At 71.2% G+C, this 57671-nt stretch carries 49 protein-coding genes and 1 rRNA gene (1 of these 50 running past the window's edge); 19 read left to right on the forward strand and 31 right to left on the reverse strand.

The features are described from left to right. The first annotated feature begins 141 nt into the window (after window positions 1-141). Window positions 142-258: ribosomal RNA gene (rrf, locus tag ACFWA7_RS16240) — 5S ribosomal RNA — on the forward strand. A gap of 82 nt (window positions 259-340) precedes the next feature. Beyond that, the gene (locus ACFWA7_RS16245) at window positions 341-898 is read left to right on the forward strand and encodes a GNAT family N-acetyltransferase (RefSeq protein ID WP_385538357.1); all 558 of its coding nucleotides are present in this window, start codon (window positions 341-343) and stop codon (window positions 896-898) included. A gap of 31 nt (window positions 899-929) precedes the next feature. On the opposite strand, the gene ACFWA7_RS16250 is transcribed toward ACFWA7_RS16245, so the two are convergent. The 6 genes from ACFWA7_RS16250 to ACFWA7_RS16275 all read right to left on the reverse strand — a co-directional run bounded on the left by ACFWA7_RS16250 (window position 930) and on the right by ACFWA7_RS16275 (window position 8404). After that, entirely contained in the window at window positions 930-2576 is a 1647-nt protein-coding gene (locus ACFWA7_RS16250) for a type VI secretion protein (RefSeq protein WP_385538360.1), read from the reverse strand. A 110-nt stretch (window positions 2577-2686) separates the two neighbouring features. Continuing rightward, complete coding sequence (locus ACFWA7_RS16255) at window positions 2687-4111, reverse strand: ATP-binding protein (protein WP_385538363.1); 1425 nt, start codon at window positions 4109-4111, stop codon at window positions 2687-2689. A gap of 24 nt (window positions 4112-4135) precedes the next feature. Continuing rightward, window positions 4136-5686, reverse strand: a complete 1551-nt coding sequence (locus tag ACFWA7_RS16260; RefSeq protein WP_385538366.1) for an SCO6880 family protein — start codon at window positions 5684-5686, stop codon at window positions 4136-4138. Continuing rightward, complete coding sequence (locus ACFWA7_RS16265; RefSeq protein WP_385823509.1) at window positions 5683-7053, reverse strand: hypothetical protein; 1371 nt, start codon at window positions 7051-7053, stop codon at window positions 5683-5685. The genes ACFWA7_RS16260 and ACFWA7_RS16265 overlap by 4 nt, the downstream gene beginning before the upstream one ends. Next, complete coding sequence (locus tag ACFWA7_RS16270) at window positions 7043-7888, reverse strand: hypothetical protein (protein ID WP_385538372.1); 846 nt, start codon at window positions 7886-7888, stop codon at window positions 7043-7045. The genes ACFWA7_RS16265 and ACFWA7_RS16270 overlap by 11 nt, the downstream gene beginning before the upstream one ends. Before the next feature lie 207 nt (window positions 7889-8095). After that, window positions 8096-8404: a hypothetical protein gene (locus ACFWA7_RS16275; RefSeq protein ID WP_101389324.1), complete on the reverse strand. Its 309-nt coding sequence runs from the start codon at window positions 8402-8404 to the stop codon at window positions 8096-8098. Between the two features lie 354 nt (window positions 8405-8758). Between ACFWA7_RS16275 and ACFWA7_RS16280 the strand changes: the two genes are divergently transcribed. After that, the gene (locus ACFWA7_RS16280; RefSeq protein WP_385823511.1) at window positions 8759-9493 is read left to right on the forward strand and encodes a trypsin-like serine peptidase; all 735 of its coding nucleotides are present in this window, start codon (window positions 8759-8761) and stop codon (window positions 9491-9493) included. 15 nt (window positions 9494-9508) lie between these two features. Here the strand turns inward: ACFWA7_RS16280 and ACFWA7_RS16285 are convergent, their stop codons facing one another. Genes ACFWA7_RS16285 through ACFWA7_RS16295 form a run of 3 tightly spaced genes read right to left on the reverse strand, consistent with a single transcriptional unit; the run spans window position 9509 to window position 12475 of the window. Further along, window positions 9509-10135, reverse strand: a complete 627-nt coding sequence (locus ACFWA7_RS16285; RefSeq protein WP_385823513.1) for a hypothetical protein — start codon at window positions 10133-10135, stop codon at window positions 9509-9511. Next, window positions 10132-12027, reverse strand: a complete 1896-nt coding sequence (locus tag ACFWA7_RS16290; RefSeq protein WP_385538380.1) for an alpha/beta hydrolase — start codon at window positions 12025-12027, stop codon at window positions 10132-10134. The genes ACFWA7_RS16285 and ACFWA7_RS16290 overlap by 4 nt, the downstream gene beginning before the upstream one ends. Before the next feature lie 7 nt (window positions 12028-12034). Next, on the reverse strand, window positions 12035-12475 hold the full coding sequence (locus ACFWA7_RS16295; protein ID WP_385538383.1) for a hypothetical protein: 441 nt from the start codon (window positions 12473-12475) through the stop codon (window positions 12035-12037). A 206-nt stretch (window positions 12476-12681) separates the two neighbouring features. On the opposite strand from ACFWA7_RS16295, the gene ACFWA7_RS16300 reads away from it, so the two are divergent. The 3 genes from ACFWA7_RS16300 (at window position 12682) to ACFWA7_RS16310 (ending at window position 16373) form a co-directional block, all read left to right on the forward strand. Beyond that, window positions 12682-14379: a serine/threonine protein kinase gene (locus tag ACFWA7_RS16300; RefSeq protein ID WP_385823515.1), complete on the forward strand. Its 1698-nt coding sequence runs from the start codon at window positions 12682-12684 to the stop codon at window positions 14377-14379. Window positions 14380-14415: 36 nt separating this feature from the next. Then, window positions 14416-15429: an NlpC/P60 family protein gene (locus tag ACFWA7_RS16305; protein ID WP_385823517.1), complete on the forward strand. Its 1014-nt coding sequence runs from the start codon at window positions 14416-14418 to the stop codon at window positions 15427-15429. A gap of 209 nt (window positions 15430-15638) precedes the next feature. After that, window positions 15639-16373: a phosphatase PAP2 family protein gene (locus ACFWA7_RS16310; RefSeq protein WP_385538392.1), complete on the forward strand. Its 735-nt coding sequence runs from the start codon at window positions 15639-15641 to the stop codon at window positions 16371-16373. 58 nt (window positions 16374-16431) lie between these two features. Here ACFWA7_RS16310 and ACFWA7_RS16315 read toward each other — a convergent pair whose 3' ends face one another. Both ACFWA7_RS16315 and ACFWA7_RS16320 read right to left on the reverse strand, forming a co-directional pair. Continuing rightward, window positions 16432-18033 carry an FAD-binding oxidoreductase gene (locus tag ACFWA7_RS16315; protein ID WP_385538395.1) on the reverse strand — a complete coding sequence of 534 codons (1602 nt, stop codon included), beginning with the start codon at window positions 18031-18033 and terminating at the stop codon, window positions 16432-16434. A gap of 99 nt (window positions 18034-18132) precedes the next feature. Continuing rightward, complete coding sequence (locus ACFWA7_RS16320) at window positions 18133-18288, reverse strand: hypothetical protein (RefSeq protein WP_385538398.1); 156 nt, start codon at window positions 18286-18288, stop codon at window positions 18133-18135. Between the two features lie 111 nt (window positions 18289-18399). Here ACFWA7_RS16320 and ACFWA7_RS16325 point away from each other — a divergent pair, with 111 nt between their 5' ends. Both ACFWA7_RS16325 and ACFWA7_RS16330 read left to right on the forward strand, forming a co-directional pair. Beyond that, window positions 18400-19266, forward strand: coding sequence for a hypothetical protein (locus tag ACFWA7_RS16325; RefSeq protein ID WP_385538525.1), 867 nt, complete (start codon window positions 18400-18402; stop codon window positions 19264-19266). Window positions 19267-19401: 135 nt separating this feature from the next. Next, on the forward strand, window positions 19402-19575 hold the full coding sequence (locus ACFWA7_RS16330; RefSeq protein WP_385538401.1) for a hypothetical protein: 174 nt from the start codon (window positions 19402-19404) through the stop codon (window positions 19573-19575). Between the two features lie 549 nt (window positions 19576-20124). Here the strand turns inward: ACFWA7_RS16330 and ACFWA7_RS16335 are convergent. Then, window positions 20125-20463, reverse strand: a complete 339-nt coding sequence (locus tag ACFWA7_RS16335; protein WP_067155185.1) for a metal-sensitive transcriptional regulator — start codon at window positions 20461-20463, stop codon at window positions 20125-20127. Window positions 20464-20669: 206 nt separating this feature from the next. Here ACFWA7_RS16335 and ACFWA7_RS16340 point away from each other — a divergent pair, with 206 nt between their 5' ends. Together ACFWA7_RS16340 and ACFWA7_RS16345 are read left to right on the forward strand one after the other, a co-directional pair. Beyond that, window positions 20670-21290: a DUF47 domain-containing protein gene (locus ACFWA7_RS16340; protein WP_385538404.1), complete on the forward strand. Its 621-nt coding sequence runs from the start codon at window positions 20670-20672 to the stop codon at window positions 21288-21290. A 5-nt stretch (window positions 21291-21295) separates the two neighbouring features. After that, on the forward strand, window positions 21296-22294 hold the full coding sequence (locus tag ACFWA7_RS16345) for an anion permease (RefSeq protein ID WP_385538407.1): 999 nt from the start codon (window positions 21296-21298) through the stop codon (window positions 22292-22294). A gap of 495 nt (window positions 22295-22789) precedes the next feature. On the opposite strand, the gene pstB is transcribed toward ACFWA7_RS16345, so the two are convergent. The 8 genes from pstB to mshD form a co-directional block, all read right to left on the reverse strand. Then, the gene (gene pstB, locus ACFWA7_RS16350) at window positions 22790-23566 is read right to left on the reverse strand and encodes a phosphate ABC transporter ATP-binding protein PstB (protein ID WP_371653888.1); all 777 of its coding nucleotides are present in this window, start codon (window positions 23564-23566) and stop codon (window positions 22790-22792) included. A gap of 77 nt (window positions 23567-23643) precedes the next feature. Beyond that, the gene (pstA, locus tag ACFWA7_RS16355) at window positions 23644-24720 is read right to left on the reverse strand and encodes a phosphate ABC transporter permease PstA (protein WP_385538411.1); all 1077 of its coding nucleotides are present in this window, start codon (window positions 24718-24720) and stop codon (window positions 23644-23646) included. Beyond that, window positions 24720-25715: a phosphate ABC transporter permease subunit PstC gene (gene pstC, locus ACFWA7_RS16360; protein WP_385538414.1), complete on the reverse strand. Its 996-nt coding sequence runs from the start codon at window positions 25713-25715 to the stop codon at window positions 24720-24722. Before pstC ends, pstA begins: the two co-directional genes overlap by 1 nt. A 144-nt stretch (window positions 25716-25859) precedes the next feature. Beyond that, on the reverse strand, window positions 25860-27002 hold the full coding sequence (gene pstS / locus ACFWA7_RS16365) for a phosphate ABC transporter substrate-binding protein PstS (RefSeq protein WP_385538417.1): 1143 nt from the start codon (window positions 27000-27002) through the stop codon (window positions 25860-25862). A gap of 270 nt (window positions 27003-27272) precedes the next feature. Beyond that, window positions 27273-27695, reverse strand: a complete 423-nt coding sequence (locus ACFWA7_RS16370) for an NUDIX hydrolase (protein ID WP_385538420.1) — start codon at window positions 27693-27695, stop codon at window positions 27273-27275. Next, a complete protein-coding gene (locus tag ACFWA7_RS16375) occupies window positions 27692-28726 on the reverse strand; it encodes a CHAD domain-containing protein (RefSeq protein ID WP_385823520.1) in 1035 nt (344 codons plus the stop codon). Before ACFWA7_RS16375 ends, ACFWA7_RS16370 begins: the two co-directional genes overlap by 4 nt. Next, a complete protein-coding gene (locus tag ACFWA7_RS16380) occupies window positions 28713-30962 on the reverse strand; it encodes an RNA degradosome polyphosphate kinase (RefSeq protein WP_385538426.1) in 2250 nt (749 codons plus the stop codon). The genes ACFWA7_RS16375 and ACFWA7_RS16380 overlap by 14 nt, the downstream gene beginning before the upstream one ends. Before the next feature lie 357 nt (window positions 30963-31319). Then, window positions 31320-32258, reverse strand: a complete 939-nt coding sequence (gene mshD / locus ACFWA7_RS16385; protein WP_385538428.1) for a mycothiol synthase — start codon at window positions 32256-32258, stop codon at window positions 31320-31322. Window positions 32259-32454: 196 nt separating this feature from the next. Here mshD and ACFWA7_RS16390 point away from each other — a divergent pair, with 196 nt between their 5' ends. Continuing rightward, window positions 32455-34296, forward strand: a complete 1842-nt coding sequence (locus tag ACFWA7_RS16390; RefSeq protein WP_385823522.1) for a bifunctional metallophosphatase/5'-nucleotidase — start codon at window positions 32455-32457, stop codon at window positions 34294-34296. Window positions 34297-34486: 190 nt separating this feature from the next. Here the strand turns inward: ACFWA7_RS16390 and ACFWA7_RS16395 are convergent, their stop codons facing one another. The 3 genes from ACFWA7_RS16395 to ACFWA7_RS16405 form a co-directional block, all read right to left on the reverse strand. Beyond that, complete coding sequence (locus ACFWA7_RS16395) at window positions 34487-35923, reverse strand: sensor histidine kinase (protein WP_385538434.1); 1437 nt, start codon at window positions 35921-35923, stop codon at window positions 34487-34489. Next, window positions 35920-36654: a response regulator transcription factor gene (locus ACFWA7_RS16400; protein ID WP_385538437.1), complete on the reverse strand. Its 735-nt coding sequence runs from the start codon at window positions 36652-36654 to the stop codon at window positions 35920-35922. Before ACFWA7_RS16400 ends, ACFWA7_RS16395 begins: the two co-directional genes overlap by 4 nt. A 102-nt stretch (window positions 36655-36756) precedes the next feature. Beyond that, entirely contained in the window at window positions 36757-37917 is a 1161-nt protein-coding gene (locus ACFWA7_RS16405; protein WP_385823524.1) for a S1C family serine protease, read from the reverse strand. Window positions 37918-38771: 854 nt separating this feature from the next. Between ACFWA7_RS16405 and ACFWA7_RS16410 the strand changes: the two genes are divergently transcribed. Beyond that, the gene (locus ACFWA7_RS16410; protein WP_385538444.1) at window positions 38772-39650 is read left to right on the forward strand and encodes an NUDIX hydrolase; all 879 of its coding nucleotides are present in this window, start codon (window positions 38772-38774) and stop codon (window positions 39648-39650) included. A 106-nt stretch (window positions 39651-39756) separates the two neighbouring features. Next, window positions 39757-40587, forward strand: coding sequence for an MBL fold metallo-hydrolase (locus ACFWA7_RS16415; RefSeq protein ID WP_385538447.1), 831 nt, complete (start codon window positions 39757-39759; stop codon window positions 40585-40587). Between the two features lie 200 nt (window positions 40588-40787). On the opposite strand, the gene ACFWA7_RS16420 is transcribed toward ACFWA7_RS16415, so the two are convergent. Then, the gene (locus tag ACFWA7_RS16420; RefSeq protein WP_017947815.1) at window positions 40788-41462 is read right to left on the reverse strand and encodes a Crp/Fnr family transcriptional regulator; all 675 of its coding nucleotides are present in this window, start codon (window positions 41460-41462) and stop codon (window positions 40788-40790) included. A 479-nt stretch (window positions 41463-41941) separates the two neighbouring features. On the opposite strand from ACFWA7_RS16420, the gene nth reads away from it, so the two are divergent. The 4 genes from nth (at window position 41942) to ACFWA7_RS16440 (ending at window position 46310) form a co-directional block, all read left to right on the forward strand. Further along, window positions 41942-42814 (forward strand): endonuclease III, encoded by an 873-nt coding sequence (gene nth / locus ACFWA7_RS16425; RefSeq protein ID WP_385823548.1) that lies wholly within the window; start codon window positions 41942-41944, stop codon window positions 42812-42814. 73 nt (window positions 42815-42887) lie between these two features. Next, complete coding sequence (locus tag ACFWA7_RS16430) at window positions 42888-43685, forward strand: NUDIX hydrolase (RefSeq protein ID WP_385823526.1); 798 nt, start codon at window positions 42888-42890, stop codon at window positions 43683-43685. Between the two features lie 12 nt (window positions 43686-43697). Then, complete coding sequence (locus ACFWA7_RS16435) at window positions 43698-44921, forward strand: MarP family serine protease (protein ID WP_385538456.1); 1224 nt, start codon at window positions 43698-43700, stop codon at window positions 44919-44921. 48 nt (window positions 44922-44969) lie between these two features. Continuing rightward, window positions 44970-46310: a 6-phospho-beta-glucosidase gene (locus ACFWA7_RS16440; protein ID WP_385823528.1), complete on the forward strand. Its 1341-nt coding sequence runs from the start codon at window positions 44970-44972 to the stop codon at window positions 46308-46310. 33 nt (window positions 46311-46343) lie between these two features. Here the strand turns inward: ACFWA7_RS16440 and ACFWA7_RS16445 are convergent, their stop codons facing one another. The 6 genes from ACFWA7_RS16445 to ACFWA7_RS16470 all read right to left on the reverse strand — a co-directional run bounded on the left by ACFWA7_RS16445 (window position 46344) and on the right by ACFWA7_RS16470 (window position 54938). Next, the gene (locus ACFWA7_RS16445; RefSeq protein ID WP_371653906.1) at window positions 46344-46523 is read right to left on the reverse strand and encodes a hypothetical protein; all 180 of its coding nucleotides are present in this window, start codon (window positions 46521-46523) and stop codon (window positions 46344-46346) included. 139 nt (window positions 46524-46662) lie between these two features. Next, window positions 46663-47619, reverse strand: coding sequence for an alpha/beta fold hydrolase (locus tag ACFWA7_RS16450; protein WP_385538463.1), 957 nt, complete (start codon window positions 47617-47619; stop codon window positions 46663-46665). Beyond that, window positions 47616-48074, reverse strand: coding sequence for a phage holin family protein (locus tag ACFWA7_RS16455; RefSeq protein WP_385538466.1), 459 nt, complete (start codon window positions 48072-48074; stop codon window positions 47616-47618). Before ACFWA7_RS16455 ends, ACFWA7_RS16450 begins: the two co-directional genes overlap by 4 nt. 75 nt (window positions 48075-48149) lie before the next feature. Beyond that, window positions 48150-49565: a Na+/H+ antiporter NhaA gene (nhaA, locus tag ACFWA7_RS16460; RefSeq protein WP_385538470.1), complete on the reverse strand. Its 1416-nt coding sequence runs from the start codon at window positions 49563-49565 to the stop codon at window positions 48150-48152. A gap of 895 nt (window positions 49566-50460) precedes the next feature. Next, complete coding sequence (acs, locus tag ACFWA7_RS16465) at window positions 50461-52416, reverse strand: acetate--CoA ligase (RefSeq protein WP_385823530.1); 1956 nt, start codon at window positions 52414-52416, stop codon at window positions 50461-50463. A gap of 203 nt (window positions 52417-52619) precedes the next feature. Further along, window positions 52620-54938: a bifunctional SulP family inorganic anion transporter/carbonic anhydrase gene (locus tag ACFWA7_RS16470; RefSeq protein WP_385823532.1), complete on the reverse strand. Its 2319-nt coding sequence runs from the start codon at window positions 54936-54938 to the stop codon at window positions 52620-52622. A gap of 298 nt (window positions 54939-55236) precedes the next feature. Between ACFWA7_RS16470 and ACFWA7_RS16475 the strand changes: the two genes are divergently transcribed. Beyond that, window positions 55237-56520 carry a hypothetical protein gene (locus tag ACFWA7_RS16475; protein WP_385538478.1) on the forward strand — a complete coding sequence of 428 codons (1284 nt, stop codon included), beginning with the start codon at window positions 55237-55239 and terminating at the stop codon, window positions 56518-56520. Window positions 56521-56548: 28 nt separating this feature from the next. Here ACFWA7_RS16475 and ACFWA7_RS16480 read toward each other — a convergent pair whose 3' ends face one another. Continuing rightward, window positions 56549-57535 (reverse strand): ATP-binding protein, encoded by a 987-nt coding sequence (locus tag ACFWA7_RS16480; protein ID WP_385538480.1) that lies wholly within the window; start codon window positions 57533-57535, stop codon window positions 56549-56551. Window positions 57536-57637: 102 nt separating this feature from the next. On the opposite strand from ACFWA7_RS16480, the gene ACFWA7_RS16485 reads away from it, so the two are divergent. Beyond that, window positions 57638-57671 carry the start of an oxidoreductase gene (locus ACFWA7_RS16485; protein ID WP_385823534.1) on the forward strand. 794 nt of this gene lie beyond the right edge of the window, so 34 of the gene's 828 nt are visible here — the first part of the coding sequence; the start codon lies at window positions 57638-57640; its stop codon lies beyond the right edge, outside the window.

Here is a 57671-nt window from a genome sequence, read left to right on the forward strand (position 1 = left end):
CCAGATGTGGAAGCCTCGTAAGGGGTGGAGCTGACTGGTACTAATAGGCCGAGGGCTTGTCCTCAGTTGCTCGCGTCCACTGTGTTAGTTCTGAAATAACGAACGGCTGTGTAAACACCAGCATCGTTAATTTCATAGTGTTTCGGTGGTCATAGCGTTAGGGAAACGCCCGGTTACATTCCGAACCCGGAAGCTAAGCCTTTCAGCGCCGATGGTACTGCAGGGGGGACCCTGTGGGAGAGTAGGACACCGCCGAACAATCATTGCGGGAAGCCCCGCACCATGATCCGTAAGGATTAATGGTGTGGGGCTTTTCTGCGTTTCATGGCAAGATCTCGTCATGGAACACGTGATACGCCCCGTGGGGGCCGATGAATGGCGCAAGGCCAAGGAGCTCCGGATGGCCGGGCTCGCCGACCCGGCCGCCCCTGTTGCCTTCCTTGAGACCACCGAGAAGGCCAACGGCCATCCCGACTCCTTGTGGCAGGAGCGGACCGCCAGCGTGTCCATCGACGGTACCGGCGGCCGCCAGTTCGTGGCCGAGGGCCCCGACGGCACCTGGGCCGGGTCCGTCATTGTCCTGATCGAGCAGGCCGGGAACACGGACTTCTTCGGGCTGGACATCGAAGCCGCCCAGGGACATGTCGTCGGCGTCTTCGTACGTCCCGAGTTCCGGGGCATCGGGCTCACCGAGAGGCTCTTCGAGAGCGCGCTGGAGTGGGCCTGGTCCCTGGAGGAGCCGCGCTTCGAACGCGTACGGCTCTATGTGCACAGCCAGAATGCGCGGGCCGAGGGCTTCTACCGGAAGTTCGGGTTCGCACGGACCGGGAAGACCGTTCCCGCGTCGGCCGGGGAACCGGACGGGCACGAGGTCGAGATGGAGTTCCTCCGCCCGTAGCCCCAGCCGGGGCCGTTGCCGGCCGGGTCCGCTACGGGGCCAGTGTCTCCGTCCAGCGGGCCCGGGCCTGTTCGGCCGAGCGGAGCAGGACCAGGGTCGGCAGGCCCAGGTCCTGGCCGGTCGACAGGAGTTCGGGCAGCCGTGGCAGCGGCGCGACCGCCGCCACGTCGTCCAGGACCAGCGTCATTGGTGGGTCGAGCCGACCGTCGGGTGACCGTTCGGCCATGCGGCGGCCGCGCTCGACCACGTCTGAGGCGAGTGCGGTCAGGAGCGGCATCGCGGCGGGGCGGGACCGCGGATCCTCGATGGCTTCACCCACCACGTAAAGCGTGCCCCCTTCCGCGGCGAATGATTCCAGCGCGAGTGAATCCGCGCGGTTCGGTGTGCAGGCCTCGCGGATGTGGATCGAGGAGAGCGCGTCGAGGGCACGGGCCGTCAGCTGCTGGGCGATCTCCCGGCGTTCGGGGTGCGCGGTCAGCGCCGACTCCAGCAGGCCCGCCGAGCCGCTCATGGCCTTGGGGTGGGTGCGGAGTATGCGTACGGCCTCGTGGGCGCCGGTGCCCTGGGCCCAGCGGTGCATCTGCTTGACGGCCTTGCCGTCCCGGCTGTCCAGCGCGGCCGCGTGCAGCCAGCACCGCAGCAGGGTCTCGGCGGTGTCGGCCATGGCGGCGTCGATACGGGCCTGCGGGCGTACGGGCGCGAGCAGCGCGGTCGCGCGCGCCGCCGCCACGTCCGCGTCCTCGCAGCCGCTCGTGGGCGACCAGTGCAGCCGGGCCGGGGTGTCGCAGAGGTGCCCGGGGTCGTACACGTGCACAGGGCCGAGCTTCGCGCGCGCGTCCTTGGTCTCCGCCCAGAGGGTGGGGTCCGAGGTGATGACGAGCGCGGCGCCCTCGGCGTCCTGGATGGCCTGTACGGCTGTGGGGCGGCGGGTGTCGGGGCCGCCGTAGACGAGCCGGGGCGGGCGGGCCGCGCGCGGCGACGGGAGTCGGCCGGCTCCCGGGTCGTCGGGCTGCCGGCTCGCGGTGCCGGGCGCCGGGGTGAGGGCCATGTCGGCTTCAGCCCCGTCCGTACGTACGGTACGGGCCGCCCCCGTGCCCGCGGCCGGTCTCCACGCGCGCGTGCCCGCAGTATCGGCGCCCCAGTCCGCCGCAGCGGGCGCACCGGCCACCGGGTCTCCGTGCGCCGAAGAACTCGGCCCCGCGTCCATCACCGGCGGCGGCCACGTCCGAGCCTGGTGCGTCGGCGGCGTACCGCGACCCGGCTCGCCGCCCCCGTTCAGGCCCAGCACCGGGTTCCCCGGCATCGCGGCTGCCGCCTTGGCTCTCGCGCGTACGGCTCTCCAGCGCGACCACGTGCCCAGGGCGAAGATGAACAGCACCAGGAGCACGAGCAGTTGGCCGATGAGCAGGCCCCAGAAGAGGCCGTAGCCGGAGAGCTGGGCGGCGGGGGTGTCCGGCCAGGCGGCCGGGAGGTCGTGCGGGGCCTGGATGAGCCGGCGCAGGGCGAGCGGGGTGCGGGTGAACGTCACTGCGTCCGGCCAGGCGCCGTGGCTGAACAGGCCCGCCAGGCCCGTCGCCGTCCAGACCAGGACCGTGAGGCCGAGCAGGAACGCGAGCAGCCCGATCAGCAGGGAGTCGGGGATGCCGCGCTCCTCGCCACGGGAGCGGGACTCCGGCATGTCAGGCAACCTCCGGCGTGTCGGGTCAACTTGCGCGTGTCGGGGAACTTCCGTGGTGGGGGCGGCCGTTGATCCGGCAGGCCCCTTGAGAGGAGGGGCTTGCCGGACCGTCAGGCGACGGTCGACTCGGGGGAGGAGGTGCCGGACATTTGCTGTTCCATCAGCGCTGCCCTGCGCTCGCTCTCCGACTCCAGCTGGCTCTCCAGCTCTTGGGCGAGTACGTCATCGGTCGCCGCCGACTCCGTCATCGCGCGGTCGGTGAAGACCAGCGGCCGTTCCCGCTCGGTGATCAGGTGTTTGACCACCTGGACATTGCCGTTGACGTCCCAGACGGCGATGCCGGGCGTGAGCGTCGGGATGATCTCGACCGCCCAGCGCGGCAGGCCGAGCACCCCGCCCGTCGCCCTCGCCTCGTCCGTCTTCTGGGCGTAGATCGTCCTGGTCGACGCCATCTTCAGGATCGCCGCAGCCTCCCGCGCCGCCGCCCCGTCCACCACGTCCGACAGATGGTGCACCACCGCCACGAAGGACAGACCGAGGCGCCGGCCGAACTTGAGCAGCCGCTGGAAGAGCTGCGCCACGAACGGCGAGTTGATGATGTGCCAGGCCTCCTCCACCAGGAAGATGCGCTTCTTGCGGTCGGGCCGGATCCAGGTGTGCTCCAGCCAGACGCCGACGATCGCCATCAGGATCGGCATCGCGATCGAGTTGCGGTCGATGTGCGAGAGGTCGAAGACGATCAGCGGGGCGTCCAGGTCGATGCCGACCGAGGTCGGTCCGTCGAACATGCCCCGCAGGTCGCCGTCGACCAGCCGGTCCAGGACGAGCGCCACGTCCAGGCCCCAGGCCCGGACGTCGTCTATGTCGACGTTCATGGCGACCGCCGAGGCCGCCTCCGGGTGACGCAGTCGCTCCACGATGTCGGTGAGGACGGGCTGCCGGTCGGTGATGGTCTCGTTGACGTAGGCGTGCGCCACCTTCAGGGCGAAGCCCGACCGCTCGTCCAGGCCGTGCCCCATCGCCACCTCGATGATGGTGCGCAGCAGCGCCAGCTGGCCCGTGGTGGTGATCGCCGGGTCCAGCGGGTTGAGCCGGATGCCGCCGTCGAGGGCGGCCATCGGGTCGAGCCGGATGGGAGTAATCCCCAGCTCGCGCGCGATGAGGTTCCATTCGCCGACGCCGTCCTCGCCCTGGGCGTCGAGCACGACGACCTGCCGGTCGCGGAACCGCAGCTGGCGCAGCACATAGGTCTTCTCAAGGGCCGACTTGCCGTTGCCGGACTCGCCGAGGACCAGCCAGTGCGGTGCGGGCAGCTGCTGGCCGTACAGCTGGAAGGGGTCGTAGATGTATCCCTTGCCGCTGTAGACCTCGCGGCCGATGATCACGCCGGAGTCGCCCAGGCCGGGCGCGGCCGTCGGCAGGTAGACCGCCTGGGCCTGTCCGGTGGAGGTGCGGACGGGCAGCCGGGTCGTCTCCACCTTCCCGAAGAGGAAGGCGGTGAAGGCGTTGGTGAGTGCGGAGAGCGGATCTCGCATGAGCAGGCCCCAATCAGCTCTCGGCTAGCGGCGGATGCCGGTCGCGAACGGCAAGGTGTTGACGAAGGCCCGGTGGTGCTCGCGGTCGCACCACTCCAGCTTCAGGTACGACTTGCCGGCCGAGGCGCGGATGGTGCGCTTGTCCCTCGCCAGGGCCTCGGGGGAGCGCGCCGACACCGTGATGTACCCGACGAGGTTGACACCCGCCGCGCCACTGGCGAGATCTTCACCCCGTTGGTCGAGGCGGCCGTGGGCGGCGATGTCGCGCGGGTCGACGGTCCGGTTCATCTTGGCGGCGCGCGAGGCCTCGGCCTCGTCGTTGGTCTTCTCGGTGAGCATGCGCTCGATGGCGACCTCGGTGGGTTCGAGGTCCATGCAGACCGCGACCGTACGGATGACGTCCGGGGTGTGGACGAGCAGGGGGGCGAGGAAGTTGACGCCCACGGGGGTCATCGGCCACTCCTTCACCCAGGCCGTGGCGTGGCACCAGGGCGCGCGCGTGGACGACTCGCGGGTCTTGGCCTGGAGATAGGTGGGCTCCACCGCGTCCAGCTCGGCGGGCCAGGCGTTGCGCTTGGTCATGGCCTGGATGTGGTCGATGGGGTGGTCCGGGTCGTACATGGAGTGCACCAGCGAGGCGAGCCGCCCCTGGCCGAGCGGCTGGCGCACCCGGATGTCGGCCTCGGCGAGCCGGGCGCAGATGTCGGTGAGCTCGCGGGCCATGACGACGGCGAGCCCGGCGTCCCGGTCGAGCTTGCGGCCGTGCTGGGGGCGGGCGGCGCGGGCCATGGCGTGCGCCTCGGCGGCGAGCTCGCGCGAGTACTGCATACAGGCGACGAGATAGGCGCGGTGCTGCTCGCTGGAGGTGGAGACCATCGACTGGAGCTGCTCGTAGGACTCCTGGAGCCAGCCGGGTGAGCCGTGGTCGCCGCGCTGGGCGACGTCCTTGGCGTGCGCGTCCGGGTCGGCGGGCAGGGTGCGGGCGAGCATCTGGAGGCGGGTGACGAACCCGTCGCCGTTGGCGACGTGCTTGAGCAGCGTGCCGAAGCGGTCGACGAGGGCTTCCTGGTCCTCCGAGTCGCGCAGGCCCACGCCGGGGCCCTCGATCTCGATGGCGGCGGTCACCGTCCGGCGGTCGGCGTGCAGCAGGACGGCGATCTCGTCGGGGCCGAAGGGCGCGGCGAGCCAGCTGATCCGGCCGATGCCGGGCGGCGGGCCGACCTCGACCTCGCGCCCGTCACCGTGCACGCCGGCCTCCATGGCGGAGGAGCGGTAGGTGGTGCCGCGGCGCAGTGAGCGTTTGTAGCTGCGGTTGATCTCGAACCACTTGTAGAACGTGCGGTGTTTGTACGGGAGGTACACCGCGGCGAGCGCCAGCATGGGGAAGCCCATGAGGAGCACGATCCGCAGGGACAGGACGGGGACCAGCAGTCCGGCCATCATGCCGAGGAACGCGCCGCCGATGATCAGCGCGATCTCGCCGGTCTCGCGGTTCTTGCCGACGATGGCCGACGGCCTGGCCCGGCCGATCAGATACGTGCGGCGGGGCGAGACCGGATGGGACTGGGTCGTCAACGCCCTCCACCTCCTGTGCTGTTGTTGCCTTTGTTGCCGGTGTTGCGGCTGCTGTGCGGGGTGCCGCTGGTGGGCCCGGAGCCGCTACGGGGCGGGGGCGCGGCGGAGGGGACAGATCCGCCGCCACCGCCGCCACCGCCGGAGCCCCGGCTGCTGTGGGCGGCCACGCCGCCGGACATCGGGTTGGCGGGCCGGGGCTGGGCGTTGTTGTTGCCCTGGTTGCCGCGGCTGCTGTGGGTCTTGATGCCCTGGGAGACCAGGGCGGCCGGGGAGGAGATCACGGCGGCCGCCTGGGAGCCGTCGGTGGCCTGCTTGCGGTTGGTGCGGGCGGCGGCGATCTCGTCGCCGAAGCCGGGGACGAAGCGGTAGATCATCGCGGAGGCGAAGATGGCCAGCAGGATGATGGCGAGGCCGGAGACGACCGCCTGGAAGGAGTCCGGCCCCTTCCCCGCCGAGAGCGCGCCCGCCAGGCTGAGGACGATCACGATGATGGGTTTCACCAGGATGATCGCGATCATGATCCCGGCCCAGCGGCGGACGTGGCCCCACATGTTCTTGTCGACGAGTCCCGAGTACACGACGACGCCGAGCAGCGCTCCCACGTACAGCAGGAGGGCGCGGATGTAGAGCTCAAGGAAGAGGATGCCGGCGGCGAGGATGGTGACCAGGGAGACGACGATCAGCATGATCGGGCCGCCGCCGATGTCCGTGCCCTTCTTCAGCGCGGCCGAGAACGAACCGAAGAAGACGTCGGTCTGGTCGCCGGTGCCGGCGGCGATGACGTCGGTGACGGCGTCGGTGGCGTTGACGACGGTGTAGAGGATCAGCGGGGTGAACGCGGAGGCGAGCACGGTGAGCCAGAGGAACCCGACGGCCTCGGAGATCGCGGTGGTCAGCGGCACCCCGCGGATCGCCCGTTTGGTGACGGCGAGCAGCCACAGGACGAGCGTGAGGATGGTGGCGGCGGCGAAGACGACGGCGTAGCGGCCGAGGAAGGCGGGGTTGGTGAAGTCCACCTTGGCGGCGGTCTTCACGAACTTGGAGAGCGTGTCGACGACCCAGACGGCGGCGTCGGCGCAGCCGCGGGCGAGGGAGTTGAGGGGGTCTGCGGGGTCGCCGGGGGCGACGGTGCCGCCGCCCCTCTGTGGCGCGCCCGACCCGCTGTCGCAGTAGTCCCGGGCCGGCCCGGAGATCAGCGAGCAGGGGTTGCCGCTCTTGTCCGGAGCCGGTGACGGCGACGTGCCGGGCGCCGTCGGCGTCGGTGTCGGGGCCGCCGCCGCGCGGGCGGCGAACAGGAAGACGGCCGTGTGCAGGGCGGTCACCGACGTGACGAGCGCCCGGATACGGCTGTGAGGGCTACCGGGCATACGTGAACCCTCCGAATTCCTTGACGGCGTTCGCGATCTCCTCGGAGCCGGACACGGTGTTGTCGCCGGTGACCGGCGTCGGGCCCTTCTTCTGCGCGGTCTCCAGGACCTTCCAGTCCGACCCGTTCCAGGCCAGCTTCAGCGTCATCGTGAACCAGTTGGTGGTCACCGGTTTGGTGGACTTCTCCCCGGTGAGGCCGAACAGGCCGATGCACCACACGTCGACGTTCGTGGCCTGCGGCGAGTAGCTCTGCACCTTGGTGCCCGTCGGGACCGTCCGGTTGACGAACGTCGTGCCGACGGGCGCGGCGCCGTCCGCGGTGAGGCCGATCTGCTGGTTGAGGCCGGGCGAGTAGTTGGCGTCGAAGCCCGACTGGAGCGTGTCCTTGCTGGCGGCGTCCGCCACGGTCTCGACGATGTTGTGCCGGTGCGTGGTGTTGAACATGCCGTCGGAGCCCAGCGCCACCGCGTAGTTCGCCGCCGCCGACTGCGCCCCCTGTTCCGTCTGGGGGAAGCCCGTCGCGATACCGGCCGTCCTGCCCTGGACCGGGTTCACGCCGCTCGCCGCCGTCGGCTTCGTGTCGGACTGTTTGGGGTCGTCGGAGGAGCCGTCGCCGCCGTCGCCCCGGTTGGCGAAGGCGATCGCGCCGACGAGGAGGACCACCACGCCGACGACCGTGAGCAGGGAGCGCGAGGCTCGGACGGGGCGGCGGGCGCCGCCGTACACGTCGGCGCCCTCGCCCTCGGGCAGCCGGGTGCGCGTCTGGCGCGTACCGCCGACGGTGCTGTACGCGTCCTCCGTGCGCCTGGAGTCGTGCTCGTCGCCGAGGCTCATGCCGCGTACGCCCCCTCAACCCTTCGCTGGTCCGTCGTGTAGTACGACGGTAGCCGTGCTGGTTCCCGCGCGGGCGCGGTGTGGTGACTCGACATCAGGGAGACGCAACCTCAGCCGGTGGGCACGACGGACGGATGGTGTGGGGGAGGGCCCGGGCGGACCCTTGGGGGGCGAACGCGGCGGGACGGGGCCGGACCTGAGGACGGGTCAGACGGCCATCCCGTACACGATGGTGAACAGCGTGCCGAGCGAGCCGATGATGAAGACTCCGGTCAGCCCGGCCACGATCAGACCCTTGCCCTGCTCCGCGCTGAACGTGTCGCGCAGCGCGGTCGCACCGATCCTCTGCTTGGCGGCGCCCCAGACGGCGATGCCGAGGCACAGCAGGATGGCCACGGCCATCACGACTTCGACCATCACCCGGGCTTCGTTGCCCAGGCTCCCGAACGGCCCCCAGTTGGGCGCGATCCCGCCGATGATCGTGGTGATGTCGCCCTTTTCTGCTGCCAGGTACACGTAACTCACCGCCCCTGTCGGGTAGTTCGATGCCCCTGCCCCATGGCATGGGTCAGGCTCTATCTTCGCTGATGAAACCGTCCGAGTATGTCGACTTGGCGGCTCTCTTTATCCGAAACCGCACAGCTGTACCGGTCGCACCGCCCTGACCTGCGGTGGGCCGGTTCCCTGCGGATTCACGTATGGTCACTCTGTGTATCACGGAGGGTGACTCCGGGCAATGACTGTCGTTGATGCACTCTGGGCCCGTTCGCTTGAGTCGAACTCGCGCCGGGCGCTTCCGGGGGCGCTTCACAGACTCTTCTCAGAAAAGTTCCAGGGTTGCTCTCAGGTCCGCGCGTCACGGTCGGGGCCATGAGACACGTCTCCCAGCTGCGAGCCCTGTCGGCGGTGGCCGTGCTCCTGGTGATCCCCGGGTACGGGGACCGGGAGGCCGGATCGGCCGGTACGACCGTGACGGCGCCCGCCACGGCCGCCAACGCGCGCGTGGGCGCGCTGTTCGACGGGGGTCTGGACGGCGACCACTTCTGTACGGCGTCGGTCGTGCACAGCGAGGGGCACGACGTGATCGTCACGGCCGCGCACTGCCTCGACGACCAGGACGACGCGGTGTTCGTGCCCGGCTACCGGGACGGGCAGGCGCCGTACGGGACGTGGCCGGTCAAGGAGAAGTACGTGGACGACGCCTGGTCGGAGGACGAGAACGAGGACGACGACGTGGCCTTCGCGGTCCTGGGCCCCGGGTCCCTGACCGGGGCCCAGGTCGAGGACGCGGTCGGCGCGGCGCCGCTGGCCACCGACGTCGCGGCGGGCGGCACGGTCACGGTGACCGGCTACGCGGGCGACGCCGACACCCCGCAGACCTGCACCACGCGCGCGACGGCCTACGGCGACACCCAGCAGCGCGTCGAGTGCCCCGACTACCCCGGCGGCACCAGCGGCAGCCCGTGGGCGGCGGCGGACGGGTCCGTGGTGGGCGTCATAGGCGGCTACCAGCAGGGCGGTGACGACCCGGACGTGTCGTACAGCGTGGTGTTCGGGACGACGACGGCGGCGCTCTACCGGCTGGCCGTGGGGGACGACTGCTGAGGCGTCAGCCCACGCCTACTGGTCGCCCGTCCTGTACTCCGGGTCCACGTAACACGGCGAGTCCACCGTGACGAAGAGGCCGTCGCGGCCCGCCTTCTCCCACTTGGAGGCGGCCGGGTCGCGCGAGACGAAGTCCTCCTCCACGGTCACCGTGTGGTGGAGCTTCATGTCCTCCACGTCGAGCTGCATCTGCTGGGCCTTCGAGTTGGCCTTCTCGTAGCGGTAGACCTTCCAGCCCCGCTTGGGCAGCTCCTCGTGCAGCCTTTGGAGCGCGGCCGACAGGACCTCGCGGGAGGGGCCGTACGCCTTCCAGAAGTGCTTGACGCGGTAGCCGTGCTCGACCTTCTCGCAGGGGCTGACGTCCGGCGAGCCGTTGGACGTCTCGTACCGGAGGCCCGAGGCGTCGAAGAGGACGCTGGACTGCCTGCGGATCAGGTCCTTGGCGTCCTTGACGGACATCTTCTGGGGTGTGTAGTCCAGCCCGTCGTCCTGCATGGCGGTGCATCCTGTCGTGGAGATCAGCGCGATCACTGCGGTCAGTGCGAGCGCCGAGGCGGTCAGTGCGGCGGGGCCGCCGCGCCGCCGGGGGCGGCTCTTGTCGGTCGTGGTTCGAGCGTCGGTCGTGGTTCGAGCGTCGGTCATGGTTCGAGCGTCACCTTGTCGTACTTGCCCACCGTGACCCGGGCCTGGTTGAGGAGGCTCTGGGTTCCTTCGTCCCAGTAGCCACTGTGGCCCCGGGAGCCGTCCGTGGCGACGATGTTGGCGCCGAAGTCCGGGTTGCTCGGGGTCAGGGGCTTCACGATGCTCGTGCCGTCGCCGTCGATCCACGAGGGCAGGATGTCGATGTCGAGCTTCTTCGGGGCGTGTCCCCAGCCGCCTATCTCGGGGACGGGGTCGCTGGACAGGAACGGGATGTTGACGCCGCCGTACTTGTCGTCGCCGACGAACGGGATGTGTATGCCCTTCAGGTAGGGCTCGCTGTCGGCGTTGGCCGCCCAGACGTGGCCCTTCTTCACATCCATCTCGGAGGCGTGGCCGACCTGCTCGCCGGGGCTGCCCGCCACGAAGACGTCGTCGACGGGCAGGGTGCCCTGGCGGGCGGCCGAGCCGATGACCGTACTGCCGTAGCTGTGGCCGAGAGCCGTCAGATGGCCCGGCTCGCCCTCGTGGGAGGCGCGCAGGCCGCCGAGGAAGTTGTTGAGGATCGGACCGCCCTCGTTCGCGTACTTGCTCTGGGGCGCGTCCGTGAAGATGCTCTGCGGGGCGTCGTAGCCGAACCAGGTGACCGTGGAGACCTTGCTGCCGTCGGCCATGGCGTCCGAGGCGCGCCAGAGCGTCTCCATCCGCTTGATGTTGCCGTTGATGCCTTCGAGGTTGGTGCCGGTGCCCGGGACGTAGACGGAGGTGTGGGTCGCCGTGTCGGGGTTGCCGTTGGCCACGATGGCGCGGCCGATGCCGTCGGCGTCGAACCCGAGCAGATACGCCTCGGGCAGCGGATGCTCCCCGTTGCGGTCGGCCTCGCCGGTGCGGTCGAAGCGGGCCTGGATCGCGTCCATGCCCTTGAGCTTGTTCTGGAGGCGGTCCTTGTCCTTGTGCCACTGGGAGTAGGCCGGGTTGGTGATGACCTTGGGGTACTCGCCGTTGGGGTTCTGGACGTACTGGGTGGGCTCCGGGCCGAGCTTCTTGATGTCGACCGCGACCTGCGCGCGCGTCTCCGCCAGCACCATCCGGTTCGAGTCGTCCCGGACCGTGGCCGGAACCCCGTCGAGGGCGCCGACGGCCGCCGGGTAGAGGGTCGCGTACTCGTCGCGCTCCTCCTGGCTCAGGCCGTCCCACCACTTCTTGTTGTCCGCGGGCGACTTCCCCTTGGGGATGCCGGACTCCGGCAGGAACTTCGCGTTCTTCTGGACGTCCTTGGTGTCCGCCGCCGCGTCGACCAGCATCTCGTCGGTGACGTCGATGCCCGCCGGGGACTTGAGACGGCGCAGGACGCCCGCGTACCGGCCGTCGATCTCGTTGGCGTCCCGTACGGCCCCGGCGATCCGCTCGGCTATGTCCTCGGCCTGCGCCTTGTTCGGGTCGCCGCCGCCCTCACCCTTGCCGGGCAGGAACGGGACCGGGGCGCCGGGCCTCGCGACGCCGGGGCCCGGGGCGAGCGGGACGGTGATCGCGACGGTGGTGGGGTACTTCACCGACCCGTCCGCCTGGACCGTGAACTTCAGGTTCTCCGCGTCCTCCAGCGCCTGCTTCAGCTTCTTCTGCGGCGCGGCCAGCTCGGTGGCGAGCCCGTCGAGCGCGGTACGGACGAGACCGCACTCGGTGTGCAGGTACTGGTAGTTGCGGCTGAGCCGGCCGAGATCGCCGACCGCGCCCTCGGCGGTCCTGCTCTGCTGCGTCTCGTGGATCTTCGCGCGCATCTCGTTGTCGACGCGGTCCTTGGCGGCGTTGGCCCGGCTGCTGACCTTGCCCCAGCCGTCGGCGGCGTCGCTGAACTCGGACAGCTTCACATCGCGCAGTTGCTGCCAGGTGGGCACGGGCGGGTCACCGCCCCTTCGGCTCGGCCGGGGCGACGGCCTTCACGTCGTTGCCGACCTTCACATCGGTCTCGCCGAACTCCTTGCCGACGCTCTTGAGCACCCCGTCGAGCCGCCCGCACTCGTCACGCACCGCGCCGAGCCGGTCCTTCCAGGACGTACGGATCTCCTCCAGGGCGGCCGTGGCGCCGAAGCCCTCCGTACCGGCGGTGACGCCCTCGGAGGCCGAATCGAGGTCGGCGAGCGCGCCGGCCGTGCCGGTGCGCAGCTCCCCGGCGACCTTGCCGGCCGAGCTCCAGGGGGACTTGCTGAACTGGATGTCGGGGGCGCCGCCGCTGTCTTTGCCGTTGGCAGACGCGAGCCGCATCCCGGCGGCGGGCGGCTCCTGCCCGCCCGACCTGGGCGGAGTGCCCGCGAAGAGCTCTTCCCACTGCGTGCTGAGTGCCATGTGCGCCCGTTCCCCCGTTGCCATGCCTTTTGGTTCTCTTTACTTGCCGACGCAACCTAACAACGATGGGGGAGGGGAGGCGAGCCCTGGGTAGTGCGCAGCCGTGTACGTCAAGTGACCATTTTCAGATGCAGTCAATCAGCCAAGTGATCACAAGTGGGTCAACGGGCGTGAGGCGGCCGAGGGTTGCATGACAGAGTCGTGCGGTGGACGCGCTCAGGCCCCGGGATCCGGCACACATAGGTACGTACGCCCTGCTCGCCCGGCTGGGCGAGGGCGGGATGGGCATGGTCTACCTCGGCCGCTCGCCGGGCGGGCGCCTGGTCGCGCTCAAGGTGATCAAGGACGAGATCACCGACCACCCCGAGGCGCTGGCCCGCTTCCGCCGTGAGGCCGAGACGGTACGGGCGGTGCGCAGCGCGTACACCGCGAACCTGATCGACGCGTCGCTGGCGGCGCCGCCGTACTGGCTCGCCACGGAGTACGTCTCCGGGCCGACCCTCAGCCGGGCCGTCGCCGACCGGGGCCCGTTCCCGCCCGACACCTGCCGCAAGCTGTTCGCGGCGCTGGCGGAGGGGCTCGCGAGCGTGCACGCGTACGGGGTGACGCACCGGGACCTCAAGCCCCAGAACGTCATCCTGGCCCCGCAGGGCCCCCAGCTCATCGACTTCGGCATCGCGCGCGCCGCCACGGACACGGCCCTGACCCAACCGGGCGTCGCCCCCGGCACCCCCGGCTACACGGCCCCGGAAGTCCTCATCCGCAACGAGGTCGCCGACCCGGCGGACGTGTTCGCCCTGGGGGCGACGATCGCGTTCGCGGCTACGGGGAGGGCGCCGTTCGGGACGGGGCCGCTGGACGCGGTGTCGTACCGGGCCGTCCACGAGGCGGTCGACGTGGCGGGCGTCGAGCCCTCGCTGGCCGCGCTGATCCTGGCCTGCGCGGCCAAGGACCCGGGCGAGCGTCCAAGCCCGGCGGAGGTCATCGTGCGGTGCGCGGTGACGTCGGCGCTGTCGGAGGACCCGTACTACCAGGCGCTCGCGGCGGGCCTGACGGAACCGGCCCCGCACGACCTCCCCACGGCGACGGCCGCAGGCCTGATCCCCCCGAACCACGCCACCCCGGCCATCCCCCCGACCCACGCCCCCACCCGCTCCCGCCGCACTCCCTGGCTGGTGACGATCGCGGTGGCGGCGGCGCTGGGGGTGACGGCGGCGGTGTTGGTGCGGGGGTTGCCGGGGGGTGGGGGCGGGGCGGGGGCGGCCTCGGGCTCGCCCGTGCAGCCGGGCACGCCGTCCGGCCGGACCTCGTCGGCCACTCCTGCCGGGTCCGGAGGAGCGGCGCAGCCGCCGCGGTACATCGAGAACAACCGTGTCTCGCGCGACTACTGGACGCTGTCCAAGGACCCCGCCACCGCCTCGCACGGGGTGGGTGAGTGCCACACGATCGGCGGGGAGGGGAACCTGCCCGCCGAGTTCCAGACGGCGGTCGAGGACTCCGACGACCAGATGCTTCCGTACGTCACGAAGAAGGCGAAGATCGTGATGCGGATGAAGTACGCCGAGCTGAAGAACAGCAGGCCCGATCCGTACTACATCTCCGTCGGGGTGAAGCCGCCGCACGAGATCGACCCCGACACGGGCAAGCCGTTCGTGGACCTCAAGATGGAGAACAAGTCCATCGGCTACACCAGCAGGCCGGTGGACATCTACAGCAAGTGGAAGTCCGGCGAGTTCATCGAGCTGACGTATCCGGACGACTTCACGAGCCACTTCGAGGGCAGGACCGAAAACGCCATCCCGGTCGCCAACGACCCCGGGGACTGGACTGCCGTCTTCTACCACGTCAAGGGCAGCCCCACGGACTACGCGAGCATCGCGTGTTCTGGCTTCCGAGTGAAGTAGGCGGTGAACCGGGCCCGGATGGGGGAGGGTTGAGGGGTGCGTAAATTCCTGGTGGCCGGAGGCATCGCGACAGGGGCGGGCGTGGGCTTCGTCGCCCTGCTCGTCGTGGGCACGTACTCGGCGGCGGCCGGGCTGAACTCCGGGCTCGGCGCGGGCAAGTCGGTCGGCCTGGCCAAGGGCGCGGTGCCCGCCCTGTACCAGCCGCTGGTGCAGAAGTGGGGCGATTTGTGCCCCGCCCTCAACCCGGCCATGCTCGCGGCCCAGTTGTACCAGGAGAGCGGCTGGGACCCGACGGCCAAGAGCCCGGCCGACGCGCGCGGCATCGCCCAGTTCATCCCCGGCACCTGGGCCGCACACGGCATCGACGGCAACGGCGACGGCAAGAAGAACATCTGGGACCCGGCCGACGCGATCCCGTCCGCCGCCTCGTACGACTGCGAACTGGCCGGATACGTCAAGAACGTGCCGGGGGATCAGAGCAGCAACATGCTCGCCGCGTACAACGCGGGGTCGTACGCCGTCATCAAGTACGGGGGCGTTCCGCCGTACAAGGAGACCCAGGGCTACGTCAGAACCATCCGCACCCTCGAAAAAAGCTTCGCCCGCCCCACCACCCGCGTCCAGCCCTCCCAGCAGGCCGCCGGAGCCATCTACTACGCGCAACAGAAGCTCGGGACGCCGTATCTCTGGGGCGGGGAGGGGACCGCCGAGCAAGGGGGGCGGTTCGACTGTTCGGGGCTTACGCAGGCCGCCTACGGGAGCATCGGGATCCAGCTGCCGCGCGTCGCCAACGACCAGTACAACGCCGGCCCGCACCCCTCCCGCGGCGAGCTCCTCCCCGGTGACCTCGTCTTCTTCTCCGACGACCTCACCAACTCCCGCGCCATCCACCACGTCGGCCTCTACGTCGGCGGCGGCTACATGATCAACGCGCCCTACACCGGCGCCGTCATCCGCTTCGACAAGATCGACGCGCCGGACTACTTCGGTGCGACCCGGGTCACCAAGGACGGCGCCGCCGCGTTGCCGACGTTCAAACCGGGTACGTGACCGGCGGTACGGAGTGGCCGGATCTCGTCGGCACTCTCCGTCAGGCCGTGGCCGTGAGCTGCGACGATGAGTCTCTCTTCGGTAACGTCGTAGTGATCATTCCGTGGAGAGTGGAACGCGAGGGCCGTTCAGGCCGTTCAGTGGACAGTGACCGCAGGAGTACTGACCACGGGGGTTGGTAGCTACACGCACAGGCAAGGGGCCTCGGCATGGCTGGACTCGCGCTGGACGGGTCGAACCCGGACGTCAGCCTGCTCTACGACATCAACGGACTCGCCGCTTCCGCCCCCACATGGTTCGACCGCGTCATGGAGTTCGTCGGCGAGTACGGCATCCTGCTCGCCCTCGTCCTCGTCGTGCTCTGGTGCTGGTCGAGCCTGCGGCGCAGCGAGGACCGCGAGAGCGCCCTCGCCTCCCTCGCGGCCCTCGTCTGGGCGCCGCTCGGCGCCGGGATCGCGCTGCTCGTCAACATCCCCATCAGGGGATTCGTTGAGCGGCCCCGGCCCTTCGTCTCCCACAAGGGGCTCGACGTCCTGGTGGACGGCAAGACGGACTACTCGTTCGTGAGCGACCACGCCACGATGGCGATGGCGATCGGGGCCGGACTATTCGTCGCGCACCGCAAGTTCGGGCTCCTCGCCCTCGGGCTCGCGCTCGCCGAGGGCTTCTGCCGGGTCTACATGGGCGTGCACTACCCGACCGACGTGGTCGGTGGCTTCGCCCTGGGCACCGCCGTCACGCTGCTGCTCGCGCCGCTCGCCCTGATGCTGCTGACCCCGCTGGTGTCGACGGTGGCCCGGTCGCCACGGCTGGGCCGTCTCGTACGGTCGCGGCGCGCCGGCCAGTCCTCGCTGCGGCTCGCCGTGGACCTGCCCGAGCAGCGGTCGGGAGCGGGGACGACGGGGACGGGTGCGGGGCCGGGAGAGAACGACCTGGCGGCGTAAGGCGGTTCGCCCTCGCCACCGTGCCCCTTCGGTTCGCCCTCGCCACCATGCCCTCTCTTTACAGCGCTTGGGGAAAGTCGAACACGCGCGTCGGGTCGTAGCGGCGCTTGAGCTCGGCGAGCCGGGGCGCGGCGGCGCCGTAGTACGCCGTGCGCCAGTCCGTCAGTTCCGGGTCGGCGTAGTTCTGGTAGGCGGCCCCGTTGGCGTACCGGCTCAGCGCGTCATGGGTGGTATTCAGCCATGCCCGCTGGACCGTTCCCGGGGTGCCCGGGCGCCAGGAGGCGATGTACTGGGCGAGCACCCGCGAGCGGCGGTGCACGAACGCCGTCGCCGTCGGTGACACGCGGTTCAGCGCCCCGCCGAGCGCCGTGAGCGCCATGCTGCCCGCCCCGCCGCCCTGCCCCACCGGCACGCTCCCGAAGGCCTCGGTCCTGGCGAGCAGGGCCCGTACCCCGGCGGCGGGGATCGCCCGGTCGAAGAACGCGGACCGGGCGGCGTACGTCTCGCGCTGGAGGGCGCCCTGCGGGGTGCGGCCGGGGGTGGCGCCCGCGAGATGGCACTGCGCCTCGGAGAGGGCCGCGCACCCGGCGTACGCGAGCATCGCGTCGGTGTAGCCGTGGCGGCGCAGCGAGACGGAGGCGGCGGGGGCGCCGACGCGGTCGGCGAGGCGGTCCACGGCGTTCTGGAGGTCGCCGTAGGAGCCCAGCGAGAACGCGGAGACGTCGACCGTGGGGGCCGCCCCCGCCCTCGCGCCGCCCGCGGCCGCCGCGAGATGGGCGGCGGACCAGATCTCGTCGGGCTGGTCGGGGCCCCACTCCTGCCAGGCCTCGATCACCGCCCGCGCCTTCGCCCAGGGCCAGGTCAGATACGCGGTGACGGCCTGCGGGGCGTCGTGTGTACGGAAGGTGAGCTCGGTGACCACGCCGAAGTTGCCGTTGCCCGCGCCGCGCAGGGCCCAGAAGAGGTCGCTCTCGCGGTCGGCGTCGGCGGTGAGCCGCTTGCCGTCGGCGGTGATCAGGGTCGTGGAGGTGAGGCTGTCGCAGGTCGCCCCGTACGCGCGCGTGGCGACTCCGTGGCCGCCGCCGAGGGTGAGCCCGGTGATGCCGACGGTGGGGCAGGAGCCGCCGGGGATCGTACGGCCGGTCCTGCCCAGGGCGAGGTAGACGTCGAGCAGCCGGGCGCCCGCGCCGATCGTGGCGGTGGCGCCGTCGGCCCGGACGCGGTTCAGCTTCGACACGTCGAGGACGAGACGGCCGGTGCCGGAGGACCACCCGGCATACGAGTGGCCGCCGTTGCGCAGGGCGACGGGAGTGCGGTGGGCGCGGGCGAACGCCAGGCACTCCTGGACGTCAAAGTCGTTCGCCACGTACGCGACGGCCGCCGGCTTCAGGCTGTCGAAGCGGGTGTTGTAGAGCTGGCGCGCGGTCGGGTACGCGGCGTCGCCGGGCCGGACGAGGGACCCGGCGAGCGAGCGTGCGAGGGCGGTCCAGGCGGCAGGGGAGGCGCTGGCGGAGGGCCGCCCGGTGCCGCCGGTGGCTGTGGGCGGCCCGGGGGAGTTCGAGGGCTGCTCGCGGGAGGCGCCGGAGGTGCAGGCGGACGCCGTGACGGCGGCGAGGGCGGCGCCCGCGGCCCCCGCGGCGAGGAGGGAACGCCGGTCCATGCGGGGAGGTCTTCCCGGACGGCCAGGTTCCGAACCGTCCCCGTTCTTCGAACGGGACAGGACCAGGCCCCGGTCGGCCCCGGTCGGTCCTGGTCGGCCCTAGGCCGCCGACTCGTGCTGCTCCGCGTCCGTTCTCGCCCTGTCGCGGGAGCGGCGGGCGGGGCCGGTCCAGCCGCAGGTGCAGTGGGCGTGGGCGAAGCTGCCGCGTTCCGTCGTCGTGGTGCGGTGCTCAGGGGCCGAGGCTTGGTGGGGCACCGGGCCACGGTACCCAGGGCCGGGCGCGGGCGTGACCGGGGTGGGGACGCGGTCGTTAAGCGGGGTGGGTGGTGTGGCGGGTCGTGGACAGCGGTTGGGGGTTTGACGGCGATGACGGTGCGGCGGCAGAGGCGTGGTGGCGCGGGCTTCGCCGGTGCCGTCGTGACCGGCGTGACGGTGGCCGCGGTGACCGCCGCGGGCGTGCTCGTCGCCGGGTGCGGGGCCGACGGCTCCCCGGGCTCCGCCGGTCCTGACGGGCAGACGGCCGCGCCGGGCCAGGTGTTGGCGCGGGCCGTCGACGCCCTGGTGACGGCCCGCAGCTCCAAGACCAGCACCTCCATGGAGATGGCCGTGGGCGGGACGCGCGTGACGATCCGGGGCGAAGGGGTCTACGACTTCACGCGCCGCATGGGCCGGTTGAAGGTCGTACTGCCCGCGGACGCGGCGGGCGCGCAGGCGCACCGGCCGATCACCGAACTGCTCGCGCCCGGCGCGCTGTACATGAAGAACCGGGGCGCGGGCGTCCCCGCCGACAAATGGGTCCGGGTCGACACGGCGACGCTGCCCGACGGCAACCTGGTCACCGGCGGGGTCACCGACCCGATGGTCGCGGCCGAACTGCTGCGCGGGGCGGGCGCGGTGAGGTTCATGGGCGAGGAGGACCTGGCGGGCGTCCGGGTCCGGCACTACCGGGGCACCGCCGACATCCCCCGCGCGGCGGGCGCGGCCGGGCCGCACGCGCGCGGATCGCTGGCGGCGGCGGCGAAAGGGTTCGGCAGGTCGAAGGGCGCGGTGCCGTTCGACGCGTACTTCGACGCGCAGGGGCTGCTGCGCAAGCTGCGCCAGCAGTTCAGTTACGTCAACGGAGGGCGTACGGTCGCGGTCGCCTCGACCACGCTGCTGTACGGATTCGGGGTGCCCGCGGCCGTACGGCTGCCGGCGGCTCGGGACATCTACGCCGGAAAGATCGAGTCATAGGGGTTCGGGGGGCGTTCGGGAATTCAGTCATGGGCGGTGGCGGAAATGGTCCGTCCGTGCCATGCGCGGTGTGTGTCCTCCTCCCTACGCTAGGAAGCCGACGACGGCAGAAAGAGGGGTAGAGGGGTGAGGTGCGTGGCCGGGCTTCGCAGCACAACCGTCCAGGACCACGTGGCCCTCGTCGAGATCGAGCTGTGCGGTGAGTTGATGATCGCCGCGTCGGCCGCGGACGGGGAGCGGCTCAGTCCGGACCTGATCGACGAGGTACTCAAGGTCGAGCCGGAGGGGCGTGTGGGGGGCGGGGGCTGAATCAGGCCAACGGGGCGGGCGGTGCGTGACGGGCTGCCACTTCTCGGCCAGGCGGCCGGGGTGGTTCGCTGACGTGGTGGGCCTGCGTGTCGGGCCCCCTCCGCCGGTGGCCCCGGCATGCCGCCGTCTGTCCTCCGCCCGTTGGCGTCTGACGGCTGCCCTACCCGTTGTGGGCAGGCGTTCCGCAGGGCGATGGGGGTCCTCCCTGCTCCAGCGAAGCCGAGAGCTTGGGGGAGGGTGGGGACAACGGACCGCCGGGCCGCACGGGCATCTCGGCCTGGCGGACGGCGGGGCCGGGGTCAAAGCGGGGTGCGCGGCCCGGCGGGACGGGGGCGCCGCTGGGCCCACCCTCCCCCAAGCCCCTAAGGAGCAGGGGCGGGACGGGGGCGCCGCTGGGCCCACCCTCCCCCAAGCCCCAAAGGAAGCAGGGGGACCCCAGCCCCAGCGGCACGCATGCCCACAGCGGCGGCGGAGGGGGGTTGCGTACAGCGGCGGCGGGGCGGCCGGCGGGCTGCCGGGCGGTGCCCGGCGCGGCGCAGCCCCAGCCCCCTACGTGCGCAGCAGGCGCGCGATCGCCTTCGTCGCCTCTTCCACCTTCGCGTCGATCTCCCCGCCCCCCTTCACCGCCGCGTCCGCCACGCAGTGGCGCAGGTGTTCTTCCAGGAGCTGGAGGGCGAAGGACTGGAGGGCCTTGGTGGACGCGGAGACCTGGGTGAGTATGTCGATGCAGTAGACGTCCTCGTCCACCAGGCGCTGGAGCCCGCGGATCTGGCCCTCGATGCGGCGCAGCCGCTTGAGGTGCTCGTCCTTCTGCTTGTGGTAGCCGTGCACCGTGTGCGGCTGGTCCGTGAGGACGGTGTCCGGCTCGGCGGGCTCGGTGGTCGTCATCGCGTCCTCCCGTTGTGCGAAGAGGGGGTGGATACCCCTCGTGGGTATAGGGTAACGAACCCTGCGAAAGCGGGCTCGGAAACGGGCTGGGGGCCCGTGCTGATCACTGTGCCTGATGGGCGACACTGAAGTACGCCGGTTAGCCGTGGCCGGATGATGCGCCTAGCATCAGCCTGACCGAATCCAGAGCACCCCGAGGACCCCACGTGCGCTTTCGTCTGACCCCCAGGGAGACGAGCTTCTACGACATGTTCTCCGCATCCGCGGACAACATCGTCACGGGCTCGAAGCTCCTCATGGAACTGCTCGGAGCGGACTCCGCGTCCCGGGCCGAGATCGCGGAGCGCATGAGGGCAGCGGAGCACGCGGGGGACGATGCCACCCACGCGATCTTCCACCAGCTGAACTCCTCCTTCATCACGCCGTTCGACCGCGAGGACATCTACAAGCTCGCCTCCTGCCTCGACGACATCATGGACTTCATGGAGGAGGCCGTCGACCTCGTCGTCCTCTACAACGTCGAGGAACTGCCCAAGGGTGTCGAGCAGCAGATCGAGGTGCTGGCCCGGGCGGCCGAGCTGACCGCCGAGGCCATGCCGAACCTGCGGACGATGTCCAACCTCACCGAGTACTGGATCGAGGTCAACCGTCTGGAGAACCAGGCCGACCAGATCCACCGCAAGCTGCTCGCCCATCTCTTCAACGGCAAGTACGACGCCATTGAAGTGCTCAAGCTCAAGCAGATCGTGGACGTACTCGAAGAGGCGGCCGACGCCTTCGAGCACGTGGCGAACACGGTGGAGACCATCGCCGTCAAGGAGTCCTGAGCTTCGTGGACACCTTTGCCCTGGTCGTGACCATCGCGGTCGCGCTCGGATTCACGTACACGAACGGGTTCCACGACTCGGCCAACGCCATCGCCACCTCCGTCTCGACGCGGGCGCTGACCCCGCGCGCGGCGCTGGCGATGGCCGCTGTGATGAACCTGGCCGGTGCCTTCCTCGGCAGTGGCGTCGCCAAGACCGTCAGTGAAGGGCTGATCGCCACCCCCGAGGGCAACAAGGGGATGGGGATCCTGTTCGCCGCGCTGGTCGGGGCGATCATCTGGAACCTGGTGACCTGGTACTTCGGGCTGCCGTCCTCGTCCTCGCACGCGCTGTTCGGCGGCATGGTCGGCGCGGCGCTCGCGGGCGGCACGACGGTCCACTGGAACGGTGTGCTCGACAAGGTCGTCATCCCGATGTTCATCTCGCCCGTGGTCGGCCTCGTCGTCGGCTATCTGGTGATGTGCGCGATCCTGTGGATGTTCCGCAAGGCCAACCCGCACAAGGCGAAGCGCGGCTTCCGTATCGCCCAGACCGTCTCGGCGGCCGGCATGGCGCTCGGCCACGGCCTCCAGGACGCGCAGAAGACGATGGGCATCGTGGTGATGGCCCTGGTCATCGCCGATGTGCAGTCCGCGGGCGACGAGATCCCGATCTGGGTGAAGATCGCGTGCGCGGCGATGCTGTCGCTCGGTACGTACGCGGGTGGGTGGCGCATCATGCGGACGCTCGGGCGCAAGATCATCGAGCTGGATCCGCCGCAGGGGTTCGCGGCGGAGACCACTGGCGCGTCGATCATGTTCGGCTCGGCGTTCCTGTTCCACGCGCCGATCTCCACGACGCATGTGATCACTTCGGCGATCATGGGTGTGGGGGCGACCAAGCGGGTCAACGCTGTGCGTTGGGGTGTCGCGAAGAACATCATCCTGGGGTGGTTCATCACGATGCCGGCGGCTGCGATTGTCGCGGCGGCGAGCTATTTCGTGGTGCGGGTCTTCTTCGGCTGAGCCGTTCTCGGGGGCTCGGGGCTCGGGGCTTTGGCCCCGGGCCCCTTTTTTCGTCCCCGGGCCGTCCGTGGGTTCTGGTCGCGCGGGGCCCTCCGGGGTGGGTGTGGGATTCCTCTGCGGGCCGGTGGGGGCTGGTCGCGCAGTTCCCCGCGCCCCTGGTAACCCGGGCGGCTCGGAGCCGAATGTGCTGCGCAGCCCCGCGCCCCGGGGGATCCGGGGCGGAAAGTGCTGCGCAGCCCCCGCGCCCCTGGGTGACCCGGGCGGCTCGGGGCCGAATGTGCTGCCCAGCCCCCGCCCCTGGGCACCCCGGGGGATCCGGGGCGAAAGTGCTGTCCAGCCCCCGCCCCTGGGTGACCCGGGTGGCTCGGGGCCGAAAGTGCTGGGTGATTCGCCGGGTGACCCTCAGACGTAAAGCGGGCCCGCCCCCTGACACCAGGAGGCGGGCCCTTCGTCTTGCGGTGGCACCGCCATGCAGCACCGCAGACGGCTGGGGGTCTATCCGAAGCGGCCCGAGATGTAGTCCTCGGTCGCCTGGACGGACGGGTTGGAGAAGATCCGCGCGGTCTCGTCGATCTCGACGAGGCGGCCGGGCTGGCCGACTGCCGCCAGGTTGAAGAAGGCCGTACGGTCCGAGACGCGCGCCGCCTGCTGCATGTTGTGCGTCACGATGACGATCGTGAAGCGCTCCTTCAGCTCGCCGATCAGGTCCTCGATGGCGAGGGTGGAGATCGGGTCGAGCGCGGAGCACGGCTCGTCCATCAGCAGGACGTCCGGCTCGACCGCGATCGCGCGGGCGATGCACAGACGCTGCTGCTGGCCGCCGGACAGGCCCGAGCCGGGCTTGTTCAGGCGGTCCTTGACCTCGTTCCAGAGGTTCGCGCCCTTGAGGGACTTCTCGACGACGTCCGCCAGCTGGTTCTTCTTGTACGAGCCGTTCAGCCGCAGCCCGGCCGCCACGTTGTCGAAGATCGACATGGTGGGGAACGGGTTCGGGCGCTGGAAGACCATGCCCACCGTACGGCGCACGGCGACCGGGTCGACGTCCTTGCCGTACAGGTTCTCGTCGTCCAGGAGCACCTTGCCCTCGACGCGGCCACCGGGGGTGACCTCGTGCATCCGGTTCAGGGTGCGCAGGAACGTGGACTTGCCGCAGCCGGACGGGCCGATGAAGGCGGTCACGGAGCGGGGCTCCACGGTCATCGAGATGTCCTCGATCGCCTTGTGGGAGCCGTAGTACGCGGTCAGGCCGCTGACGTCGATTCGCTTGGCCATGGGGATCACTGCTTCTTTCGAGCGTGCGAGAAAGGGTCGCTGAGGGGCCCCGCGCGGCGGAGCCGCAAGATGTCGCCTTAGCGACCGGTCTTGGGGGCCTTCCAGCGGGCGATGCCGCGGGCCACCAGATTGAGGATCATGACGAAGGCGATCAGTACCAGGGCCGCGGCCCAGCCGCGGTCGTACGACGCGTCGCTGCCGACCCGGTACTGCTCCCAGATGTAGAAGGGGAGCGAGGACTGGGCGCCGTCGAAGGGGTTGGTGTTGATCAGCTGGCTGCCGAAGACGAGCAGCATGATCGGGGCGGTCTCACCGGCGATACGGGCGATGGCGAGCATGACGCCGGTGGTGATGCCGCCGATCGCGGTCGGCAGGACCACCTTCAGGATCGTGCGCCACTTCGGCACGCCGAGGGCGAGGGAGGCCTCGCGCAGCTCGTTCGGGACGAGCTTGAGCATCTCCTCGGTGGAGCGGACCACGACCGGCACCATCAGGATCGACAGCGCCAGCGAGCCCATGAAGCCGGACGGCTTGAGCTCGAACATCAGCATCAGGGTCAGGATGAACAGGCCCGCGACGATCGACGGGATGCCCGTCATGACGTCGACGAAGAAGGTCACGGCCTTGGCGAGCGCGCCCTTGCCGTACTCCACCAGGTAGACCGCGGTCAGCAGGCCGAGCGGGGCGGAGATCAGGGTGGCGATGCCGACCTGCTCCAGGGTGCCGATCAGCGCGTGGTAGACGCCGCCGCCGGGCTCGAAGCCGGTGACACCGTTCATCGAGTGCGAGAGGAAGTCCCCGCTCAGGGCCTTGCTGCCGCGCTTGATCGTCGTCCACAGCAGGGAGACCAGCGGGACGAGGGCGAGGATGAAGCACACCCAGACGAGGCTGGTGGCGACGCGGTCCTTGGCCTGGCGCTTGTTCTCGACGACCGAGGTGACCACGTACGAGATGAGGACGAACAGGATCGCGGACAGCAGGCCCCACTGGACCTTGCTGTGGAGGTCCGCGACGAGTCCGATGCCGCAGCCGAGCGCGAGGCCGGCGGCGCCGAAGGCGGCCCCGGCCCAGCGGGGCAGGCCCGGGCGGCTCAGGCTGTCCTTGCGCGGCGCGGACGGGGCGGGGCGGGTGTCCTTGACTGTTGCGTTCGACATCAGGCGTTCGCCCCCGAGTACTCCTTGCGGCGCGCGATGATCAGGCGGGCCGCGCCGTTGACCAGCAGGGTGAGGACGAAGAGCACCAGGCCGGAGGCGATCAGGGCGTCCCGGCCGAGCTGGTTGGCCTCGTCGAACTTCGCCGCGATGTTCTGGGCGAAGGTGCCGCCACCCGGGTTGAGGAGGTGGAGGGAGATCAGATAGCTGGGGGAGAGGACCGTGGCGACGGCCATCGTCTCGCCGAGCGCGCGCCCGAGGCCGAGCATCGAGGCGGAGATGATGCCGGAGCGGCCGAAGGGCAGCACCGACATCCGGATGACCTCCCAGCGGGTGGCGCCCAGCGCCAGCGCGGCTTCTTCGTTCATCCGCGGGACCTGGAGGAAGACTTCGCGGCTCACGCTGGTCACGATCGGCAGGATCATGATCGCGAGCAGGATGCCGACGGTGAAGAGCGAGCGGGCGACGCCGACCTCGGTCTTCTCGAAGACGTACGTCCAGCCCAGGTACTCGTCGAGCCAGGAGTTCAGGCCTGCGAGATGGGGCACGAGGACGAGGGCGCCCCAGATGCCGTAGATGATCGACGGGACCGCGGCGAGCAGGTCGACGACGTAGGCGAGGGGGGAGGCCAGCTTGCGCGGCGCGTAGTGCGAGATGAACAGCGCGACGCCGACAGCGATCGGAACCGCGATGACCATCGCGATGATCGAGCTGACGACCGTGCCGAAGAGCAGGACGGCGATGCCGAAGACCGGCTTCTGCGCGGCGGGGTCCCAGTCGAAGGTGGTGAGGAAGTTGCCCTCGTCCTTCGAGATGGCGATCCCGGCGCGGATGCTCAGGAAGACGGCGATCGACGCCATCAGGACGAGCAGGAAGATGCCGGATCCCCGGGAGAGGCCGAGGAAGACCTTGTCGCCCGCGCGGCCGGTGGGCTTACGGCGCAGGGCGGGGGCCGGAGCCGCCGGTGGCGGCGGGGGGTTCGTGGTTATGGAAGCCATTGATCTTTCCGGTCTGTGGGCGGGGACGGCAGGTGTCCCCTGGCGGCGGTGCACCGGATGGTGGGGGCGGGGGCCGGATCGGGACCCCCGCCCCGGAGGCCTCCGGACGCTCGCTTCAGCGGTCGTCCGTCGGCCCGACAGGTGTTACTGGAGGCCGGCGACGGTCTCGCGGACCTTGGCGTTGATCTCGGCCGGGATCGGCGCGTAGCCGGCGTCCGACAGGATCTTCTGGCCCTCGTCACCGGCGGTGTAGGTCAGGAAGGACTTGACCGTGCCGAGGGTGTCGGCCTTGTTGCCCTTGTCGCAGGCGATCTCGTACGTGACGAGGACGAGCGGGTAGGCGCCGTCGGCCTTGGTGGTGTAGTCCAGGCTCAGGGCCAGGTCCTTGCCGGTGCCCTTGATCTTGGCGGCGGCGATCGCCTTGGAGGCGTTCTCCGGGGTGGCCTTGACCGGGGCGGCGGCGCCCGTGTTGAGGTCCACGGTCTTGATGGACTGCGCGGTGGCGTACGAGAGCTCGAAGTAGCCGATCGCGCCGTCCGTCTGCTTGACCTGCGCGGCGACGTCGGAGGAGCCGGCCGCGGCCTGGCCGCCCGGGGCCGGCCACTTCTTCTCGGGCGCGTACGGCCAGTCGGCCTTGGCGGTGGCGCCGAGGTACTTGCCGAGGTTCTGGGTGGTGCCGGAGTCCTGCGAGCGGTGGAAGGCCTGGATCGCCTTGTCCGGGAGCTTGGCGGACGGGTTCAGCTTGGCGATCGCCTCGTCGTTCCAGTTCTTGATCTTGCTGTTGAAGATCTTGGCGACGGTCGGGGCGTCCAGGACCAGGCTGTCGACACCCTCCAGGTGGTAGCCGACCGCGATCGGGCCGCCGACCATCGGGAGGTTGATGCCCTGGCCGCCGCCGGTGCAGACCTTCTTGGAGTTGGCGACCTCCTCCGGCTTCAGCGCGGAGTCGGAGCCGGCGAAGCCGACCTGGGACTGGTTGAAGGCGATGATGCCCTCGCCGGACGAGGAGCCCTTGTAGTTGATCTCCACACCCTTGCAGGCCGCCATGTAGTTCTTGACCCAGAGGTCCATGGCGTTCTTCTGGGCGGAGGAGCCGGAGGCCAGCAGCTGGCCCTTGGCGCCGTCGCACTTGATGTTCGACGCGGCGCTCGTCTTGCCGGTGCCGCCGGTGGAGCTCGAACCCTTGTCGTTGTCGTCGCTGCCGCACGCCGTGAGGGCCAGGGCGCTGGACACGGCGATGACGCCGAGAGCGGTGGCGCGGAGCCGGTTCTTGCGCTGAAGCTTCACTTTCGGGTGTTCCTTCCAGAAGCCGCCGGTGTCCGTTCGTTGTACGGCGGCGTGCGAGGAGATGTCCGGTCGTGCGGGTCGCCCCGCACCGTGTAAGGCCGAAATTAGGCAGAACAGGTGAAGCCGCCGACGGAGGAGGGTGAACGGAAGGTGAACCGTGTCGGACAGTGCGGTGCCGACCGTTATCGGTTTGTGTTCAGCGGGCCGCGCGGGTGAACGGCACCCCGCCGGAGGGTGTCCCCGGGGTGTCGCGCAGGGCCCGGCTTCCCGTCAGGTCCGGTGCAGTGCGTCCAGCAGCGCGTCGACCAGCTGCCGGTCGCGGGGCTGGGTGAGCCGGTGGCGGGCGGCCGCCGGGGTCAGCCACAGCACCCGGTCGACCTCGTCGCTGGGTACGAAACGCCCCTCGCCCGCCTCGGCGGCCCAGTAGTCGACCACCTTGGGGCGGCCCTGCGCGTCGTCGTAGTACGCGGTGGGCAGCCGGGCACCTGGCGCACAGGTGTGTCCAGTCTCCTCCAGGACCTCCCGGACCGCCCCCGCGAGCGGTTCCTCGTCCGGCTTGAGCTTGCCCTTCGGGTGCGACCAGTCGTCGTACTTCGGCCGATGGACCAGGCAGATCTCCAGGCCGCGGTCGCCCCAGGTCGAGCGCCGCCACAGGACGCAGCCCGCCGCCTGCACCCGCCCTTCCCGGTTCACTGCGCGGTCACCGTCGGCGCGGTCACCGTCGGCGCGCTCACCTGAGCCGTCACCGCCGCCATCGGCTGCCAGATCTGCTGGAAGGCGAACCGGGCCGCCTCCACCTCGTGGCGCTGATCGGCGTGGAGCACCCCGAGGGCGTACGCCGTCGCCGGGGCGATCCTCGGGGTGCGGGCAGCGGCCGCGGCGGCGGCGGCCGCCTCCGAGGCGTCCCGGTGCCGGTCGAGCGCCCGCCCGGCCCGCAGCAGCCGGTCGTCGTCCTCGTGCGGCAGGCCGGTGCGCAGCACCTCCTGGGCGTACCGGTGCAGCCGCAGCAGCAGCCGCACCTGGTGCCAGGGGGCGTCCTGCGCCTCGCCGGGCTGGGCCAGGGCCTCCGCGTTGTACGGATGGGCCGCGCGGGCCAGCGGCAGCGCCGCCACCGCCTCCGCGAGCCGCTGCTCGGCGAGCTGGGCGGCCGACGGCAGCACCTCCACCGCGTACGCGGCCGCCGAGCTCGACAGCGGCACCTCGCTGGCGAGCAGCGCCACCGCGTCGGCCACCGCGTGGAACCGGGAGGAGCCAAGCGCCTGCAGGGCCGCCGAGTGCGCCCGGGTGCGGGCCAGCGTCAGCTGGCGGTCGAGGAGCGCCCCCGCCCGTGCCGCGCCCACCGCCAGCGCCCCGGCCGCCGACTCACCGCGCGGCGCGGGCACCGGCTGACTGCCGGAGAGCCGCTGGAGGCCGTCGAGCAGCCGGGCGAGCCGGGCCGCGCAGGAGTGCTCCCCGGCCAGCGTGGCCGAGAGCCAGGCCAGTTCCGTACGCAGCGGTTCGGCCCAGGACGGGTCGAGCAGCGGGCGGAAGGTGTGCAGCGTGCCGCTGATGCGGCGGGCGGCGCGCCGCAGCGCCCGCGCGGCCTCCTCGGTGCCGTCGTTGTCGGGCCCCGCCTCGCGGTGGAGGCGGAGGCTGCGCAGGAATTCCCCCGCCTGCGCGTGGAGATACGGGGACAGGACGTCCCCCGCGGTCTCCGGTCCCGGGGATTTCTCATGGCGTAGCACGCCGGCGCCTCCGGGCGTCTATCAGCATCTCCTGTACGTGGCGCAGCGGCTGTCCGTCGGCGTCGGCGGCGTGCCGGGTCCACTCCCCGTCCGGGCCCAGGTGCCAGGAGGAGGTGGTGTCCGACATGCCGGTCTCCAGGAGCCGGGTGATAGCCGCGCGGTGGGCCGGGTCGATGACCCGGACCAGCGCCTCGATGCGGCGGTCGAGGTTGCGGTGCATCATGTCGGCGCTGCCCAGCCAGACCTCGGGCTCGCCGCCGTTGCCGAACGAGAAGACCCGGGAGTGCTCCAGGAAGCGCCCGAGTATCGACCGCACCCGGATGTTCTCGGACAGCCCGGTGACCCCGGGGCGCGCCGCGCAGATGCCGCGCACCCAGATGTCGACCGGCACCCCGGCCTGCGAGGCCCGGTAGCAGGCGTCGATCACGGCCTCGTCGACCATCGAGTTGACCTTGATGCGTACGTAGGCGGGGCGCCCGGCGCGGTGGTGGGCCGTCTCCTTGTTGATGCGCGAGACCAGGCCGTCCCGCAGGGACTTGGGCGCGACGAGGAGACGGCGGTAGGTCTCGCGGCGCGAGTAGCCGGACAGCCGGTTGAAGAGGTCCGAGAGGTCGGCGCCGACCTGCGGGTCGGCGGTGAGCAGCCCCAGGTCCTCGTACAGCCGGGCGGTCTTGGGGTGGTAGTTGCCGGTGCCGACGTGCGAGTAGCGGCGCAGGGTCTCGCCCTCCTGGCGCACCACGAGCGACAGCTTGCAGTGCGTCTTCAGGCCGACCAGGCCGTACACCACGTGGCAGCCCGACTCCTCCAGCTTGCGGGCCCACTTGATGTTGGCCTGCTCGTCGAAGCGCGCCTTGATCTCGACCAGGACGAGGACCTGCTTGCCGGACTCGGCGGCGTCTATGAGCGCGTCCACGATCGGCGAGTCGCCCGACGTCCGGTACAGCGTCTGCTTGATGGCGAGCACGTCCGGGTCGCCGGCCGCCTGCTCCAGGAACGCCTGGACCGAGGTGGAGAACGAGTCGTACGGATGGTGCAGCAGCACGTCCCGTTCGCGCAGCGCGGCGAAGATGTCCGGCGCCGACGCCGACTCGACCTCCGCGAGGTCGCGATGGGTTCCGGCCACGAACTTGGGGAACTTCAGCTCCGGCCGGTCCAGGGCCGCGATGCCGAAGAGGCCGGTGAGGTCGAGCGGGCCGGGCAGCGGATACACCTCGGCATCGCTGATCTTCAGCTCGCGCACCAGCAGGTCCAGGACGTACGGGTCGATCGACTCCTCGACCTCCAGGCGGACCGGCGGCCCGAAGCGGCGCCGCATCAGCTCCTTCTCCAGCGCCTGAAGGAGGTTCTCGGCGTCGTCCTCCTCCACCTCCAGGTCCTCGTTCCTGGTCACCCGGAACATGTGGTGGGCCAGCACCTCCATGCCCGGGAAGAGCTCTTCGAGGTGCGCCGCGATGACGTCCTCCAGCGGCACGTACCGCTGCGGGGAGGCCTCCAGGAACCGCGAGAGCAGCGGCGGCACCTTGACCCGGGCGAAGTGGCGGTGGCCGCTGACCGGATTGCGCACGACCACGGCGAGGTTGAGCGAGAGCCCCGAGATGTACGGGAAGGGGTGCGCGGGGTCCACGGCCAGCGGGGTCAGCACCGGGAAGATCTGCTGGCGGAAGAGCGTGAAGAGCCGCGCCTGCTCCTTCTCGGTCAGATCGGGCCAGCGGATCAGATGGATCGACTCGTCGGCCAGCGCCGGGGCCACGTCCTGCTGGTAGCAGGCGGCGTGCCGGGCCATGAGCTCGCGCGAGCGGGTCCAGATCAGGTCCAGGACCTCGCGGGGCTGGAGCCCGGAGGCGGAGCGGGTGGCGACGCCGGTGGCGATACGGCGCTTCAGGCCGGCCACCCGGACCATGAAGAACTCGTCCAGGTTGGAGGCGAAGATCGCCAGGAAGTTAGCCCGTTCGAGGAGGGGCGTGGCCGGGTCCTCGGCGAGCTCCAGGACGCGCTCGTTGAACGCGAGCCAGCTGCGCTCGCGGTCCAGGAAGCGCCCGGAGGGCAGCTCGTCCTCCCCGGGCGCGTCCTCGCGGTCGCGCTCGTACCCTTCGTAGCCGTCCAGATCCGCGTCGATGTCCGGTTCCAGGTCCGAGACGGCGGCCGCGAGGGTGTGCGGCCGGTGCGCGGCTATGGAACCGACCGACGGCTGGGAGGCGGGCTGGAGGTGGACCTCGGCGCTGGGCTGCTGGCTCATAAACCCATTCTTCCGCGCCGGACCGCTGTCAGGCGCGTCGGAGAGCCAGTCGGAGCGGGCAGGCGTGAGCGCCTTGGGGCGGGCGGCGGTCCCGTTCCGGGAGGGTGGCACCTCGGGCTGCATTGAGTGAGCGTCGCAAGCGTGTCTGAATGCCCGGTAACGAGGACATGACGTGCGGGAATCGGCAGCCCGTCACGGGCGCCCCTTCAGGGGCGCGGGTCGGTGACACCGTGCGGCTCCGCCGCGACGGAGGGTCCCCCTGTTCGAGCGAAGCCGAGAACGTGGGGGAGCGACCAGCCAAGCACGGTCCGCACCCGAAAGACAGCGCCTCCGACGCTCACCCCTCCCAGGACGGCGTCAGGACTCCGTGCGGTACATGAGATCCACTTCGTGGACGGCGAACCCCAGCCGCTCGTACACGGTCACCGCCGCCGTGTTGTCCGCGTCGACGTACAGCATCGCGGTCGGCACCCCCTCGGACGCGAGGTGGCGCAGCCCCGTCGCGGTGAGCGCCTTGCCGAGGCCGCCGCCCTGCGCGTCCGGGCGGATCCCCACCACGTACACCTCCCCGATCCTCTCCGCGGCGTGCACCTTCGTCCAGTGGAAGCCCACGATCCGGCCGTCGCGCTCGGCGAGGAAGAAGCCCTTCGGGTCGAACCAGGGCTCCGCCTTGCGGTCGTCGAGGTCGCGCTGGGTGAGTCCGCCCTGCTCGGGGTGGTGGGCGAAGGCCGCCGCGTTCACGGCCAGCCACTGGGCGTCGTCCTCGCCGGGCACGAAGGTCCGTACGCTCACGCCCGGCGGGTACACCGGCTCGGCGATGTCCGGCGGGCTCAACGGCCGCCGCATCTGCCGCAGTTCGCGGAACAGGGTGAGGCCCAGCACCTGGGCGAGGTGGCGGGCGGCGGAGTGCCCGCCGTGCGCCCACACCCGCAGCCGCTTGCCGGAGGCGCCGAGCAGCGCCGAACCGAGCGCCCGGCCGTGGCCGCGGCCGCGGTGGGCGGGGTGGATGACGAGCTCAGCGGCCGGTGCCTCGACGGGGTCGGTGTCCTCCAGCTGGGCGTACCCGATCAGTTGGGACCCCTCGGACGTGATGACCGTGAGCAGGAAATGGCGGATTCCGGGCCGTCGGCCGCCCCGCAGCTGGAGCCGCCCCTGCTCGGACACGGCCTGCTGCCCGTCGGCCCCTGCGGCCTCGGCGAGCAGCGCGAGGACCTCCTGGGCCTGGGGGTGGGTCAGCTCGTCGAGGGTCTGGATCTCACGTCCGGAGGGGCCGGGTGCGGCGGGGTCAGTCGTCATGTGTACGAGCGTACGGCGGCCGGGGGCAAAACCTGACGTACCGCCAAACGGCAACCATCCCGTAACCCCACCCCCCTGTCGCGCTACGCGCGTTGACTCTAGGCTTCCGACCGCGGCGGACCGACCCTCGGGTTTCGGCCACGCCCACCACGCTTCACGACACGCTTCACGACCAGCTGAATCATTTAGGGGAGAGATGACAGCGACACCCCAGAAGCACCACGGCGGCCGCGCGGGCCGCCGGGTCCTGGCGGCCGCCGCCGGGCTCACCACGCTCGGCGCGCTCATCGCCGCGATGCCCGCGGCCGACGCCCACGACAAGGGCCACGGGCACCCGAAGCCCTCGCGGACGGTGGACGTCCAGCTCCTCTCCTTCAACGACCTGCACGGCAATCTGGAGCCGCCGGCCGGCTCGGCCGGGGCCGTGAACGAGAAGCAGGCCGACGGGACCGTGAAGTCCATACCGGCCGGCGGTGTCGAGTACCTGGCGTCCTCGCTGCGCACCGCGCGCAAGGGCCACCCGTACTCGATCACCGCCGCCGGCGGCGACATGGTCGGCGCCAGCCCGCTCCTGTCCGGCCTCTTCCACGACGAGCCGACCATCGAGGCGCTCAACAAGATCGACCTCGATGTGACGGCCGTGGGCAACCACGAGTTCGACGAGGGCGCGGTCGAGCTGGCCCGGATGCAGAACGGCGGCTGTCACCCGGTCGAGGGCTGCTACGAGAAGGGCAAGAAGTTCCGGGGCGCCGACTTCCCGTATCTGGCCGCCAATGTGACCAGCGAGAAGACCGGCAAGCCGATCCTCAAGCCGTACACGGTCTGGAAGAAGAACGGCGTCAAGATCGGCTTCATCGGTGTGACCCTGGAGGGCACCCCGGACGTCGTGACCGCCTCCGGCGTCAAGGGCCTGAAGTTCCACGACGAGATCGAGACGATCAACAAGTACGCCAAGGAGCTCGACCGGCAGGGCGTGAAGTCCATCGTCGCCCTGATCCACGAGGGCGGGATGCCGGCGACCAACGCGTACAACTACGACTGCGACTCGGCCGGCCCCGGCAGCGGTCTGTCCGGCCCGATCGTCGACATCGCCAAGGGCATCACGCCCAAGGTGGACGCGCTGGTCACCGGCCACACCCACCAGGCCTACGCCTGCACCGTCCCCGACCCGGCGGGCAACCCGCGCATGGTCACCTCGGCGGCCTCCTACGGCAAGCTCTTCACCGAGACCACGCTCACCTACGACAAGCGGACCAAGGACATCGTCCGGACCGCCGTGAAGTCGCCGAAGTCGGTGAACCGCATCGTCAGCCGTGACCAGGCCAAGGCGAAGGACATCACCGACCTGATCGCCCGCTGGAACAAGCTGGCCGCGCCGATCGCGAGCCGCCCGCAGGGCTACATCTCCGCCGACATCAACGGCCGCGGCTCCGAGGCGCCCGAGAAGCCGCTCGGCGACCTGATCGCGGACGCGCAGCTCGCCGGGCTCTCCCCGGCCGACAAGGGCGGCGCCCAGCTCGCCTTCATGAACCCGGGCGGCATCCGCTCCGACCTCGTCCACAAGGCGAGCGGCAGCGAGGGCGACGGGGTGGTCACCTACGGCGAGGCGTTCACCGTCCAGCCGTTCACCAACATGATGAACGTCGTCGACCTGACCGGCGCCCAAATCATCCAGGGTCTCCAGCAGCAGGTCAGCGGCGGCAACACGGCCACGCCGAAGATCCTCCAGGTCTCCAAGGGCTTCACCTACGCCCTCGACATGACCAGGACCGGCGCGGACCGCGTCCTCGTCGACACGGTCAAGCTGAACGGTGTCGCCCTCGACCCGGCGAAGACCTACCGCGTCGCCATGAACGAGTTCCTCGCGGGCGGCGGCGACGGCTTCGGGGCCCTCGGCCAGGGCAAGAACAAGCTGGTCGGCGCGTCCGACCTGGACGTCTTCGACGCCTACCTGGCCGCGAACTCGTCGGCGTCCGCGCCGCTCGCGCCGCCGGCCGGGGGCCGGATCACGGTCATCGGCAAGGTGGCGGGCGACTAGTCGCCTCTTGTACGTGGGTGGGGCGCCGGAGTGTTTCCGGCGCCCCACTTCCCGTTGAGGGGCGCGGGGCTGTGACATGAGCGGCTCCGCCGCGATGGGGGTCCCCCTGTTCGAGCGAAGCCGCAAACTTGGGGGAGCGACCAGCCGCATACAGCCCGCAGCCGAAGGACGGACGCGTTCAGCGGCGCGCTCACGCGTCCGGGGCGTCCGGCGGCGGGGTGGGGGCGCCCGGCAGGCGAATCGTGGCAACCGTGCCGGCGCCGTCCGCCGCCGCGCCGAGCGCGATCGTGCCGCCCGCGTGCTGGACCGTACGGGCCACGATGGACAGGCCGAGCCCCGACCCCGGCAGCGATCGGGCCGAGGGCGAGCGCCAGAACCGCTCGAAGACGTGCGGCAGTTCATCGGCGGGGATGCCGGGGCCCTGGTCGCGTACGGTCAGGGCGCCCCGGTCGAGCATGACCTCGATGGTGCCGTGCGGCGGGCTGAACTTCACCGCGTTGTCCAGCACATTGACGATCGCCCGCTCCAGGGCCGCGGGCTCCGCCCGTACGTACCAGGGGGCCAGCCGCGCCCTGATCTCCAGCTCCGGCCCGCGCAGCCGGGCGCGGTCGAGCGCGACCCTGGCGATGTCGTGGAAGGCGACGACCTCCAGCGGACCCTCGCGGACCGCGTCGGGCCGGGAGAGCTCCTGCAAGTCCCCGATCAGCGCGGCGAGTTCGGTCATCTGAGCTTTGACGGACGCCATCAGCGCCTTGCGGTCGGCGGGCGGGATGGCCCGCCCGGTCTCCTCGCTCCTCGCCAGCAGCTCGATGTTCGTACGGAGCGAGGTGAGCGGGGTGCGCAGCTCGTGCCCCGCGTCCGCGATCAGCTGCGACTGGCGGTCGCGGGAGGAGGCGAGAGCGGCCGTCATCGCGTTGAAGGACCGCGAGAGCCGGGCGATCTCGTCCTCGCCCTCGACCGGGATGCGGACGGTGAGGTCCTCGGTGCGGGCCACGTGCTCGACCGTGCCGGTCAGCTGGTCCACGGGGCGGAGCCCCGTACGCGCGACCCAGAGCCCGGCGGCGCCCGCGCCGATGACTCCTATGCCGGAGACGACCAGCAGGACGATCGCCAGTTTGTTGAGCGGGGTCGTCACGTCGGACATCGGCACCGCGATCGAGACGGCGACCCGGCCCTGCGGGCCGAGGCCGCTGATGTGCGCCGCCTGGGTGTAGACGCGGCGTTCCACCCCGGCGCTGTCGGTCGTCGTGTGCAGGGCGTTGGCGCGCGGCCCGTTCGCGACCGCCACGTCCGCGTGCTCCACCTGGAGCTGCGCGGACCTGGGGTTGGCGCACACCGAGGCGTCCGGGAAGACCACTTGGGTCAGCGGGGTGTTGCCCGGCAGCCGGATCGGCTCGGGGTTGGGGCTGCGGCAGGTCCGGATCAGGACGGAGGCGTACTCCGCGCTGGCCGAGCTCGCCGCCTGGTTGCGCAGCCGGTTGTCGAGCTGGCTCGTGAGCACCCCCTGGGTGATGAACCAGCACGAGGCGGCCACTGCGGCCACGGCCACCGTCACCGCCGTGGCGACGAGCAGTGCGAGGCGGGATCTGAGCGGCAGCTCGCGGAACCACCGGAGCGCTCTTCTCACTCCGCGCCGCCCGAACGCAGGGCGTACCCCACTCCCCGCACCGTGTGCACCACGCGCGCCTCGCCGCCCGCCTCGGTCTTGCGGCGCAGATACATGACGTACACGTCGAGGGAGTTGGACGACGGCTCGAAGTCGAAGCCCCAGACCGCCTTGAGGATCTGCTCGCGGGTCAGCACCTGCCGGGGGTGGGCCAGGAACATCTCCAGGAGCGTGAACTCCGTACGGGTCAGCTCCACCACCCGTTCGCCCCGTGTCACCTCACGGGTCGCCAGGTCCATCCGCAGATCACCGAAGGTGAGGATGTTGTCGTCGTGCTGCTCGCCGCCCGCGGGACCGGCGTACGAGCTGCGGCGCAGCAGCGCGCGGATCCGGGCGAACAGCTCGTCCAGCTCGAACGGCTTGACCAGGTAGTCGTCCGCGCCCGCGTCGAGCCCGGTGACGCGGTCGCCCACCGTGTCGCGCGCGGTGAGCATCAGGACGGGGGTGGTGGACCCGGCGCCGCGCAGCCGCCGGGCGGCGGTGAGCCCGTCCATCCGGGGCATCTGGATGTCGAGGACGATCAGATCGGGCCGGTACGCCTCCGCCTTGGCCAGCGCGTCCAGACCGTCGACGGCGACCTCCGTCCCGTACCCCTCGAAGGCGAGGCTGCGCTGGAGCGCCTCCCGCACGGCGGGCTCGTCGTCGACGATCAGGATGCGCTGGGTGTCGTCCTCGGCGGGTGCGGGGCTCATCGGTCTCGGGTCTTCCTCGGGGTGTGGTCCGGCGGTGGTCGGGCGTGGTCCGGGTCGGGTGCTGTCCAGCGTCGCATGCCGCGCCTGCACCTGCCGTGAGGATCAGCTGTTGCTGCTGTTGCTGCTGTTGCTGCTGTTGCCGTTGTTGTCGCTGCCGCTGTTGCCGCTGCCGGAGCGGAGGGAGTCGAGGTCGGCCTTGACGGTGTTGATCGGGATGGCGAAGCCGAGCCCGACACTGCCCGCCGAGGACGAGGAGGGCTGGCTGGCTGAACTGGGGCTGTACATCGCGGAGTTGATGCCGACGATGTTGCCGTTCATGTCGATCAGCGCGCCGCCGGAGTTGCCCGGGTTGAGAGAGGCGTCGGTCTGGATGGCCTTGTACGTGGTCTTCGACGAGCCGGTGTCGCCGTTGAACTGCTGACCGCCGAACTCGAACGGCCAGCCGCCGCGGCCGCCACCCTGCTGCCCCTGCCCCTGCCCCTGCCCCTGTCCCTGGCCCTGCTCCTTGGCGACGGTGACGTCACGCTTGAGGGCGGAGACGATGCCGCTGGTGACGGTGCCGGTCAGGCCTTCGGGGGAGCCGATGGCGACGACCTGGTCGCCGACCTTGAGGTTGTCCGAGTTCCCGAGACTGGCGGCCTTGAGCCCGCTCGCGCCCTGCACCTTGATGAGCGCGAGGTCCTTGTCGGGGTCGGTGCCGACGACGCTCGCGGTGTACGTCTTGCCGTCGCTGGTCCGCACCTTGACCTGGTCGGCGCCGGCGATGACGTGGTTGTTCGTGACGATCTCACCGCCGGAGGTGATGATCACCCCGGATCCGGTGGACTGCCCGGAGGTGGAGGTCGCGCTGATCTCCACGATGCTGGGCGAGACGGCCTGGGCCACGCCCGCGACGGTGCCGATGGTGTTCCTGGAGGCGTTCGTCCCCGCGACGCCGGGCGCGCCGGCGCTGGTGTCGCCGCCGGCCCACCGCTCCACGAGCGTGGCGGTCCCGCCTCCCACGGCCGCGGCGGCGAGCGCGACGGCGGCGAGCAGGCCGACGGAGCGGGGGGCGCGGCGGTGGGTGGGGGCGGCGCCGGGGACGGCGGGGTGCCCGGGGTCACCCGGGATGCCCCCGCCCGCGTTGCCGTTCGCCGTCCAGATGGTGGTCCCGGGCCCGGCGTGCACGGGCTGGCTCGGCTCGTACGGGGGCGGCGGGGGGAAGGCCCCGGCCGCCTGCGGATACGGCTGCGGCTGCTTCGGCTGCTGCTCGGGGAAGGTCATGTGCATTACCTTCCCGGCGCTGGATGAGAGCTGTCTGAGGACGGGGTGAGAAGCCCGGCAGAAGGGTGTTTGCCCGAAATAAAGAGCGGCGCTGCGGCGGCGGCGGATTCCCCCACCCCGCCCGTTCCCTTAACCCTCCGGGGGTGGGTGGGGGTGAGGGTGGTTCCCCGGGGGCTGCGCCCCTGGACCCCGGGCGGGGCTGCGCCCCTGCACCTGCTTGCGGGGGGCTCCGCCCGGGGGGCTCCGCCCCCTGTGCCCTGGCGCCCCCTGTGCCCCTGCACCCCGCTACGGGGGCTCCGACCCCACCACGGAGGCTGCTCCGCCGCCGATACCCCCGCTGTGGCGCTGCCACCCCGCTGTGGCGCTGCCCCTGCCGGGGCTCCGCCCCCGACCCCGCCTTTGGGCTCCGCCCCGGTGCCTCCGCTGGGGCTGCACCCCGGCGCCCCTCCCCGCTACGGGGCTCCGCCCCGGACCCCGCCTTTGGGGCTCCGCCCCGGTGCCTCCGCTGGGGCTGCACCCCGGCGCCCCTCCCCGCTACGGGGCTCCGCCCCGGACCCCGCTCCTCAAACGCCGGAGGGGCTGCCTTTGCCCGGTCCCGGCTCCCCGCACGCCGCACGCCGCAGGGCTGAATTTCCCGCCGCCGGTGCCTCACATCGTGGCCGCCCCCATCCTCCTAAGGGGCGCGGGGAACTGCGCGACCAGCCACGCACGGCCCGCAGACAAACGGGGGGCCGGGGCGAAGCCCGGGACGGGGACGACCGGTACCGGCCAGTGCCGGGGAAGGGGGACGGGGCAGCCCCGGCGCGGAGGCGCGCGACCTCGAACATGCGCGCGTCAGGGGATAGCCTCCGGCCATGCCCAATGGTCAGTGGTACCCGCCGGAATGGCCCGACCGCATCCGCGCCCTCGCCCACGGCGAACTCACCCCCGTGCAGCCCCGGCGAGCCGCGACCGTCATGTTGCTGCGGGGCGGGGACGAGCCCGGCGGGCTCGCCGTGCACATGCTGCGCCGCCGCACCTCCATGGCCTTCGCCGGCGGCGCCTACGCCTACCCCGGCGGCGGCGTGGACCCCCGGGACGACGCCCGGCGGATCGGATGGGCCGGGCCCACCCGCGAGACCTGGGCGGCCCGCCTGGGCGTGGGCGCGGACGACGCCCAGGCCATCGTCTGCGCCGCCGTCCGCGAGACGTACGAGGAGGCCGGAGTCCTCCTCGCCGGGCCGGACGCCGACAGCGTCGTGGGCGACACCACCGGCGACGACTGGGAGGCCGACCGCCACGCCCTCGTCACCCGCGACCTCTCCTTCGCCGAGTTCCTCGACCGCCGGGGCCTGGTCCTGCGCTCGGACCTGCTCGGCGCGTGGGCCCGCTGGATCACCCCCGAGTTCGAGCCGAAGCGGTACGACACCTGGTTCTTCGTCGCCGCGCTCCCCGAGGGCCAGCGCACCCGCAACGCCTCCACCGAGGCCGACCGGACGGTGTGGATCCGGCCCGCCGAGGCCACAGCCGGGTACGACGGGGGCGAGCTGCTCATGATGCCCCCGACCGTCTCGACCCTGCGCGCCCTCCTCCCGTACGCCACCCCCGCCGATGCCCTCGCCGCCTCGGCGGCCCGCGACCTCACCCCCGTACTGGCGCGGGCGAGCCTCGGCGACGACGGTGAGATCGTGCTGAGCTGGCCCGGGCACGACGAGTTCACCAAGCGCGTGCGTACCGGCGGCGGGACGCCGTGACCGCGGCAGCGCCCAGCCCGATGCCTATGCCGATGCCTATGCCGATGCCTATGCCTATGCCGACGCTCCCGTCCCCGTCCCCGTCCCTCACGGAAGGTGCCCCCGCGTGACCGAAGCCGCGGCCCTCCCCGGCCAGCCCCGCGGCGGGGTGCTCTCCGGCCCCGCCACGACCCGTACCGTCAACGTCCTCGCGCCCAACGCCTCCGCGATGACCCTCGACGGCACCAACACCTGGATCGTCGCCGAGCCCGACTCCGACCTCGCCGTCGTCATCGACCCCGGACCGCTCGACGACGCCCACCTGCGGAACGTGGTCGCCACCGCCGAGCGGATGGGCAAGCGGGTCGCCCTCACCCTGCTCACCCACGGCCACCCCGACCACGCCGAGGGCGCGGCGCGCTTCGCGGAGCTGACGCGCACGCACGTACGCGCGCTGGACCCGGCGTTGCGCCTCGGGGACGAGGGGCTCGGCGCCGGCGACGTGATCACCACCGGGGGGCTCGAAATGTGGGTCGTGCCGACCCCCGGCCACACCGCCGACTCCCTCTGCTTCCATCTCCCCGCCGACCGGGCCGTGTTGACGGGGGACACGGTCCTCGGACGCGGCACCACCCTCGTGGCGCACCCCGACGGCCGCCTCGGTGACTACCTCGACTCACTGCGGCGGCTGCGCTCGCTCACGGTCGACGACGGCGTCCACACCGTGCTGCCCGGGCACGGTCCGGTCCTCGACGACGCGCAGGGCGCCGTCGAGTTCTACCTCGCCCACCGCGCCCACCGGCTGGCCCAGGTGGAGACGGCGGTGGAGAACGGCTTCACCACGGCGGCGGACGTGGTGGGCCGCGTCTACGCGGACGTCGACCGCTCGTTGTGGCCCGCCGCCGAGCTCTCCGTACGCGCGCAGCTGGAGTATCTGAGCGAGCACGGGTTGATCTGACCGCGAGAGGCGATCGGGCCGACCGGGCCGACCGGGCCGACCGCGTTGCTCGTAACTTGCCTTTTGCCACGGTGCACTTGTCAAGGAGCGGCGGCGTGTCTGCCACGTATCCACAGACTAGGACCGACCACTGACAACGGGGCCCGCCTCCCGAGGGAGACGGGCCCCGTCACGTACGAACGCGCAGGTGAACGGCCGTGTCAGCGCGAGCGCTTGGCGAGCCGCTCGACGTCGAGCAGGATCACCGCACGGGCCTCCAGACGCAGCCAGCCGCGCTGCGCGAAGTCGGCCAGAGCCTTGTTCACCGTCTCGCGGGAGGCGCCGACCAGCTGGGCCAGCTCTTCCTGCGTCAGGTCGTGCACGACGTGGATGCCCTCCTCCGACTGCACGCCGAAGCGGCGCGACAGGTCGAGGAGCGCGCGGGCGACGCGGCCCGGGACGTCGGAGAAGACCAGGTCGGACATCTGGTCGTTGGTCTTGCGCAGTCGGCGGGCGACGGCGCGCAGCAGGGCCGTGGCCACCTCGGGCCGGGCGTTCAGCCAGGGCTGGAGGTCGCCGTGGCCGAGGCCGAGCAGCTTGACCTCGGTGAGCGCGGTCGCGGTGGCGGTGCGCGGGCCCGGGTCGAAGAGGGACAGCTCGCCGATGAGCTCGCCGGGGCCGAGGACCGCCAGCATGTTCTCGCGGCCGTCGGGGGAAGTGCGGTGGAGCTTGACCTTGCCCTCGGTGACCACGTAGAGGCGGTCGCCGGGGTCGCCCTCGTGGAAGAGGGCGTCGCCGCGGGCGAGCGTCACCTCACTCATCGAGGCGCGGAGCTCCGCGGCCTGCTCATCATCGAGCGCCGCGAAGAGCGGGGCGCGCCGCAGAACGTCGTCCACGAGTTCTCTCCTTGTCGACCGGTTCAGGGGACCGTGTTCCCCTTTTTACCGGACGGGGTAAACAGTGCGATCAATCACAAGGATGACGCACCGGCGCGCCGGACTGTGCGGCAGGGGGCCGATTGGGGTGGTGATTCGCTGTGGCCGGGGCGGATGTCAGTGCGTGGCTTTAGGCTGGCCGGGTGTCCAATTCGCCGGTGAGAGCGCAGGCCAGGGGGGCCACAAGAGTGTCGGCAGACAGTGATTCCGCTGTGGGCGAACAGCCTACGAGTAAACCGAAAAAAGCCGCGAAAGAATCAAAATCGGCCAATCGGGCCGCGTCGGTGCCGCAGCCCGCCCCGGGCGCGTCGGCCACCCCGAGCGCGCCCGCGAAGGGGCCGGCCGAGGGAACCGCGGCCAAGGAAGCCCCGGCCAGGAAGTCCGCGCCCAAGAAGTCCGCGCCCAAGAAGGCGGTCAAGAAGGCCGTGGCCAAGAAGACCGTGCCCGCCAAGACCGCCGCCGCGAAGGCCCCGAGGACCGCCGCCACGAAGACCCCGGCGAAGCCCGTGAAGGCCGCTGCGACGAAGGCCCCGAAGACCGCCGCCAAGCCCGAGTCCCACCTCTCCATGGTCCGGCGCGCACGGCGGATCAACCGGGAGCTGGCGGACGTGTATCCGTACGCCCACCCGGAGCTCGACTTCCGCAACCCCTTCGAGCTGCTGGTCGCGACCGTCCTGTCCGCGCAGACCACCGACCTGCGGGTCAACCAGACCACCCCCGCGCTGTTCGCCGCGTATCCGACCCCCGAGGACCTGGCCGCCGCCGACCCGGAGGCAGTCGAGCAGCTGATCCGGCCGACCGGGTTCTTCCGCGCCAAGACCAAGTCGATCATGGGGCTCGCCGCCGCCCTCCGCGACGACTTCGGGGGCAATGTCCCGGGCCGCCTCGACGACCTGGTGAAGCTCCCCGGCGTCGGCCGCAAGACGGCGAACGTGGTGCTCGGCAACGCCTTCGGCGTTCCCGGCATCACCGTCGACACGCACTTCGGCCGTCTGGTCCGCCGCTGGAAGTGGACGGACGAGGAGGACCCGGTCAAGGTCGAGGCCGTCGTCGCCGAGATCTTCCCGAAGAGCGAGTGGACGATGCTCTCGCACCGCGTCGTCTTCCACGGCCGCCGCATCTGCCACGCCCGCAAGCCCGCCTGTGGCGCCTGCCCCATCGCCCCGCTCTGCCCGGCGTACGGGGAGGGCGAGACGGACCCGGAGAAGGCGAAGAAGCTCCTGAAGTACGAGAAGGGCGGCTTCCCGGGCCAGCGGCTCTCCCCGCCCCCGGACTACCCGGGGCTGCCCGCCCCGCCGCTGGGGGCGGGATGACGGATCGCGGATGACCGGACGGAACGAACGCGACCGGCCCGGACGTTGTGACCGGTGGACGACGGGGGTGCCCATGACGCACGCGAGTGACACCAGCAAGGCGAGTGACACCAGCAGGACGTACGAGAGGTATGAGGGCGGCACGGGCGGCGCAGCCCCGCCCGACGGCCACCAGGGCCACGACGGCGGCTCCCAGGGCCTCCACGGCCCCGTCGTGAGCCGTGACGGGCTGCCCGAATGGCTCGACCCCGTCGCGCGCGCGGCCGACCGGATCGAGCCGCTCCAGCTCAGCCGGTTCCTGCCGCCCGAAAGCGGCGCCGGGCGCCAGTCCGCCGTGCTGATCCTCTTCGGTGAAGGCCCGGCCGGGCCCGAGCTGCTGCTCATGGAGCGCGCCAGCCAGCTGCGTTCGCACGGCGGCCAGCCCTCCTTCCCGGGCGGCGCCCTCGACCCCGAGGACGGCGACCCGCAGACCACCGGCCCGCTGCGCGCCGCCCTGCGCGAGGCCGAGGAGGAGACCGGCCTGGACCCCGAAGGGGTACAGATCTTCGGCGTGCTGCCCCGGCTCTACATCCCGGTGAGCGGTTTCGTGGTCACCCCCGTCCTGGGCTGGTGGCGCGAGCCGACCGCGGTGCGGGCGGTGGACGCGGCCGAGACCGCCCGGGTCTTCACGGTCCCCGTGGCGGATCTCACGGACCCGGCCAACCGGGCCACCGCGGTCCACCCGCGGGGCCACGCAGGCCCGGCCTTTCTGGTCGAATCCGCCCTCGTCTGGGGCTTCACGGCCGGTGTGATCGACCGGTTGCTGCACTTCGCGGGCTGGGAGCGCCCCTGGGATCGCACCAGGCGGGTCCCGCTCGACTGGCACGCGTGACAGGGTGGGCCCGTGAACGTGCTGGACATCCTGTTGCTGGTCGCCGCCGTGTGGTTCGCGATCGTCGGCTACCGCCAGGGCTTCGTCGTCGGCATCCTGTCGGTGATCGGCTTCCTCGGCGGTGGCCTCATCGCCGTGTATCTGCTGCCGGTCATCTGGGACCAACTGACCGACAAGCGGGACGTGTCGACCACCGCCGCGATCATCGCGGTCGTCGTCGTGATCGTCTGCGCCTCCGTGGGCCAGGCCTTCACCACGCACCTGGGCAACAAACTGCGTCAGCACATCACCTGGTCGCCCGCGCGCGCCCTGGACGCCACGGGCGGCGCGCTGGTCAACGTCCTCGCGATGCTCCTGGTCGCCTGGCTGATCGGCACCGCGCTCTCCCCACTGGCCGACCCCCAGGACTCGTCGGGCCGGGGGAACGCGCTGGGACGGGCGGTCAACGACTCCCAGATCCTGCGCGGCGTCGACAAGGCGATGCCCAAGCAGGCGTACACCTGGTTCTCGGACTTCTCCTCCATGCTGGCGCAGAACGGGCTGCCGCAGGTCTTCGCCCCGTTCACCAACGAGTCGATCACCAAGGTCCCGCCCCCCGACCAGGCGCTGGCGACCAGCCCCGTCGCGGCGCAGGCCAAGCGCTCGATCGTCAAGGTCACCGGCACCGCGCCGAGCTGCGGCAAGCGTCTTGAGGGCACCGGGTTCGTCTTCGCCGAGCGCCGTGTGATGACCAACGCCCACGTAGTGGGCGGTGTGGAGGACCCGAAGATCCAGATCGGCGGCCAGGGGCGGACGTACGACGCGACGGTGGTGCTCTACGACTGGCGCCGCGACATCGCGGTCCTGGACGTGCCCGACCTGAAGGCCCCGGTGCTGCACTTCTCCTCCCAGACGGCGCACAGCGGCAGCGGCGCGATCGTCGCGGGCTTCCCCGAGGACCAGCCGTACGACGTGCGCGCCGCGCGCGTCCGCGGCCGGATCACCCCGCCGGGCCCGGACATCTACCACCGCTCCACGGTCACCCGCGAGGTCTACTCGCTGTTCACCACGGTCCGCCCGGGCAACTCCGGCGGCCCCCTCCTCACCCCCGACGGCAAGGTCTACGGAGTGGTCTTCGCCAAGTCCCTCGACGACCCGAACACCGGATACGCGCTGACGGCCGGCGAGATCCGCGAGGACATCCAGCTGGGCCGCGCCGCCAACCAGCAGGTCGACAGCCAGCAGTGCGCCCTCTGACCGCCACGTTGCCGCCCCGCTGAACACCGACTCCCCGAAGAGGCCGGAATGCGACTGACGATCCTCGGCGGCGGCGGCTTCCGCGTGCCGCTCGTGTACGGCGCCCTGCTGCGCGACCACGCACCCGGCCGGGTCACCGAGGTCACGCTGTACGACGTGGACGCGGCCAGGCTCGCCGCCATCGCCAAGGTCCTCGCCGACCAGGCCCGCGACCTCGCGGACGCGCCCGCCGTACGGGCCACCACCGACCTCGACGAGGCCCTGCGCGGCGCCGACTTCGTCTTCTCCGCGATCCGCGTCGGGGGCCTGGCGGGCCGGGCGGCCGACGAGCGGATCGCGCTCGCCGAGGGCGTTCTGGGCCAGGAGACGGTCGGCGCGGGCGGCGTCGCGTACGGACTGCGGACCGTGCCCGTGGCGGACGCGATCGCCCGCCGGATCAAGGCGGTCGCCCCCGGCGCCTGGGTCATCAACTTCACCAACCCGGCCGGTCTCGTCACTGAGGCCATGGCCCGCCACCTGGGCGAACGCGTGATCGGCATCTGCGATTCGCCGGTCGGCCTGGCCCGCCGCGTGGCCCGTACGGTCGGCGCCGACCCCGACGCCGTACGGCTGGACTACGCGGGCCTGAACCACCTGGGCTGGCTGCACGGCCTCTACGAGGGCGAGGAGAACGTGCTGCCGCGCCTGTTCGCCGACGACGCGCTGCTGACCTCGTTCGAGGAGGGCAAGCTCTTCGGCGCCGACTGGCTGCGCTCGCTGGGCTCGGTGCCCAACGAGTATCTGCACTACTACTACTTCAACCGCGAGGCCGTGGCCGCGTACCGGCAGGCGGAACTCACGCGCGGCGCCTTCCTCCTGGACCAGCAGGCGCGCTTCTACGCGACCGTGGCGGGCGGCGAGCGGGCGTGGGACGCCTGGGACCGCACCCGCGCCGAGCGCGAGGCGACGTACATGTCCGAGAACCGGGAGGTCTCGGGCGCGGGCGAGCGCGCCGCCGACGACCTGGAGTCGGGCGGGTACGAGAACGTCGCCCTCGCGCTGATGCGGGCCATCGCGCGCGACGAACCGGCGACGCTCATCCTCAACGTGCGCAACGGCGCCTCGCTGCACGCCCTCGACGCCGAGGCGGTCGTCGAGATCCCGTGCCACGTCGACGCGTCAGGCCCGCGCCCGCTGCCCGTGACCCAGCTGACGGGCCATGAGGCGGGCCTGGCCAGCGCGGTGAAGGCGGTCGAGCGGTGTGTCCTGGAGGCCGCCGATGCCGGCTCGGTGCGGGAGGCGGTGAAGGCCTTCGCCCTGCACCCGCTGGTCGACTCCGTCCAGGTCGCCCGACGGCTCCTGGACAGCTACCGGAGCGCCCACCCGGGCCTCGCGTATCTGCGCCCGTAATCGCGTACGTACGTCGTCCACGAGCGGCTCGTACTACGTACGCGAATGGCGCAGCCGCGCCGAGACCCAGCGGGCCCGGCGGCGGAGGATATGCGGAATACCGAGTTGGGGATCATGGCCCTGACCTTGCGGGCCGCCCCTCTCGTGCGAAATCGGCGCGGTGGCCGAGCGGCGGTTGCGTGCTGCGTCACCGTAGTCGTGCGTCCAGCCCATACCCCGACGTCTGCCCGGGCCCCAAGGTCGGTAACCGCGTCTCGGGCGGCCAATTGGCCTATGCGCCAGGCATTTGGCTGTTCGTCAGACAAGCGTTCCCGTCCGCTTGCCGGACGGGGCGGGCGGCCTACCGGCCGGCCTACCGGTCGGGCTCGGGATCCTTCAGCCAGTTCACCAGCTCCGCCGAGAACGCGGCCGGGTCCTCCTCGTGGGGGAAGTGCCCCAGACCGTCGAACAGCCGCCAGCGGTACGGCGCTTCGACGTACTCGCCGGAGCCCGCCGCGCTGCGGGTGCGCATCACCGGGTCGAGCGACCCGTGCAGATGCAGCGTCGGTACCCGTACCGGCCGCTTCATCCGGCGGTTGAACTGGATGCCGTCGGGCCGGGCCATCGACCGCACCATCCAGCGGTACGGCTCGATCGAGCAGTGCGCGGTCGACGGGATGGTCATCGCCCGCCGGTAGACCTCCACGGCCTCTTCCTCCGGCGCCAGCGGACCCGACCACTCCCGCACCAGCCGCCCCACCAGCGCCGCTTCGTCCGCGACGAGCTGACGCTCCGGGACCCACGGCCGCTGGAAGCCCCAGATGTACGAACCGGCCCGCGACTGCGAGGGGTCGGAGAGCATCGCGGAGCGCCAGCGCCGGGGGTGCGGCATCGAGGAGACGACCAGCCGGCGCACCAGCTTGGGCCGCATCACGGCCGCCGTCCACGCCAGATAGCCGCCCAGGTCATGGCCGACCAGCGCCGCGTCGGGCTCGCCGAGCGACCGTACGACCCCGGTGATGTCCAGCGCGAGGTTGGCCGGGTCGTAGCCCCGGGGCGTGCGGTCGCTGCCGCCGACGCCCCGCAGGTCCATCGCGACCGCCCGGAAACCGGCGTCGGCGAGCGCGGTCAGCTGGTGCCGCCACGTCCACCAGAACTGCGGAAAGCCGTGGAGCAGCAACACCAGCGGACCGTCACCCAGCTCCGCGATGTGGAAGCGCGCACCATTGGCCGCTACGTCCCTGTGTGTCCAGGGACCATCGATGCGGACAGGGCTGCCATTGCCGCCAGGGCTGCCCGTGGCGCCGGTACCGGTATCAGGTGCGGTCATGCAGACGAGCGTGCCACAGCCGGGGCCTGGTCCGTCACCGGGCGGGGATGCGGCTTGACGCCCCCGAGCACCGCGGCGGTCTGCTTGGCCGAGGCGATGGACTTCTCCGGCGGCTTGACCTTCTTGAACTTGGCCACGGCCAGCAGCCCGAGCAGGGCCGCGAGCAGCAGGAACGCTCCGCCCACGATCAGGAACGACCAGGCGAGGCCCAGTCCCAGATTGTGGATCCCGTACGCCGCCGCGAAACTCAGCACCGGCAGCGAGAACAGGACGAGCACTCCCGCGGTACTGATGGCGATGCCACCGATCGCGCCGCGCTTGACGTCCTGTCGCAGCTCCGCCTTGGCGAGCGCGATCTCGTCGTGCACCAGCGCGGACATCTCGGCGGTCGCCGAGGCGACCAGTTGGCCGAGGCTGCGGTCGGCTCCGGCGGCGGTGTTGCTGGGGTCGCTCATTCGCTGACTCCCTCTTCTCTTCTCCGGTCCCGTCATCTCCCGGCCCAGATGTCCTTCTCCGGCCCAGATGTCAGATCATGCCGGACGGCCGCCCTCGTCGCTCCCCGCCCCCGCCAGTTGCGCGAGGCGGCGGTGCTCGGCGGCCTTCGTCTCGTAGATGGCGGCCATCCGCAGGTGGTAGGCCGGATTGTGCTGTTCGTACACATCCGGGATGCCGTCGTGGTCCTCGTCGCGCTCCTCCTCCTCGACGAGCGCCCGGTACCGGCGTACGCGCAGCTTCAGCAGGACCGTGGCGCACACGGCCGCGATCAGCGAGCCCACCAGCACGGCGGCCTTGATCTCGTCCGCGAGCGCGCCCTCGCCGTCGAAGGCCAGCTCGCCGATGAGCAGCGAGACCGTGAAGCCGATCCCGGCGAGCGCGGCGACGGCGAAGACGTCCGGCCACGCCAGGTCGTCGTTGAGCTCCGCCCTGGTGAACCGGGCGGCGCACCAGGTGCCGCCGAAGATACCGACCGCCTTGCCGACCACCAGGCCGAGCACCACGCCGAGCGTCTCGGGCCGGGTGAAGACGTCCGCGAGCGCCCCGCCGCTGACGCCGACCCCGGCCGACATCAGCGCGAAGAGCGGCACGGCGAGCCCGGCGGACAGCGGCCGCACCAGGTGCTCGATGTGCTCGCCGGGGGAGTGCTCCTCGCCCTCCTGGCGGGTGCAGCGCAGCATCAGGCCCATGGCGACGCCCGCGATGGTGGAGTGGACGCCGCTGTTGTACATCAGCCCCCAGATGACCAGCGCGAGCGGTACGTACACGTACCAGCCGCGCACGCCCTTGCGCAGCAGCAGCCAGAAGACAGCGAGGCCGACGACGGAGCCGCCGAAGGCCGCGAAGTCGATCTCTTTGGTGAAGAACACGGCGATGATGAGAATGGCGAACAGGTCGTCGACGACGGCGAGCGTCAGCAGGAACGCGCGCAGGGCGGACGGCAGTGAGGTCCCGATGACCGCGAGCACGGCCAGCGCGAAGGCGATGTCGGTGGCCGTCGGCACGGCCCACCCGTCCATCGCGCCGCCGCCGACGGCGTTGACCAGCGCGTATACGAGCGCGGGCACGGCCATGCCGCAGAGCGCGGCGATCACCGGCAGCGCGGCGTCCTTGGGATCGCGCAGCTCACCGGCCACGAGCTCGCGCTTGAGTTCGATCCCGGCGACGAAGAAGAAGACCGCGAGGAGTCCGTCGGCGGCCCAGTGCTGCAGTGAGAGGTCGAGCCCGAGGGCCTCGATCCCGACATGAAACCCACGCACATCGGCGTAGCTGCCACCAAGGGTGTTGGCCCAGATCAACGCCACGATCGCGGCCACGAGCAGCAGCACACCGCCGACGGTCTCGGCACGCAGCGCGTCCGCGACGAAGTTCCGCTCGGGCAACGAGAGCCGCCCGAGAAACTTCCGGCTGTTGCTCTTGCTGCTGTCCTTACGGGTTACGGGCGCGGCCACGGACGACCTCCGGTCGGTTCGGCGGGCATGACAAAGCACGTTGCCGACCAGACTTCCCGGCGCACCTGGGTCCCTCTCGTCGCGCCGTTGACGCGAGTGCCGCGACTGACGCGATCCCGATCCTTACTTTACCTAACTCTTTACCCGGGTGCGGGAGGGATGAATCCGGTGATCGTTACTTTAGGGGCAAGTGGGGTGGGGGGCGCGGGGGGCCGGGCTCGGGGTTTGTCTGCGGGTGGGTGGGGCTCTGCCCCAGGGCCCCGGCGGGCTTTTGCTTGCGGGTTCGGTGGGGGCTGGTCGCGCAGTTCCCCGCGCCCCTTTTCGGCCCGGGGTTTGTCTGCGGGTCGGCTGTGGTTGCTCGCGCAGTTCCCCGCGCCCCTGAAGGCCAGGTCGGTGGTCGAGTGCGGGCCGTTTGTGGCTGAGCGCGCAGTTCCCCGCGCCCCTTAAAGGCAGAAGGGGCGCGGGGAGGATTCGGCCCGTCCGGCGTGTGAGGAACGGGGCCCGTGCATCCAGGCCCTCGGGCGTGTGCGGAGCGACCCGTGCACCAGGCCTTCGGGTGCCTGCGGAGCGAGCGACCCGTACTCCAGCCGTCCGGTGCCTGGGGAGCGGGGCAGGGCCGCAGGGCCGCCCTTCAGGGGCGCGGGGAACTGCGCGACCAGCCACCGGCGGCCTGCGGACGAAAGGGGTCCGGGGCGAAGCCCCGAAGCGGGGGCGGGGGCGGAGCCCCCGTGAGCGGGGTGCAGGGGCCGCAGGCCCCGCAAGCGGGGGGCCGGGGCGTAGCCCCCGGGAGAGCCACCTTCACCACCCACCCCCGGAGGGTTAAGGGAACGGGCGGGGTGGGGGAGAACCGCCGGAGGCCCGGCCACGAAAACCCCGCAGCCGGGCCCCCACCCCCTCACTCCTCGCTGGAAGCGCCCGGCAGCTTCGTCTGGATCAGATCCATCACCGACGAGTCCGTCAGCGTCGTGACATCCCCCAGCTCCCGGTTCTCGGCAACGTCCCGCAGCAACCGCCGCATGATCTTCCCTGACCGGGTCTTCGGCAGCTCCGCCACCGGCAGCACCCGCTTCGGCTTGGCGATCGGCCCCAGCGTGGTGCCGACGTGCGCCCGCAGTTCCTCCACCAGTCCGTCCGACTCCGCCGCCGAACCCCGCAGGATCACGAACGCGACGATCGCCTGCCCGGTCGTCTCGTCGGCCGCGCCGACCACCGCCGCCTCGGCCACCGACGGGTGCGACACCAGCGCCGACTCGACCTCGGTCGTCGAGATGTTGTGCCCGGACACGAGCATCACGTCATCGACGCGGCCGAGCAGCCAGATGTCCCCGTCCTCGTCCTTCTTCGCCCCGTCACCGGCGAAGTACTTGCCCTCGAACCGCGACCAGTACGTGTCGATGAACCGCTGGTCATCGCCCCAGATGGTGCGCAGCATCGACGGCCACGGCTCGGTGAGGACGAGGTACCCGCCGCCCCCGTTCGGCACCTCGTGCGCCTCGTCGTCGACGACGGTCGCCGCGATGCCGGGCAGCGCACGCTGCGCGGAGCCCGGCTTGGTCTCGGTGACGCCCGGCAGCGGCGAGATCATCATCGCCCCGGTCTCCGTCTGCCACCACGTGTCCACGATCGGGCACTTGTCCGCCCCGATGTGCTTGCGGTACCACATCCACGCCTCGGGGTTGATGGGTTCGCCCACCGACCCGAGCACCCGCAGCGACGACAGGTCGAACTTCGCGGGGATGTCGTCGCCCCACTTCATGAACGTACGGATCGCCGTCGGCGCCGTGTAGAGGATCGTCACCCCGTACTTCTGGACGACCTCCCAGAACCGCCCCTGGTGCGGGGTGTCCGGCGTGCCCTCGTACATGACCTGCGTCGCGCCGTTGGCCAGCGGCCCGTACACGATGTACGAGTGGCCGGTCACCCAGCCGATGTCGGCGGTGCACCAGTACACATCGGTCTCGGGCTTGAGGTCGAAGACCGCGTGGTGCGTGTACGCGGCCTGCGTCAGATAGCCGCCGGAGGTGTGCAGGATGCCCTTCGGCTTCCCCGTGGTCCCGGAGGTGTACAGGATGAACAGCGGGTGCTCGGCGTCGAACGCCTGCGGGGTGTGCTCGGCGGACTGACGGCCGACGATGTCGTCCCACCAGACGTCCCGGCCCTCGGTGAAGGCGGTCTCCTGGCCCGTACGCCGCACTACCAGCACGTGCTCGACCTGCGGGCACTTCGCCACGGCCTCGTCGATCGCGGGCTTCAGCGCGGACGGCTTGCCGCGCCGGTACCCGCCGTCCGCCGTGATGACCAGCTTCGCGTCGGCGTCCTGGATACGGGAGGCGACGGCGTCGGCGGAGAAGCCGCCGAACACCACCGAGTGCGCCGCGCCGATCCGCGCGCAGGCGAGCATCGCGACGGCCGCCTCGGGGATCATCGGCATGTACACCGCGACCCGGTCGCCGGCCCGGACACCGAGCTCGGTAAGGGCATTGGCGGCCCGGGAGACCTCGTCCTTCAGCTCCGCGTAGGTGAGGGCACGGCTGTCGCCGGGCTCGCCCTCGAAGTGAATGGCGACCCGGTCACCGTTCCCGGCCTCGACGTGCCGGTCCACGCAGTTGTACGCCACGTTGAGCTGCCCGTCGGCGAACCACTTCGCGAACGGCGGGTTCGACCAGTCGAGCGTCTCGGTCGGTGCGGTGGCCCAGGTGAGGCGCCGGGCCTGCTCGGCCCAGAAGCCCAGCCTGTCCGCCTTGGCCTGCTCGTACGCCTCCGCCGTTACGTTGGCGTCGGCAGCCAGCTCGGCAGGAGGAGCGAACCGGCGCTCCTCCTTCAAGAGGTTGGCCAGGCTTTCGTTGCTCACGACATCTCCCTTTCCCAGGGCGTCCTATGTGCCTATGTGTCCCGGGCCATAGCTCATCAGGCCAATCGCCGGGTGACAAGGGTCTCCCGAAGATTGGTTTAGACCTATAGGGGATCCGGGGCATCGGCGTGTCATCAGACGGTCTCACGGACACGGTCCGCCCTGGGTTCAGGCATACGCGGAAGACGCGGCGCCACACGACGTCAGATCGGGGAGGCCTCAAGGGCCGTCGGCCCCACCCCCTCGAACACCTCCTCGCAGTCGTCGGACGCCAGCAAGTACGCCTGGGCCTCGCCCACATGGAAGTACATTCCGTGCAGCGCCAGCGCGCCCTCGGCCAGCCGCCGCGCCACCGACTCATGGCTCCGCAGATGCTCCAGCTGCTGCACCACATTGGTGAGGCAGAGCTGCTCGACGGCGTCGGCGGGCAGCCGCCCGGCGATCCGCGCCCAGGAGTACTTGCGGCTCGCCATCCGCTCCAGGCTGGGCGCCCCGTGCCGCAGCCACCGCCGCAGGGGCGTCTGCGGGCCGTCCGGCTTGCCGTTCAGCAGCGCCTGCATCGCCCCGCAGCCGGAGTGTCCGCAGACGGTGATGGACTCGACCCGCAGCACCTCGACCGCGTACTCGATCGCCGCCGCCACCGAGTCGTCGCCGCACTCCGCGCCGGGCGGGGGCACCAGATTGCCGACGTTGCGCACGGTGAACAGATCGCCCGGGCCGCTCGACGTGATCATGCTGGTGACCAGCCGGGAGTCCGCGCAGGTGAGGAAGAGCTGGGACGGCTGCTGCCCCTCGCGCGCCAGCCGCGCCAGCTCGTCCCGCACCAGCGGCGCGGTGTTGCGCTGGAACGAGCTCAGCCCGCTGGCCAGTTGGTGCCCGTGCCGCCTGGGCGCCGGCGCCTTGTCGTGGCAGTGGTGGTTGCGCCAGGGGGTCCAGGGCCGGCAGCAGCTCTGCGAGCTGGATGCGGGCTCGGTGATCCGTCCGCCGGACCGGCCGGTGATCCGCACCTCGCCACCGCGCGCGGTGTGCGTGTCCTGCCAGCCCTGCAGTGCCTCGTACGCCGCATGGTCCATGAACGAGCCGTCCAACTCCACGACGGCGCCAGCCCCTTGGGGTACCTGGTTCAGCATCCGGGTCAGCCGGGGCACGGCGAGGAACGTCAACTGCCCGCGCGCCTGCACCAGGTACGACAGGTCGTCCTGGCGCTGCACCGTGATCCGGGTGTGCGCCACCCGGCGCAGCGCGACCGCGACGGCCACGGCGACCCCGATGACCACGCCCTGGAGCACCCCGAACAGGAGCACCCCGGCCACCGTCGCCACGTACACCATGAACTCGCGGTGCTTGTGGACGTTGCGGATGTGGGCGTAGGACACCATCTGGATGCCGACCATCATCACCAGCGCGGCCAGCGCCGCCAGCGGGATCCACTCCAGGACGGCCACGAGCAGCCCGGCGGCGAGCAGCACCCACACCCCGTGCAGCACGGAGGAGGCGCGGCCGGTCGCCCCGGCCCGTACGTTGGCGCTGCCGCGCACCGCGCCGCCGGAGACCGGCATTCCGCCGAGCAGCCCGGAGACGGCGTTGGCGATGCCCTGACCGCGCAACTCCCGGTCGAGGTCGGCCCGGGCGGGTGCGGTGCCCCCCGGCCGCTCGGCGGCCAGCTTGTCCACGGCCACGGCGGAAAGCAGCGACTCCAGGCTGGCCACCAGCGTCACCGTGAGCACGGCGGCGGCCAGCCCGGCCACCGGCCCGTGCGGCAGCTCCGGCAGCACATGGGCGTCCCAGGAAGGCAGGTCGACCCGGGCGATGTGGGGCGCGGCCACGGCGGCCACACCGGTGGCGATCACTACACAGGCGAGCGCGGCCGGAATGCGGCGCAGCGCCTTTCCGACGCGTCCCGGGAGGCGGGGCCACGTCATGAGCACGGCGATGGTGAGCGCCCCGACGAGGGGTGCGGCAGGGCCGACCTTGGCCAACTGGCCTGGGAGAGCTTGGGCGTTGTCCACGGCCGAGCTCTGTGGGGAGCCGCCCAGGACGATGTGGAGCTGGGCGAGCGCGATGGCGGCGCCGATGCCGGCGAGGGTGCCGTGCACGATGGCGGGGCTCACGGCGAGCGCGGAGCGCGCGGTCTTCAGCGAGCCGAGTGCGATCTGGAGCAGACCCGCGAGAACGGTGATGGCGCAGGTCGTGCGCCAGCCGTAACTCTGGATCAACTCGGCCGATACCACCGTGAGTCCGGCGGAAGGGCCACTGACAAGGAGCGGTGAGCCGCCGAGCAGCCCGGCGACGATGCCGCCGACACCGGCGGCGATGAGGCTGGCTTCCAGCGGGGCGTCGATGGCGACGGCGAGGCCGAGCGACATCGGGACGGCGAGCAGGAAGACGGTGACGGATGCGGACAGATCGGCTCCGGCGATCCGGAAGCGGCGGCCTCCATTCCTGGGGGGCGGGGCGTGCGGGTGCTGGGGGCTGTCGGTGTGAGTGAGGGGCTGGGTGCGGGTGGGGACGCAGGCAGGCATATTTCCCGTCTCCTCCGGGGCAGCGCGGTCGCGGATGTGGGGTCGCGGCCGTGGGTCACGGCGTGCAGCGGCGGGATTCTCAACTCTCGGTAAACGAATCGTAATGCAGAGTAAAGGTCAGCGCTCCACATTTAGGGCAAATAGGCCAACGATTCACTCTTAACGGTGAATAAGCAGCTTTTCGTGCGGCCTGTCGCACGCTCTTCCTTCACGCTGCGTGTCACTTTTGCGGCGATTTGATGACATTCAGTGCAAGAGATCTTCGGATCTGCTGATCTGCGAGGAAGAGGGTGGGCGGATGATGGCCGCCACGAAGAGGATCGCCACCGGGGCCGTCGTCGCCGCGCTGATCGCGGGTGTCGCCGGATGTTCGGTGGGCAACGGGGCCAAGGCGGCCGCGCCCGGCCCTGGAGCGGTCGGCGCCGCCGCCCCCAAGCAGGCCGTGCGCCTGATCGGCGACGGATCCACCGCGTTCACCGGACTCCAGCCGCATCTGCTGAAGCCGCGCAAGCTGGCGCCCGGTCAGCAGCCGCCGCAGTTCGTGGTGTTCTCCTGGGACGGTGCGGGCGAGGACAGCCAGCGGCTGTTCTCCCACTTCCGCGAGGTGGGCAAGAAGTACAACGCGACGATGACGTACTTCCTCAGCGGTGTGTACATGCTCCCGGAGGAGAAGCGCGAGCGATACACCGCGCCCAAGCACTCTCCGGGCAGCAGCGACATCGGGTTCAACGATCTCAAGGGCATCAAGGACACGGTCACCCAGCTGCGCGGTGCGTGGCAGGAGGGCAACGAGGTCGGCACCCACTTCAACGGCCACTTCTGCGGGAACGACGGCGGCGTCGGCACCTGGTCGGTGGACGAGTGGAAGAGCGAGATCGCGCAGGCCAAGTCGTTCGTGAAGAACTGGAAGTCCAACTCCGGGCTCACGGCGGAGGCGCCGCTTCCGTTCGACTACGACAAGGAGCTCATCGGCGGCCGCACGCCCTGCCTGGAGGGCCGCAAGAACTTCGTGCAGGCGGCCGGCCAGCTCGGCTGGCGCTATGACACCAGCGGCGTCAACGACCAGGTGTGGCCGAAGAAGAACGACAACGGCATCTGGGACCTGTCCATGCAGCTGGTCCCGGTCCCGGGCCGCGCCTTCCAGACGCTGTCCATGGACTACAACTTCTACATGAACCAGTCGGGCGCGGTGACGGGCGAGGCCGGCCAGCACGAGTACTGGGGCAACCAGATGCGCGACGGCCTGCTCCAAGCCTTCGACCGCTCGTACAACGGCAACCGCGCGCCGCTGATCATCGGCAACCATTTCGAGCCCTGGAACGGCGGCACGTACATGCGGGCCGTCGAGGACACGATCAAGACGGTCTGCGTCAAGCGCGAAGTGCACTGCGTGTCATTCCGCCAGCTCGCCGACTGGCTGGACGCGCAGGACCCGTCGACACTCGACAAGTTCCGTCAGCTGAAGGTCGGAGAGGCCCCGAAGGGTGGCTGGACGGCCTTCCTGGCCGCCCAGCCCGCCGTGCCGGTCCAGTCGGCCAAGCCGCTCCCGCAGCCCGGCCTCAAGCAGGCCGCCGCAGGCTGACGCCTTCCGTCAGCCTGCGCTCGCGAGGTCAGCTCGGCTGCGGAACGGCGAGTTCCTCCCGCAGTACGAAGACGGGGTCGACCTGGGCCGCCAGGTCGACGCCCGTCCTCGCGTTCCCCCAGCTCTGCGCGTTCTTCAGATGGAAGTGGACCATCTGGCGGGTGTACCGCTCCCAGTCGCGCGCCTCGTACGAGTCGTCCGCCGCGTCCTGCAGGGCCTGGAGGGCGAGCCGGTTGTCGGCCTCCAGGAGCTCGAAGCGCGGCGGGCGCCCCTTCTCCATCGCGCGCACCCAGTCGGAGTGGCCGACCGTGACCAGCAGGTCATCGCCGACCTCGGCCCGCAGGAAGTCCAGGTCGTCCTGGCCCTGCACCTTGTTGCCGACGACCTTCAGGGAGACCCCGAAGTCCCGTGCGTACTCCTTGTACTGGCGGTAGACCGAAACGCCCTTGCGGGTCGGCTCGGCCACCAGGAACGTCATGTCGAAGCGCGTGAACATGCCGGAGGCGAACGAGTCCGACCCGGCCGTCATGTCGACGACGACGTACTCGTCCGGCCCGTCCACCAGGTGGTTGAGACACAGCTCCACCGCCCCGACCTTCGAGTGGTAGCAGGCCACGCCCAGGTCGGACTCGTTGAACGGGCCGGTCGCCATCAGCCGGATGTCCCCGTCGTCGAGCACCACCCGCCGCGCGCACGCCTCGTACACCGGATTCGACTCGCGGATCCGCAGCAGCCGTGAGCCCCGGCCCGGCGGGGTCGTCTTGATCATCGTCTCGGCGGAGGCGATCCGGGGGTTGGTGCCGCGCAGATACTCCTTGATCAGCGGCAGCTGGGCGCCCAGCGCGGGCAGCGCGGCGGCCTCCGCCTCGTCGAGCCCGAGCGCGGCCCCCAGATGCTGGTTGATGTCGGCGTCGACCGCGAGCACGGCGGCCTCGTTGGCGGTGAGGTGGCGGATGAAGAGCGAGGACAACGTGGTCTTGCCGCTGCCGCCCTTGCCTACGAAAGCGATCTTCATGTTCACCAAGAGTAATCGTGCGACAGCGCAAAGTAGGGGCGGCAAGTGAAGAAGACCACTCGAAGGTGGGGTGTGGGCCACGGACGCGTAGCCTCGCTACTTATGAGTACGAACGCCTCGTCGGCCCCCGATCCGC

The organism is Streptomyces sp. NPDC059994 (assembly GCF_042737755.1).
Lineage (GTDB): Bacteria > Actinomycetota > Actinomycetes > Streptomycetales > Streptomycetaceae > Streptomyces.

Coding starts and splice junctions, on each gene's coding strand:
- ACFWA7_RS16245 (WP_385538357.1), top strand. CDS start 341: ATGGAACACGTGATACGCCCCGTGGGGGCCGATGAATGGCGCAAGGCC.
- ACFWA7_RS16250 (WP_385538360.1), bottom strand. CDS start 2,576: ATGCCGGAGTCCCGCTCCCGTGGCGAGGAGCGCGGCATCCCCGACTCC.
- ACFWA7_RS16255 (WP_385538363.1), bottom strand. CDS start 4,111: ATGCGAGATCCGCTCTCCGCACTCACCAACGCCTTCACCGCCTTCCTC.
- ACFWA7_RS16265 (WP_385823509.1), bottom strand. CDS start 7,053: ATGCCCGGTAGCCCTCACAGCCGTATCCGGGCGCTCGTCACGTCGGTG.
- ACFWA7_RS16270 (WP_385538372.1), bottom strand. CDS start 7,888: ATGAGCCTCGGCGACGAGCACGACTCCAGGCGCACGGAGGACGCGTAC.
- ACFWA7_RS16280 (WP_385823511.1), top strand. CDS start 8,759: ATGAGACACGTCTCCCAGCTGCGAGCCCTGTCGGCGGTGGCCGTGCTC.
- ACFWA7_RS16285 (WP_385823513.1), bottom strand. CDS start 10,135: ATGACCGACGCTCGAACCACGACCGACGCTCGAACCACGACCGACAAG.
- ACFWA7_RS16295 (WP_385538383.1), bottom strand. CDS start 12,475: ATGGCACTCAGCACGCAGTGGGAAGAGCTCTTCGCGGGCACTCCGCCC.
- ACFWA7_RS16310 (WP_385538392.1), top strand. CDS start 15,639: ATGGCTGGACTCGCGCTGGACGGGTCGAACCCGGACGTCAGCCTGCTC.
- ACFWA7_RS16315 (WP_385538395.1), bottom strand. CDS start 18,033: ATGGACCGGCGTTCCCTCCTCGCCGCGGGGGCCGCGGGCGCCGCCCTC.
- ACFWA7_RS16325 (WP_385538525.1), top strand. CDS start 18,400: ATGACGGTGCGGCGGCAGAGGCGTGGTGGCGCGGGCTTCGCCGGTGCC.
- ACFWA7_RS16335 (WP_067155185.1), bottom strand. CDS start 20,463: ATGACGACCACCGAGCCCGCCGAGCCGGACACCGTCCTCACGGACCAG.
- pstB (WP_371653888.1), bottom strand. CDS start 23,566: ATGGCCAAGCGAATCGACGTCAGCGGCCTGACCGCGTACTACGGCTCC.
- pstA (WP_385538411.1), bottom strand. CDS start 24,720: ATGTCGAACGCAACAGTCAAGGACACCCGCCCCGCCCCGTCCGCGCCG.
- pstC (WP_385538414.1), bottom strand. CDS start 25,715: ATGGCTTCCATAACCACGAACCCCCCGCCGCCACCGGCGGCTCCGGCC.
- ACFWA7_RS16380 (WP_385538426.1), bottom strand. CDS start 30,962: ATGAGCCAGCAGCCCAGCGCCGAGGTCCACCTCCAGCCCGCCTCCCAG.
- mshD (WP_385538428.1), bottom strand. CDS start 32,258: ATGACGACTGACCCCGCCGCACCCGGCCCCTCCGGACGTGAGATCCAG.
- ACFWA7_RS16390 (WP_385823522.1), top strand. CDS start 32,455: ATGACAGCGACACCCCAGAAGCACCACGGCGGCCGCGCGGGCCGCCGG.
- ACFWA7_RS16400 (WP_385538437.1), bottom strand. CDS start 36,654: ATGAGCCCCGCACCCGCCGAGGACGACACCCAGCGCATCCTGATCGTC.
- ACFWA7_RS16405 (WP_385823524.1), bottom strand. CDS start 37,917: ATGACCTTCCCCGAGCAGCAGCCGAAGCAGCCGCAGCCGTATCCGCAG.
- ACFWA7_RS16410 (WP_385538444.1), top strand. CDS start 38,772: ATGCCCAATGGTCAGTGGTACCCGCCGGAATGGCCCGACCGCATCCGC.
- ACFWA7_RS16430 (WP_385823526.1), top strand. CDS start 42,888: ATGACGCACGCGAGTGACACCAGCAAGGCGAGTGACACCAGCAGGACG.
- ACFWA7_RS16440 (WP_385823528.1), top strand. CDS start 44,970: ATGCGACTGACGATCCTCGGCGGCGGCGGCTTCCGCGTGCCGCTCGTG.
- ACFWA7_RS16445 (WP_371653906.1), bottom strand. CDS start 46,523: ATGGGCTGGACGCACGACTACGGTGACGCAGCACGCAACCGCCGCTCG.
- ACFWA7_RS16450 (WP_385538463.1), bottom strand. CDS start 47,619: ATGACCGCACCTGATACCGGTACCGGCGCCACGGGCAGCCCTGGCGGC.
- ACFWA7_RS16455 (WP_385538466.1), bottom strand. CDS start 48,074: ATGAGCGACCCCAGCAACACCGCCGCCGGAGCCGACCGCAGCCTCGGC.
- ACFWA7_RS16470 (WP_385823532.1), bottom strand. CDS start 54,938: ATGCCTGCCTGCGTCCCCACCCGCACCCAGCCCCTCACTCACACCGAC.
- ACFWA7_RS16475 (WP_385538478.1), top strand. CDS start 55,237: ATGATGGCCGCCACGAAGAGGATCGCCACCGGGGCCGTCGTCGCCGCG.
- ACFWA7_RS16480 (WP_385538480.1), bottom strand. CDS start 57,535: ATGAAGATCGCTTTCGTAGGCAAGGGCGGCAGCGGCAAGACCACGTTG.